Source organism: Streptomyces sp. SID4985 (genome assembly GCF_009863025.1).
Taxonomy (GTDB): domain Bacteria; phylum Actinomycetota; class Actinomycetes; order Streptomycetales; family Streptomycetaceae; genus Streptomyces.
The window spans coordinates 1-46,449 of record NZ_WWIR01000279.1 but is presented as its reverse complement, the minus strand read 5'-3'; the positions used below and the strand labels follow the sequence as shown (position 1 = coordinate 46,449).

The 46,449-nt window shown below is 72.3% G+C and carries 40 protein-coding genes; 22 read left to right on the top strand and 18 right to left on the bottom strand.

Annotated elements, in window-relative coordinates; genetic code table 11:
* Positions 1-94: 94 nt before the first annotated feature.
* Positions 95-1,150, top strand: coding sequence for a DUF6183 family protein (locus tag GTW40_RS11610; protein WP_161180084.1), 1,056 nt, complete (start codon positions 95-97; stop codon positions 1,148-1,150).
* A 49-nt stretch (positions 1,151-1,199) separates the two neighbouring features.
* Here the strand turns inward: GTW40_RS11610 and soxR are convergent, their stop codons facing one another.
* The gene (gene soxR, locus GTW40_RS11605) at positions 1,200-1,658 is read right to left on the bottom strand and encodes a redox-sensitive transcriptional activator SoxR (RefSeq protein ID WP_161180083.1); all 459 of its coding nucleotides are present in this window, start codon (positions 1,656-1,658) and stop codon (positions 1,200-1,202) included.
* 113 nt (positions 1,659-1,771) lie between these two features.
* Here soxR and GTW40_RS11600 point away from each other — a divergent pair, with 113 nt between their 5' ends.
* Complete coding sequence (locus tag GTW40_RS11600; RefSeq protein WP_161180082.1) at positions 1,772-2,233, top strand: MaoC family dehydratase; 462 nt, start codon at positions 1,772-1,774, stop codon at positions 2,231-2,233.
* Here GTW40_RS11600 and GTW40_RS11595 read toward each other — a convergent pair.
* From GTW40_RS11595 to GTW40_RS11585, 3 genes are all read right to left on the bottom strand, one after another.
* Entirely contained in the window at positions 2,224-2,859 is a 636-nt protein-coding gene (locus tag GTW40_RS11595; RefSeq protein ID WP_161180081.1) for a TetR/AcrR family transcriptional regulator, read from the bottom strand. The genes GTW40_RS11600 and GTW40_RS11595 overlap by 10 nt on opposite strands.
* Before the next feature lie 89 nt (positions 2,860-2,948).
* The gene (locus tag GTW40_RS11590; RefSeq protein WP_161180080.1) at positions 2,949-3,236 is read right to left on the bottom strand and encodes a YiaA/YiaB family inner membrane protein; all 288 of its coding nucleotides are present in this window, start codon (positions 3,234-3,236) and stop codon (positions 2,949-2,951) included.
* Positions 3,237-3,296: 60 nt separating this feature from the next.
* Entirely contained in the window at positions 3,297-4,448 is a 1,152-nt protein-coding gene (locus GTW40_RS11585; RefSeq protein ID WP_161180091.1) for an acyl-CoA dehydrogenase family protein, read from the bottom strand.
* Between the two features lie 85 nt (positions 4,449-4,533).
* Here GTW40_RS11585 and GTW40_RS11580 point away from each other — a divergent pair, with 85 nt between their 5' ends.
* The 3 genes from GTW40_RS11580 (at position 4,534) to GTW40_RS11570 (ending at position 7,090) form a co-directional block, all read left to right on the top strand.
* Positions 4,534-5,175: a TetR/AcrR family transcriptional regulator gene (locus tag GTW40_RS11580; RefSeq protein WP_161180079.1), complete on the top strand. Its 642-nt coding sequence runs from the start codon at positions 4,534-4,536 to the stop codon at positions 5,173-5,175.
* Between the two features lie 59 nt (positions 5,176-5,234).
* Positions 5,235-5,939: a winged helix-turn-helix domain-containing protein gene (locus GTW40_RS11575; RefSeq protein WP_161180078.1), complete on the top strand. Its 705-nt coding sequence runs from the start codon at positions 5,235-5,237 to the stop codon at positions 5,937-5,939.
* 110 nt (positions 5,940-6,049) lie between these two features.
* On the top strand, positions 6,050-7,090 hold the full coding sequence (locus GTW40_RS11570; RefSeq protein ID WP_237525461.1) for a DMT family transporter: 1,041 nt from the start codon (positions 6,050-6,052) through the stop codon (positions 7,088-7,090).
* A 10-nt stretch (positions 7,091-7,100) separates the two neighbouring features.
* Here GTW40_RS11570 and GTW40_RS11565 read toward each other — a convergent pair whose 3' ends face one another.
* The 4 genes from GTW40_RS11565 to GTW40_RS11550 all read right to left on the bottom strand — a co-directional run bounded on the left by GTW40_RS11565 (position 7,101) and on the right by GTW40_RS11550 (position 12,707).
* Positions 7,101-8,195 carry a Zn-dependent alcohol dehydrogenase gene (locus GTW40_RS11565; protein WP_161180077.1) on the bottom strand — a complete coding sequence of 365 codons (1,095 nt, stop codon included), beginning with the start codon at positions 8,193-8,195 and terminating at the stop codon, positions 7,101-7,103.
* A gap of 14 nt (positions 8,196-8,209) precedes the next feature.
* Positions 8,210-9,598 carry an aldehyde dehydrogenase family protein gene (locus tag GTW40_RS11560; protein WP_161180076.1) on the bottom strand — a complete coding sequence of 463 codons (1,389 nt, stop codon included), beginning with the start codon at positions 9,596-9,598 and terminating at the stop codon, positions 8,210-8,212.
* Positions 9,599-9,709: 111 nt separating this feature from the next.
* Positions 9,710-11,956, bottom strand: coding sequence for a molybdopterin oxidoreductase family protein (locus GTW40_RS11555; RefSeq protein ID WP_161180075.1), 2,247 nt, complete (start codon positions 11,954-11,956; stop codon positions 9,710-9,712).
* Positions 11,957-12,092: 136 nt separating this feature from the next.
* Positions 12,093-12,707 carry a TetR/AcrR family transcriptional regulator gene (locus GTW40_RS11550; RefSeq protein ID WP_161180090.1) on the bottom strand — a complete coding sequence of 205 codons (615 nt, stop codon included), beginning with the start codon at positions 12,705-12,707 and terminating at the stop codon, positions 12,093-12,095.
* A gap of 123 nt (positions 12,708-12,830) precedes the next feature.
* Here GTW40_RS11550 and hmgA point away from each other — a divergent pair, with 123 nt between their 5' ends.
* From hmgA to GTW40_RS11535, 3 genes are all read left to right on the top strand, one after another.
* Positions 12,831-14,144 (top strand): homogentisate 1,2-dioxygenase, encoded by a 1,314-nt coding sequence (hmgA, locus tag GTW40_RS11545; protein ID WP_161180074.1) that lies wholly within the window; start codon positions 12,831-12,833, stop codon positions 14,142-14,144.
* 66 nt (positions 14,145-14,210) lie between these two features.
* Positions 14,211-14,960 (top strand): GntR family transcriptional regulator, encoded by a 750-nt coding sequence (locus GTW40_RS11540; RefSeq protein ID WP_161180073.1) that lies wholly within the window; start codon positions 14,211-14,213, stop codon positions 14,958-14,960.
* Positions 14,961-15,113: 153 nt separating this feature from the next.
* Positions 15,114-16,265, top strand: coding sequence for a type ISP restriction/modification enzyme (locus tag GTW40_RS11535; RefSeq protein ID WP_202485729.1), 1,152 nt, complete (start codon positions 15,114-15,116; stop codon positions 16,263-16,265).
* A 221-nt stretch (positions 16,266-16,486) separates the two neighbouring features.
* Here the strand turns inward: GTW40_RS11535 and GTW40_RS11530 are convergent, their stop codons facing one another.
* The 3 genes from GTW40_RS11530 to GTW40_RS11520 form a co-directional block, all read right to left on the bottom strand.
* Entirely contained in the window at positions 16,487-16,756 is a 270-nt protein-coding gene (locus tag GTW40_RS11530) for a hypothetical protein (protein ID WP_161180071.1), read from the bottom strand.
* A gap of 126 nt (positions 16,757-16,882) precedes the next feature.
* Positions 16,883-17,692, bottom strand: a complete 810-nt coding sequence (locus GTW40_RS11525; protein WP_161180070.1) for an anti-sigma factor — start codon at positions 17,690-17,692, stop codon at positions 16,883-16,885.
* Positions 17,689-18,231 carry a sigma-70 family RNA polymerase sigma factor gene (locus GTW40_RS11520; RefSeq protein ID WP_161180069.1) on the bottom strand — a complete coding sequence of 181 codons (543 nt, stop codon included), beginning with the start codon at positions 18,229-18,231 and terminating at the stop codon, positions 17,689-17,691. The genes GTW40_RS11525 and GTW40_RS11520 overlap by 4 nt, the downstream gene beginning before the upstream one ends.
* A 217-nt stretch (positions 18,232-18,448) precedes the next feature.
* Here GTW40_RS11520 and GTW40_RS11515 point away from each other — a divergent pair, with 217 nt between their 5' ends.
* The 4 genes from GTW40_RS11515 (at position 18,449) to GTW40_RS11500 (ending at position 25,076) form a co-directional block, all read left to right on the top strand.
* Positions 18,449-19,987: a DUF4331 domain-containing protein gene (locus tag GTW40_RS11515; RefSeq protein WP_161180068.1), complete on the top strand. Its 1,539-nt coding sequence runs from the start codon at positions 18,449-18,451 to the stop codon at positions 19,985-19,987.
* 152 nt (positions 19,988-20,139) lie between these two features.
* Positions 20,140-21,621 carry a tetratricopeptide repeat protein gene (locus GTW40_RS11510; RefSeq protein ID WP_237525460.1) on the top strand — a complete coding sequence of 494 codons (1,482 nt, stop codon included), beginning with the start codon at positions 20,140-20,142 and terminating at the stop codon, positions 21,619-21,621.
* A complete protein-coding gene (locus GTW40_RS11505; RefSeq protein WP_343245667.1) occupies positions 21,618-23,381 on the top strand; it encodes a sulfite exporter TauE/SafE family protein in 1,764 nt (587 codons plus the stop codon). Before GTW40_RS11510 ends, GTW40_RS11505 begins: the two co-directional genes overlap by 4 nt.
* 27 nt (positions 23,382-23,408) lie before the next feature.
* Positions 23,409-25,076, top strand: coding sequence for a serine/threonine-protein kinase (locus tag GTW40_RS11500; RefSeq protein WP_161180067.1), 1,668 nt, complete (start codon positions 23,409-23,411; stop codon positions 25,074-25,076).
* A gap of 70 nt (positions 25,077-25,146) precedes the next feature.
* Here the strand turns inward: GTW40_RS11500 and GTW40_RS11495 are convergent, their stop codons facing one another.
* A complete protein-coding gene (locus tag GTW40_RS11495) occupies positions 25,147-25,941 on the bottom strand; it encodes an SGNH/GDSL hydrolase family protein (RefSeq protein WP_161180066.1) in 795 nt (264 codons plus the stop codon).
* A gap of 306 nt (positions 25,942-26,247) precedes the next feature.
* Here GTW40_RS11495 and GTW40_RS11490 point away from each other — a divergent pair, with 306 nt between their 5' ends.
* The 5 genes from GTW40_RS11490 (at position 26,248) to GTW40_RS11470 (ending at position 33,459) form a co-directional block, all read left to right on the top strand.
* The gene (locus GTW40_RS11490) at positions 26,248-26,634 is read left to right on the top strand and encodes a hypothetical protein (protein WP_237525459.1); all 387 of its coding nucleotides are present in this window, start codon (positions 26,248-26,250) and stop codon (positions 26,632-26,634) included.
* A gap of 391 nt (positions 26,635-27,025) precedes the next feature.
* Positions 27,026-27,847, top strand: coding sequence for a glycosyltransferase family 2 protein (locus GTW40_RS11485; RefSeq protein ID WP_161180065.1), 822 nt, complete (start codon positions 27,026-27,028; stop codon positions 27,845-27,847).
* Positions 27,844-28,884 carry a glycosyltransferase family 2 protein gene (locus tag GTW40_RS11480; RefSeq protein ID WP_161180064.1) on the top strand — a complete coding sequence of 347 codons (1,041 nt, stop codon included), beginning with the start codon at positions 27,844-27,846 and terminating at the stop codon, positions 28,882-28,884. The genes GTW40_RS11485 and GTW40_RS11480 overlap by 4 nt, the downstream gene beginning before the upstream one ends.
* The gene (locus GTW40_RS11475; protein ID WP_161180063.1) at positions 28,881-29,681 is read left to right on the top strand and encodes a polysaccharide deacetylase family protein; all 801 of its coding nucleotides are present in this window, start codon (positions 28,881-28,883) and stop codon (positions 29,679-29,681) included. Before GTW40_RS11480 ends, GTW40_RS11475 begins: the two co-directional genes overlap by 4 nt.
* Entirely contained in the window at positions 29,674-33,459 is a 3,786-nt protein-coding gene (locus GTW40_RS11470) for a lipopolysaccharide biosynthesis protein (protein ID WP_161180062.1), read from the top strand. Before GTW40_RS11475 ends, GTW40_RS11470 begins: the two co-directional genes overlap by 8 nt.
* Positions 33,460-33,481: 22 nt before the next feature.
* Here the strand turns inward: GTW40_RS11470 and GTW40_RS11465 are convergent, their stop codons facing one another.
* Positions 33,482-34,903, bottom strand: a complete 1,422-nt coding sequence (locus GTW40_RS11465) for a xylan 1,4-beta-xylosidase (protein ID WP_161180061.1) — start codon at positions 34,901-34,903, stop codon at positions 33,482-33,484.
* Between the two features lie 110 nt (positions 34,904-35,013).
* Here GTW40_RS11465 and GTW40_RS11460 point away from each other — a divergent pair, with 110 nt between their 5' ends.
* Positions 35,014-36,123 carry a DUF5925 domain-containing protein gene (locus tag GTW40_RS11460; RefSeq protein ID WP_161180060.1) on the top strand — a complete coding sequence of 370 codons (1,110 nt, stop codon included), beginning with the start codon at positions 35,014-35,016 and terminating at the stop codon, positions 36,121-36,123.
* Between the two features lie 74 nt (positions 36,124-36,197).
* A complete protein-coding gene (locus GTW40_RS11455; protein WP_161180059.1) occupies positions 36,198-36,968 on the top strand; it encodes a DUF72 domain-containing protein in 771 nt (256 codons plus the stop codon).
* A gap of 7 nt (positions 36,969-36,975) precedes the next feature.
* Here the strand turns inward: GTW40_RS11455 and GTW40_RS11450 are convergent, their stop codons facing one another.
* Entirely contained in the window at positions 36,976-37,350 is a 375-nt protein-coding gene (locus GTW40_RS11450; protein WP_343245666.1) for a GntR family transcriptional regulator, read from the bottom strand.
* A 126-nt stretch (positions 37,351-37,476) separates the two neighbouring features.
* On the opposite strand from GTW40_RS11450, the gene GTW40_RS11445 reads away from it, so the two are divergent.
* Together GTW40_RS11445 and GTW40_RS11440 are read left to right on the top strand one after the other, a co-directional pair.
* Positions 37,477-38,406, top strand: coding sequence for a GNAT family N-acetyltransferase (locus GTW40_RS11445; RefSeq protein WP_161180057.1), 930 nt, complete (start codon positions 37,477-37,479; stop codon positions 38,404-38,406).
* Complete coding sequence (locus GTW40_RS11440) at positions 38,387-38,887, top strand: DUF402 domain-containing protein (protein WP_161180056.1); 501 nt, start codon at positions 38,387-38,389, stop codon at positions 38,885-38,887. Before GTW40_RS11445 ends, GTW40_RS11440 begins: the two co-directional genes overlap by 20 nt.
* 44 nt (positions 38,888-38,931) lie before the next feature.
* Here the strand turns inward: GTW40_RS11440 and GTW40_RS11435 are convergent, their stop codons facing one another.
* Complete coding sequence (locus tag GTW40_RS11435; RefSeq protein WP_161180055.1) at positions 38,932-39,531, bottom strand: class I SAM-dependent methyltransferase; 600 nt, start codon at positions 39,529-39,531, stop codon at positions 38,932-38,934.
* A 221-nt stretch (positions 39,532-39,752) separates the two neighbouring features.
* Here GTW40_RS11435 and GTW40_RS11430 point away from each other — a divergent pair, with 221 nt between their 5' ends.
* Positions 39,753-40,685 (top strand): lytic polysaccharide monooxygenase, encoded by a 933-nt coding sequence (locus tag GTW40_RS11430; RefSeq protein ID WP_237525458.1) that lies wholly within the window; start codon positions 39,753-39,755, stop codon positions 40,683-40,685.
* A 64-nt stretch (positions 40,686-40,749) separates the two neighbouring features.
* On the opposite strand, the gene GTW40_RS11425 is transcribed toward GTW40_RS11430, so the two are convergent.
* The 3 genes from GTW40_RS11425 to GTW40_RS11415 form a co-directional block, all read right to left on the bottom strand.
* Positions 40,750-41,610 carry an alpha/beta fold hydrolase gene (locus GTW40_RS11425; protein WP_161180054.1) on the bottom strand — a complete coding sequence of 287 codons (861 nt, stop codon included), beginning with the start codon at positions 41,608-41,610 and terminating at the stop codon, positions 40,750-40,752.
* 243 nt (positions 41,611-41,853) lie between these two features.
* Positions 41,854-42,828 carry a hypothetical protein gene (locus tag GTW40_RS11420; protein WP_161180053.1) on the bottom strand — a complete coding sequence of 325 codons (975 nt, stop codon included), beginning with the start codon at positions 42,826-42,828 and terminating at the stop codon, positions 41,854-41,856.
* A complete protein-coding gene (locus tag GTW40_RS11415; RefSeq protein WP_161180085.1) occupies positions 42,825-46,226 on the bottom strand; it encodes a DNA polymerase III subunit alpha in 3,402 nt (1,133 codons plus the stop codon). Before GTW40_RS11415 ends, GTW40_RS11420 begins: the two co-directional genes overlap by 4 nt.
* Positions 46,227-46,449 lie beyond the last annotated feature (223 nt).

Genomic DNA, 46,449 nt, shown 5'->3' with positions numbered 1-46,449 from the left:
GGGCGTTCGATGCGCCTCCCGCACGCCGTGCGGCCGGAAACGGGTTCCGCACCTGACGGGCGTCGGGCAGAGTGATGTCACCATGCGCGACGACATGACCGAGCAGCTCCTGGAACTGTGGGCCGCCCGCGAAGCCGGGGGCCCGTCCGAACACGCCTCGCTGCTGTACCGGTTGCAGACGGCCCTCGCCGCGACAGCGGGACGGCGGAGCCTGCGCGCTCTGATGTGCCTGCCGAACAGCCTGCCGGACGGAGGACCGGCGCGGGCCACGGCCGAGCGGCGTCTGGCCCGGCTGGTGGCCGGGAGTCAGCGGCCCGAGGACATCGTCGCGGTCGTCTACGACGAGGAGGCGGGCATCGCGGCGTCGGACGAGTTCAAGGCGTGCCTGCTGCACGAACTCGTACTCGAAGGCGTCGCGGTCCCGGAGTACCCCGCTCTGCGGTCCTTCGGTGAGGCGCTCGTGACGCGGCGGCATCCGCTCGCCCGTCTGCCGCTCCGTCTGCTGCCCGCGGAACGTGCCCTGCTCAGACCGGCGGACGCCCCGCGCGACTGGACGTGGACGCTGCCTCCCGCGACGGTGGAGGCGCACGGCGACCGGCCCGAACTCCACGTCTCGGCGGAGACGCGCGGGCGCGGCGCCGCGTTCGATCCGGTGGAGGTCACCGTGCCCGAGGTGGCCGAGGCCATGGGTGCCGTGGTGCGGCACTGGTGCGAGGAGTCCAACGGCACGGTAGCCACGCAGGAGTTCTGGTGCCCGTCCCCCGTCCCGGCGGACGACTTCGCGGCCGTCTTCGAGCGGCTGCCGCTCACCCCGTGGCCGGAAGAGGAGCAGCGGGCCCGGCTGCGTCCGGCCACCTCGGACAGGGTGCTGCGGGTGCTGCTCACCGCGGCCGTGCGCGCCCCCGCCTACGGCGACGGCATGTCCGGCGCGTACGGGCGGCTCGCCGTCTGGCGCACACTCGGCGCCCTGGTCGGCACCGCCCCGGACGCGCCGGTCGACGACACGGCACTGCTGGTGGAGCAGGCGCACTGGTTCATCGCCGACCCCTCTTCGGACTGGTTCCACCAGGTGGTCTGGGACCTTGCCGTGGCCGTGCTGCGCCCGGGCGGACAGGACATCGCGGTCCTCGCCGCCACGGACACCGACTGATACGAGCCGATACGAGCCGATACGGGCTGACGCGAGCGCCCCGCTCCCGTCAGCGGCGCTCCCCCATCAGCCGGGAGCCCACCTGCTGTTCGCCCCGTGCGTCGTCGGGGTTGGACAGGACGCAGCTCTTCAGGGAGAGGCAGCCGCAGCCGATGCAGTCGGTGAGGTGGTCGCGGAGGCGGTTGAGCTGGGCGATGCGGTCGTCCAGTTCGGTGCGCCAGGCCTCGGAGAGACGGGCCCAGTCCTCGCGGGTGGGGGTGCGTTCCTCGGGAAGTTCGGCGAGGGCCTCGCGGATCGTGGCGAGGGGGATGCCGACGCGCTGGGCGGCGCGGATGAAGGCGACGCGGCGCAGGGTGTCGCGACAGTAGCGGCGCTGGTTGCCGGGGGTGCGCCGGCTGTGGATCAGACCCTTGGCCTCGTAGAAGTGCAGCGCGGAGACGGCGGCGCCGCTGCGCGCGGACAGCTGGCCGACGGACAGCTCGTGGATCTTCTCGGGAATCCGGGACACTCCTCAGAGCCTACCGACCCGCCGCGCGGAGTCCGTTGACAGGCACCGTACACCCGACCATGCTAAGCAGTTGCTTAGAGATATGAGCGAGACGCGAGCGAGAGGCCGGGAACATGGCAGAACCGAGGACCTTCACCTCCCCCGACGAGCTGAAGGCGGCCGTGGGCGAGCAGCTGGGCCACACCGACTGGCTGGAGGTCGACCAGAAGCGGATCGATCTGTTCGCCGAGGCCACCGGGGACCACCAGTGGATCCACGTCGACCCGGAGAAGGCCGCGGCGGGCCCGTTCGGGACGACCATCGCGCACGGCTACCTCACCCTCTCGCTGCTCCCCCTCTTCGGGCCGCAGCTCATCGCGGTCGAGGGCGTGAAGATGGGCGTCAACTACGGCACCAACAAGGTCCGTTTCCCCGCCCCCGTACCCGTCGGCTCCCGGCTGCGCGCCACTGGGACGATCACGAACGTGGAGGACGTGCCCGGCGGTGTCCAGGTGTCCGTCGCCTTCATCGTGGAGCGCGAGGGCGGCGAGAAGCCGGTGTGCGTGGCGGAGTCGGTGTCCCGGTACTACTTCTGACCGGTACGGCTTCCCACCATCCGCAGCACCAGGTCGGCGTAGAGCGCGCCGACCTGCTCCGGGGTGCGCGGTCCGTCCACGTTGAACCAGCGGGCCACGTCGATGCAGAGCGAGAGCACCGCGAGGGTGGTGCCCTGCACGTCGGGCACGTCGAACTCGCCCGCGGCCACGCCGTCCTCGATGATCCCGCGCACCTCGGCGTCCACCTGGCGGCGCAACGCGAGGATCTCGGCGCGCGCGTCGGGCGAGAGCGCGTCCAGTTCGTACTGCACGACGCGCGCGGTGGTGCGCCGCCCGGCGTGCCAGCGCACGAAGGAGCCGACCGCGTCGGCGAGGCGCTCGGTGGCGCTCCCCTCGCGCCGGGCGGCCGTGCGCATGATGTCCAGCGCCTTGTCGTGACCGATCCGGCTGATCCGGTGGAGCAGCTCTTCCTTGGTCTTGTAGTGGATGTAGAGCGCGGCCGGGCTCATGCCCGCGCGGCCCGCGATGTCACGGGTCGTCGTCGCGTGGTAGCCGCGCTCGGCGAAGGCCTCCACGGCCGCGACGAGCAGGCGCCGGGCCGCGTCAGGGGTGACCTCGGCCCACGGCTCCATCTCGGCGCCGGCCGTCTCCTCCGCCGTACTCATCGCTCACTGGCCCCTCTCGCTGACAGGAGCACCACCATACCGCCGAAGGTGAGCGCCCGCTTAGCGTAGGCGTCCCGGTGGCCGGGGGGTCACAGCTTCTCGAACGGGTCGTGCGCGGCGAGCAGCTTGTCCACCCGGGCCTGGTCGACCCGGCTGACGATCTGCCCGGCCTCCTGCCGGTCCCGGATCACCTTGGCGAGGGTGAACGCCGAGGTCACGAGGTACAGGACCGCGATGGCGAGGAAGCCACGCACCCAGGCGTCCGCGTGCAGACGGTAGATGCCGATGGCCGTGGCCGTCATGGCGACGGCGAACGAGGCGACGGCCTGCCCGTAGAAGGCCGCCGTGCTCTGCTGCTTGACCGGTGATTCGCTCATGGCACGAGTGTCGGCGGACGCGGCCCGCGCCACATCCGCCAACGTACTCAGTACGGATACTCAGAACGCCGAAACGCCGGTGAGCGCCCGTCCGATGAGCAGCTTCTGGATCTGGCTGGTGCCCTCGTAGAGGGTCATCACGCGGGCGTCGCGCAGGAGCTTGCCCGCCGGGTACTCGTCGATGTAGCCGTAACCCCCGTAGACCTGAAGGGCGTTGGAGGCGGCGCGCACGGCGGCCTCGGAGGCGAACAGCTTGGCCTTGGAGGACTCGGTGGCGAACGGCTGCCCCCGGTCGATCAGGTCCGCGACCCGCCAGGTGAGCAGCCGGGCCGCGTCCACGTCGACCGCGATGTCGCTGATCAGCTCCTGCACCAGCTGGTGGTGGGCGATGGACTTGCCGAACTGCTCGCGTTCCCCGGCGTACGACACGGCCGCGTCGAGGGCGGCCTGGGCTATGCCGACACAGCCCGCCGCGACCGACATCCGGCCCTTGGCGAGCGCGGACATGGCGACGGAGAAGCCCTTGCCCTCCGGGCCGACCAGCGCGGAGGCGGGCACCCGCACGTCCTCGAAGACCAGCTCGGCGGTGGCCTGGCCGCGCAGCCCGAGCTTGCCGTGGATGGCGCGACGGGTGAGGCCGGGGGTGTCGGTGGGGACCAGGAAGGCGGAGACGCCCTTGTGGCCGGGGGCGTCGGTGGAGCGGGCGAAGAGCAGGACGACGTCGGCCCAGGTGCCGTTGGTGATGAACGTCTTGGCGCCGTTGATCACATAGTCCCCGCCGTCCCGTACGGCCCGGGTGGTGAGGTTACCCGCGTCGGAGCCGGTGCCGGGCTCGGTGAGGCCGAAGCAGCCGACGTACGCGCCGGAGGTGAGCCCCGGCAGCCAGCGCCGCTTCTGCTCCTCGTCGCCCCAGGCGGCGACCGACTTGGCGACCAGGCCGAGCGAGACGGAGACGATCCCGCGCACGGAGGAGTCGCCGCGTCCCAGTTCCTCGGTGACCAGGCAGTACGCGAGGTGGTCGCCGCCCGAGCCGCCGTACTCCTCATCGATGGTCAGCCCGAGGAAGCCGACCTCGCCGAGCTTCTTCACGATGCCCCGGTCGACCTCTTCGGCGCGGTCCCACTCGGCCGCATACGGGGTGACCTCGCGCGCGACGAAGTCCCGGGCCAGGCGGCGTACGGCGGCCTGCTCCTCGCTCAGCTCCAGGTTCACCATGCGATCACCTCACCCCGGGCCGCACCGGGCCCGCGTTAAATTAGCAGTGCTAGTTTCTTGCGGCAGCCCTACTATGTGCGCCATGGCCCGACCGCGCAAGCCCCTCCTCAGCACCGACCGGATCGTCGCGGCGGCGCGGGAACTCGTGGACACCGAAGGACTCGCGGCCGTCTCCACCCGGCGGCTCGCCGCCGAACTCGGCGTGAGCGGGCCCTCGCTCTACAACCACTTCCGCACCAAGGACGAGATCCTGGAGGCGGTCGCGGACTCGGTGAGCGCGCAGGTCGACCTGTCGATGTTCGAGGACGGCCGCCCCTGGCGGACCGCGCTGCGCGACTGGGCCGTCTCCTACCGCTCCGCCCTGCGCGACCACCCCAACATCGTCCCGGTCCTCGCCCGCGGCCCCGGCCGCCGCCCGGCCGCGCTGCGGCTGGCCGACGCGGTCTACGGCGCGATGGTGGACGCGGGCTGGCCCCCGGCCCAGGCCACCTCCATCGGCGCGCTGATGCGGTACTTCATCATGGGCTCCGCGCTGGGCTCCTTCGCCGGGGGCTTCGTGGACGACCAGAGCGCCTACGACCCGGCCGACTATCCCCACCTCGGGCAGGCGCATCTCCTCGCGGAACAGCAGGAGAAGATCGACGAGCGGGCTTTCGAGACGGGGCTCGCGGCGCTGCTCGACGGGCTGGAGGGGCAGTTCGCGGGGGTGGGGCGGGTCGGCTGAGTGGGCTTCGGCGGTTCCTTCGGTGGGCGCCGAAGTGTCCGTCCCCCATGCTGGAACGCATGACCGCCAAGGACCCCCGGGCCCCCGGACTCGCCTCGCTCGCCGCACTGATCGCGGACGAGACGCGGGCCGCGTGTCTGCTCGCCCTGCTGGACGGGCGGGCGTGGACCGCCGGTGAGCTGGCCCGGCACGCGGGCGTCGCCGCGTCCACGCTCAGCGAGCACCTGGGCAAGCTGGTCGCGGGCGGCCTCCTGGCCGAGGAACGCCAGGGGCGGCACCGGTACGTACGGCTCGCCGGGCCCGAGGTGGCCCAGCTGATCGAGGACCTGACCGCGCGGCTCCCCGAGGACGCGATGCGCCAACGGCCGCGCACGCTGCGGGAGTCGAGCGCCGGGGCCGCGATGGCGCGGGGGCGTACCTGCTACGACCATCTCGCCGGGCGGCTCGGCATCGCGCTCACCGACGGGCTGACCGCGCGGGGGCTGCTGCGCCAGGACACCGGGTTCGCGCTGACGCGGGCGGGGTTGGAGTGGTTCGGCGCGGTGGGCATCGAGCTGGACCGCTCCGGGCGACGGCCACTGGTCCGCGCGTGCCTCGACTGGACCGAGCGGCGGCCGCATCTCGCGGGGGCGGCGGGGGCGGGGTTGTGCCGGCACGCGCTGGAGTCGGGGTGGTGCGAGCGGATCGGGTCGGGGCGGGCGGTGCGGGTGACTCCGTCGGGGGAGCGGAAGCTTTATGAGTTGCTCGGGGTTTCGGTGGGTTGATGTCGTGAGTCGGGTGCGGGCCCGCTTGGGCTGGTCGCGCAGTTCCCCGCGCCCCTGTCTTGGTTGCCGTGGGCTCCAAAGAGTGAGCCCTCCCATGTGTCAGGAGCTTGATGAACGTGTCCTCGTCCCGGTCCGTGCTGCCCACCGCGGCCGCCGTCGTCACCGTTCTGCTGTGGGCCTCCGCCTTCGTGGCGATCCGGGCCGCGGGGGACGCCTACTCGCCGGGGGCGCTGGCGCTCGGGCGGATGCTCGCGGGGAGTGTCGCGCTGGGCGCGCTGTGTCTCCTGCGGCGCGAGGGGTGGCCGCCACGCGCCGCCTGGCGGGGCATCCTGATCTCCGGGGTGCTGTGGTTCGGGTTCTACATGGTGGTCCTGAACTGGGGCGAGCGGCAGGTGGACGCGGGGACGGCCGCGCTCGTGGTGAACGTGGGCCCGCTGCTGATCGCCCTGCTCGGCGCCCGGCTGCTCGGTGATCCGATGCCGCCCCGGCTGCTCGCGGGGATGGCGGTGTCGTTCGCGGGCGCGGTGGTCGTGGGCCTCTCGATGTCGTCCGGGTGCGGCGGTTCCTCGGTGCTCGGCGTGGTGCTGTGCCTGCTCGCGGCGGTCGCCTACGCGGGCGGGGTGATCTCGCAGAAGCCCGCGCTCGGGTCGGCCAGCGCCTTGCAGGTGACGACGTTCGGCTGCCTGGTCGGGGCCGTGTGCTGCCTGCCGTTCGCGGGGCAACTGGTGACGGAGGCGTCCCGCGCGCCGCTCACCGCGACCCTCGACATGGTGTACCTCGGCGTCTTCCCGACCGCCCTCGCCTTCACCACCTGGGCCTACGCGCTGGCTCGTACGACCGCCTCGCGGATGGGCGCTACGACGTACGCCGTCCCGGCGCTGGTCGTGCTGCTGTCCTGGCTGGTGCTGGACGAGGTGCCGGGGCCGTTCACGCTGGTGGGCGGGGTGCTGTGCCTGGCGGGTGTGGCGGTGTCGCGGTCCAGGGCGCGGGCGCGGGTGGTGCGGGTCGGGGCCGCCGCCGGACCGGAAGGAGAGCCGGTGGCGGCACCGGTGGCCGGTCCGGTGGCAGAACCGGTGGCCGGTCCGGTGACGGAGCCGGTGGCCGGTCCGGTAGCTGGTCCGGTGGTCGAGCGGCGGCCCGAGGAGGTCTGATCCGCAGAGGTCAGTCGGCGTCCTCGAAGAGCACCAGGGAGCGGCCGCCCTTGCCCGCGAGCATGTTCTCGAAGGCCGAGGGGATGCCGTCCAGGGTGATCCGTTCCGTCACCAGCGCCTTGAGGTCCAGCCTGCCTTCGCGGACGTGCTCGGCGAGGACCGGGAGGTCGCGGGCCGGGTCCGAGTCGCCGTAGACGCAGCCGGACAACGTCCTTCCCCAGTGGAAGAGTTCGAGGGCGTTGAAGGTGACCTGCTGGTCCTTGCCGCCGATGCCGACGACCGTGGTGCGGCCGCCGCGCCGGGTGGATTCCCAGGCGGCGCGGATGGCGGTGGCCACGCCCGCGCACTCCACGGCCGCGTCGACGCCCTCGCCTCCGGTGAGGGCGCGGATCTCGCGGGGCGTCTGCGGCGAGGCGAGGAGGAAGTCGGTGGCGCCCGCGCCGCGCGCCAACTCCTCCTTGTCGGCGGAGACATCGACGGCGACGATCCGTTCCGCGCCCGCGATGCGCGCGGCCTGGAGTGCGGCGAGGCCGACGCCGCCGACCCCGAACACCGCGACGGTCTCACCGGGTTGTACGCGGGCGGAGTGGTGGACCGCGCCGTAGCCGGTGAGGACGGCGCAGCCGAGGAGGGCCGCGTCGGTGAGCGGGATGCCGTCGGGCAGGGGCAGCGCGCAGGAGACGGGGACGACCGTCTCCTCGGCGAACGCGCCCACGTTCAGGCCGGGATGGAGTTCGGTTCCGTCGGCGGTGCGGGCGTGGACGGCGGCGGCGCCGTTGAGCGCGTTGCCGCAGAGCCAGACCTCGCCGCGCGCGCAGGCGGGGCAATCACCGCAGGCGGGCGCCCAGTTGAGGACCACCCGCGCGCCGGGCGCCAGATCGGTCACCCCCTCCCCCACGGCGACGACGGTCCCGGCGCCCTCGTGGCCGAGGACGGCCGGGACGGGGACGCGCAGGGTGCCGTTGGCCAGGGAGAGGTCGGAGTGGCAGACCCCGGCGGCGGCGAGGCGTACCCGGACCTGGCCGGGGCCGGGTGCGGGCAGCTCGATGCCGGTGATCTCCAGGGGTTCACCGACGGCGGGCAGGACGGCGGCTCGTACGGCCATGGTCACCGACTTCCTCAGAACTGGAGGGACTTGGTCTGGAGGTACTCGGCCAGTCCGTACGCGCCGAGTTCCCTGCCGACCCCGGACTGCTTGTAACCACCGAAGGGGGCAAGGGGGTTGAAGCGGCCGCCGTTGATGTCGACCTGGCCGGTGCGCATCCGGCGGGCGAAGGCGGCGGCCTCCTCCTCGTCTCCGGCCCAGACGGCTCCGGCGAGGCCGTAGACGGTGCCGTCCGCGATGCGCAGGGCGTCGTCCTCGTCGTCGTAGGGCAGGACACACAGGACCGGGCCGAAGATCTCCTCCTGGGCGACGGTCATGTCCGGGGTGACGTCCGCGAACACGGTCGGACTGACGAAGTACCCCTGTTCGCACGGGGATTCGGGGCCGCCCGCGACCAGCCGGGCACCCTCGGCGACACCCTTCTCGATGTAGCCGCGCACCCGGTCGCGCTGGCGTTCGCTGACGACCGGGCCGATGCGGTCGCCGTACTTGGCGGCGGCCGCCGCGGCGAGCGTGACGGCCTCGTCGTACTGGTCGCGGTGGACCAGCATCCGGGTCCACGCGCTGCACGTCTGGCCGGAGTTGGCCATCACGTTGGCGACACCGACGTTGACCGCCTTGGCGAGGTCGGCGCTCGGCAGGATGACGTTGGCCGATTTGCCGCCGAGTTCCAGGGCGACGCGCTTGACGCCCGCTCCGGCCGCCGCGCCGATCCGGCGGCCGACCGCCGTGGAGCCGGTGAAGGACACGAGGTCGACTCCGGGGTGCTCGGCGAGGGCCTGTCCGGCGACCGGGCCGAGTCCGGTGACGAGGTTGAACACCCCGGCGGGTACGCCCGCTTCGTGGACGGCCTCCGCGAAGAGCTGGGCGGTCAGCGGGGTGTTCTCGGCGGGCTTGAGGACGACCGCGCAGCCCGCGGCGAGTGCCGGGGCGACCTTGGCGACGATCTGGTGGAGGGGGTAGTTCCAGGGGGTGATCGCGGCGACGACGCCCACGGGTTCGTGCAGGACGGTGGAGTTGCCGACCTTCTCCTCGAAGGCGTGGGTGGCGGCCAGTTCGGCGTAGGACCCGGCGACCGCGACGGGCAGACCGGCCTGCACGGCGCGCGCGAACTCCGGCGGGGAGCCCAGCTCGGCGGTGATCGTCTCGGTGAACTCGTCCGCACGGGCGGCCAGGGCGTCCCGCAGGGCGGCGAGCCGGGCCGCGCGCTCGGCCGGGGGCGTGGCCGCCCAGCCGGGGAGCGCGGCGCGGGCGGCGCGTACGGCGGCGTCCACGTCCTGGGCGTCGCCCGCCGGAACCCGGCCGATGACCTGCTCGTCGGCCGGGTTGACCACCTCGATCACATCCCGGCCGGTGGCGGGGCGCCAGGCGCCGTCGATGTAGAGATCGTCGTGTGCCTTCATGGTGTTCCTCCCGGCGGGTCCGGCGTGCGGCGTGTGCTCCAGGGTGGTGCGGGGCGGGCCGGGAAACAAACTAGCGGCGTTAGTTTTCGGCCGCCAGGGGTTCCGGGGCGGTCACCGGGGTTCCGGGACGGCCACGCGGGTCAGCTCGACCGGTATGCCGTTCAGCACGGCGTTGCCGGAGAGCGGGTCGAGCAGGGTGCCGTCGAGCAACTGGTTGACGTTGACGCCGGGTTGGGCGGCGGCGTGGCCCTGGCGGGTGCCGGGGCGGTCGTGGCCCCAGCCGTGCGGGAGGCTCACCACGCCGGGCCGGATGCCGTCGGTGATCTCGGCGGGCGCCGTCACCTCTCCCCCGGCGCCTTTCACTCGTACGGGTTCCCCGTCGCGCACGCCGAGCCGGGCCGCGTCCTCGGGGTGGAGGTGCAGGGTGCAGCGGTTGGTGCCGCCGGTGAGGGCGGGGAGGTTGTGCAGCCAGCTGTTGTTGGAGCGCAGATGGCGGCGGCCGACGAGGACCGGTCCGGCGGGCCGCTCGCGCAGGGCCTGCCGCAGCCGGGGCAGGTCGGCGGCGAGGGGAGCGGGCAGCAGCTCCACCTTGCCGCTGACCGTCTTGAGCGGCTGGGGCAGCCGGGGGCGGAGCGGGCCGAGGTCGATGCCGTGCGGGTGGGCGAGGAGCCGGGCGAGGGTGAGGCCGTCCGGGTCGGCGCCGAAGCCGTCGCCGTAGGGGCCGAGGCGCAGCATCAGGTCGAGACGCCGCTCGGGGCCGTCGTCGCCGGTGAGGCGGGCGGCGAGTTCCCGCGGGTCCTGGCCGTGGACCGGGGAGTGGGGTTCCTTCACGGCTTTGGCGAGGGTCTGCTCGACGACCATGGCGTCCACCGAGCCGGGGTCGGCCTTCGGCATCCCGGTCGCGGCGAGGACGAGCCGGGCGTGGATCTCGGTCTCGGCCATCCGGCCCGGCTCCAGCGGGACGGCGGGGCGGCTGTAGCGGACCTGGTTGCGGACGGCGAGGGTGTTGAAGGCGAAGTCGTGGTGCGGGCTCTGCGCGGGCGGGGGCGGGGGCAGGACGACGTCGGCGTGGCGGGAGGTCTCGTTGAGGTAGGGATCGACGGCGACCATGAAGTCCAGTGATTCCAGGGCCTTGTCGAGCCGGTCGCCGTCGGGGGCGGACAGCACCGGGTTGGCCGCGATCACGACGAGGGCGCGCAGCGGCTCGCCCTGCCCGGTCTCGGTGTCGATCTCCTCGGCGAGCGCGGACAGCGGCAACTCCCCCTTCGCTTCCGGGAGTTCCCGCACACGGGAGTGCCAGCGGCCGAGCGTGAAGCCGCGTCCGGGTCCGGCCGGGCGAGGTGTGCGGTCGGTGGCGGCCTGCGGGAAGAGGGCACCGCCGGGACGGTCGAGGTTGCCGGTGAGGGTGTTGAGGACGTCCACGAGCCAGCTGGCCAGGGTGCCGTGCGGGACGGTGCAGCTGCCGATGCGGGCGTAGACGGCGGCGGTCGGGGCGGCGGCGAGTTCGCGGGCGAGGGTGCGGATGAGGGCGGCGTCGACGTCGCAGGCGTCGGCGACCGCCTCGGGGGTGAAGTCTTCTAGGGCCGCCCGGAGTTCGGGGAGTCCCTGAACATGTGCGGCGAGGTCGCCGAGGTCGGTCAGCTTCTCCTCGAACAGGGTGGTGGCGAGCGCGGCGAGCAGGAGGGCGTCGGTGCCGGGGCGTATGGCGATGTGCCGGTCGGCGAGGCGTGCGGTGCGGGTGCGGCGCGGGTCGATCACGGTGAGGTGTCCGCCGCGGGCCCGAAGCGCCTTGAGTTTTCCGGGGAAGTCGGGGGCGGTGCACAGACTCCCGTTGGACTCCAGGGGGTTGGCGCCGATCAGCAGCAGATGGTCGGTGTGGTCGAGGTCGGGCACGGGGATGGCGTTCGGGTCGCCGAAGAGCAGGCCGCTGGAGACGTGCTTGGGCATCTGGTCGACCGTGGAGGCCGTGAACACCGAGCGGGTGTGCAGCGCGCCGATCAGGAGGGACGGGTAGAGGCCGCCCGCCACGGTGTGGACGTTGGGGTTGCCGAGGACGACGCCGACCGCGTCGGACCCGTACCGCTCCGCGACCGGGCGGAGTCCGGCGGCGACGGCGTCGAAGGCTTCCTCCCAGGTCGCCTCGCGCAGCTCGCCGTCGACCCGGACCAGCGGGGTGCGCAGCCGGTCGGGGTCGGCGTCCAGGGCACCGAAGGCGGCACCCTTGGGGCAGATGAACCCCTTGCTGAAGACGTCCTCCCGGTCGCCCCGGGCGCTGGTGACGCGGGTGCCCTCGATGGTGAGGGTCAGTCCGCAAGTGGCCTCGCACAGAGGGCAGATACGCAGGGCGGTGCGGGACACGGGTCCTCCCGGAGGGTCGGCGGCGCTGCCTCCCGGGGCCTGGACTCGGGCCTGAACCTGGACCTGGCCGACGGGCTGGGGCGAGCATACCGACCGGTTGGCATGGTGGGGAGACCCCTGAGCGAGCCCGGCCGGTTCAGTCCAGTACGCGACTCAGATAGGCCCGCAGCAGTTCCCGCGTCTCGGCGATGATCGCGGCGTCGCCGCGCGGGTCCATCCGGAAGGCGAGCTGGACGAGCGTGTCGGCGCCCTCCACGGCCACCAGGAGAACCCGGCGCAGCTCGTCGTCCGGGGTGCGGCCCAGATGGCCGGAGAGCAGGTCGGTGAAGCGGTCCGCCACGCGGGTGTTGGGCGCGGACTGGCGGCTGCCGACCGGTATCTGGTTGCCGAAGTCGACGAGACAAAAGCCGGGCGCGGTGCGCTTCATGCTCAGGTACTCGTCCAGGACGACGTCCATCGCCGCCCGCCAGTCGCCCTCGCGGGCCTCCTCCAGCCGTTCGGTGACGCGCTCGGTGTAGCGGTTGAGGTTGCGCAGGGCGAGGGCGCCGGCCATCTGGCGCTTGTTGCCGAAGAAGCGGTAGACGGAGCCGATGGGGACACCGGCGCGTTCGGCCACGGCACGGGTGCTCAGCGCGTCGTAGCCGACCTCGTCGAGGAGCACGGCGCACGCGTCGAGGATTCGGGTCAGCCGTTCGGCACTGCGCCGCTGGACGGGCGCGCGGCGGAGCGATGTCACATGGGGCACGGCCACATGATGCCCCGCCACAGGGTTCCGGTGAAGCGCGCCCCCTTGCGCCGGGGCCCGCTCATTCCTACGGTTCTACAGAGGAATGGGGCGGCCGCCGGAGCGCGTCCCGGGCACGAGGGAGCGATCATGGGCGCGGACGCGCGGAAGACCGCCGAGGCACTGTCGTATCTCACCGGGTTCGGCAACGAACACGCCTCGGAGGCGGTGCCGGGCGCCCTGCCCGAGGGCCGCAACGCGCCGCAGCGCGCGCCGTACGGGCTGTACGCCGAGCAGCTGAGCGGTACGGCGTTCACCGAGCCCCGGGCGCACAACCGCCGCTCCTGGCTGTACCGCATCCGCCCCTCGGCCGCGCACCCGGAGTTCACCCGCACCGGCAACGGCGCGATCCGCACCGCTCCCTTCACCGAGACGGTGCCCGACCCGAACCGGCTGCGCTGGAACCCGCTGCCCGAGCCGCCCGCCGGGACCGACTTCCTCGCGAGCCTGTGGACGCTGGGCGGCAACGGCGACGCGACCCAGCGCACCGGCATGGCCGTGCACCTCTATCACGCCGACTCCTCGATGGAGCGCGTCTTCTCGGACGCGGACGGGGAGCTGCTGATCGTGCCGGAGCGGGGCGGGCTGCTGCTGCACACCGAGTTCGGGCGGCTCCATGTGGAGCCCGCACAGGTGGCGCTGATCCCGCGTGGGGTGCGCTTCCGTGTGGAGCTGCTGGATGCCTCGGCTCGGGGCTATGTGTGCGAGAACTATGGTGCGCCACTCCGGCTGCCCGACCTCGGCCCCATCGGCGCCAACGGCCTGGCCAACCCGCGCGACTTCCGGGCGCCCGTCGCGGCGTACGAGGACGAGACGGGCCCGGTGGAGGTGGTGAACAAGTTCTGCGGCAACCTCTGGACGGCCACGTACGACCACTCCCCGCTCGACGTGGTCGCCTGGCACGGCAACTATGTGCCGTACATCTATGACCTGCGCCATTTCAATGTGATCGGCACCATCTCCTACGACCACCCGGACCCGTCGATCTTCACGGTCCTCACCTCGCCCTCGGACACTCCGGGGCTCGCCGGGGTGGACTTCGTGGTGTTCGCGCCGCGCTGGCTGGTGGGCGAGGACACCTTCCGCCCGCCGTACTTCCACCGGAACGTGATGAGCGAGTACATGGGCCTGGTCCAGGGCGCGTACGACGCGAAGGCGGAGGGGTTCGTGCCGGGCGGTGGCTCGCTGCACAACATGATGTCGGCGCACGGCCCGGACCGGGAGACCTTCGAGAAGGCGAGCGCGGCGGAGCTGCGGCCGCAGCGGATCGACGACGGTCTGGCCTTCATGTTCGAGACCCGCTGGCCGGTCACGCTCACCCCGCACGCGGCCGGTGCCGACCATCTCCAGCCGCGCTACGACGAGGTGTGGCAGGGCCTGGAGCGGCACTTCAGGGCGCCCTGACCTCGCCCCGACCTCGCCCTGACCGCTCCATTGCGCTGATCCTCTCCGACAGGTACGGATAGCCGCGTGACCTCTTTCGCTCCGGATTCGATCGTCCTGAACCGCAAGCTGCCGCTCTGGTACCAGGTGTCGCAGTCCCTGCGCGCCTCCATCCTCGGCCGCTCGCCCCAGGACCCGCTGCGCCTGCCCACCGAGGAGGACCTGGCGCGGCACTACGGCGTGAGCGTGCTGACCATGCGCCAGGCCCTCAAGGAACTGGAGGACGAGGGCCTGATCAGCCGCCACCGCCGCCGAGGCACCTTCATCGAACCCGACGCCCGGCGCGGGGCCCCGGTACGGCTCCTGGGCTCGGTCGACGCGATCGTCGCCCAGCAGTCCGGCATGACCAGCGAACTCCTCGACCACGGCCACGTCCCCGTCCCGACGGCCCTCACCGAGTACTTCCCCGACCTCACCGAGGTCGCCGTCTACCACCGTCTGCGCGGCGACGAGAGCACCGGCGAACCCACCAACCACGCCGTCAACCACATCCGCCCCGAACTCGCCGCCCGCATCGACCCCGCCGACCTCACCCGCCGGCCGATGACGAAGGTGCTGCGGGACATCGCGGGCGCGGACATCGGACGCATCACGGACACAGTGGAGGCCCGGCTTGCCGACCCGGAGACGGCACGACTGCTCCAAGTGCCGCTGCTGAGCCCGATCCTGCACTACACGGGGATCACGTACGGCTCGGACGGGCGGGTGCTGGACGTGGCGGTGATTCAGTACCGGGGGGATCGGTTCTCGTTCACGGTGACGCTGGACGCGACGTGAGGGCGGAGCCGGGGGCGGGGGCGGGCTCGGTGTGAGCGGGCGCGGCTTCGGGCCCGGGTGCGGGCGCGAGCACAGGCGCGGGTGCGGATGCGGATGTGGGCGCGGGCGCGGGTGCGGCTCATCCTCGTGTCCCGGCGCCGGACAGGTCGTACGATGCCGGGCGTGACGTACGACGACGACGCTCCGCCGCTGGCGGACCTCATGCCGTGGTCCGTCGCACCGCTGCGGCCGGGCCGGGTGTGGCCGACGGCGCCCGACGCGGGGTCGCTGAAGGCCCGCTGGGCGGCGCTGCTCGCGGCCGAAGGGGCGGAGCGCGAGGGGCTGTTCGAGGTGACGCGGGCGCGGTCGCTGCGGTCGGCGGTGTCGCAGTTGCCGGGGCATCCGGGCGGTACCGAGCGGCTGGCACGGGCCTCGGGGCCGTGCGCGGAGCCGGTACGGGTGCTGGCGGCGCCGTTCGACGAGCGGTGGCTGATCCCGGACCACCGGCTGCTCGACGCGGCGCGTCCGGAGCTGTGGCGGGTGGCGGACGCGCACCAGGTGTTCGTGGTGGAGACGGGCGGCGACGCGCTCCTCGCGACCTCCCTCCTGCCCACACTCCCTTCTGGGCGTATCCGTCCGCTGTACCGCCGCCCCGGCGGCACGGAACCCAACCTGGCGCCGGGGCTGTTGGACCAGCTGGCGCGGACACTCGGGGTCCGGCCCACACCGGAGGACTTCCTCGCCTGGACCCTGGCCGTGATCCGGTCCGACCGTACGGTCCAGCTCACCGGTGACGCCGAAGTATGGGCGCGGGGAGTTGAGTTGGGGCACCGGCTGCTCTGGCTGATGCGTCGCGACGGCGACCGTCCCAAGCTGCCCGGAGGCCGACGCCCCTACGTCCGCGCCCCGTTGCCCGCACAGCCGAGCACCTTGGGCTACGACGCCGACACCGAGACCCTGTGCCTGGACGAGGGCCGTATCTCTCCCGTGCCGCGCTCGGCGTGGGAGCACGAGGTGTCCGAAGTCCGCACCCTGGAAGCCTGGTTCACCGCTCGCACGACCGCGCCCGCACCGGGCACCCTCGCGGCGATCGGCCCGGCGTCTTGGCCCCAGCCGTGGACCTCGGAGCTGCTGGAGCTGATCACGGTCCTGGCGCTGCTGGCGGAAATCGCCCCGGGGAGGGCGGAGTTGAAGGTGACGTCGCCGCTCACCGCGACGGAGCTGTACCGGGCGGGAGTGCTTCCGCCTCCGTCTTCCACCCGTCGTCCCGCGTCGGTCCTGGATCACCAGGAGGAAGGCCCGGAGGGGCAGTTCGCGCTGCTCTGACGGCAGCGCCCGCACATCTGCGGGTCGGTGGCGCACAGGCGGGGAACGCCCAAGGCGGCACACGCCGGTTCGCCGCGAAGCGCGCCGTGGGAATGACGGACGGCGGGTCGCGGCGCTGTGCCGGGACGGCGTGGCAGCCTGAGCGTGGGTCGTACAAACCGGGCCGGAGCCGGACTCGCGGGGTGGGCTCGAAGAGAGCCCCGGTGCGGTCCGGTCTCCGGTCAGTGGCTGCCGAAGAGGGAGCGCCGCAGGCGGCGCAGGGGGGCGAAGAGGGAGACCCGGCGGACCCGGGCACCCCGGTCGCTGCGACGGTGCGTCGTGTCGCGTGCGGTCAGCTCGCGCATCAGCGAGGTCGCTTCGACCGTCTTCTGCTGCGGGATGGCAGGGCCCGCCAGCACCGAGAGATGGCGGTCCAGGCGCGAACTGCTCGCGCTGCTGCCGCAGGTGATCGCAGGAACCCTGGCCCTGCTGCGCATCGTTATCTGTTCCATGTCACTCCCCACCCGTACGAATCCGCCCGGCCCGGGCAGGGTAACCCTATCGTCCCGGTTGGGCACACGTGTATCTCGGCCACGGGATTCACCTTCCCCACAAGGTGGTTGATCATCCCGCTTTGACTACTCTCCGAATCCGACCGATTTCAGGGTGAGTTGGACAATGGGCTGGCCAGTGGGGCGCACTGAACCGCCGTCGGGTTCGACCGTCACGGCGAGTGACGCCGAGGACTTGTCGAGTCCCTTGGCGACCAAGGGCGTGTCGCCGGTGAGGAGCCCGAGGGAGCGCGGTTGCGCGTGGGGGCGCACGAGCCACAGCTGGTGGACGCGCCCTCCGCTCGGGGTGCCGTAACCGCTGAGCGTGACGACGGCCCGCCCTTCCGAGGCGGAGGCGATCACGGCCATGCTCCGACCGCGTGCGTCCGTCCCGCCGGTGGCTCGGGCGTCCGGCGCGGCCAGGACGTGGGCGATCTCACGCGAGCGCGCCTGCTCGGCGGCCAGCCGGTCCTGGGTGCGGTTCGCCTGGACCGCGAAGAGGGAGGCGACGACGAGCGCGGCCGCGGCGGTCGCCGTGGCGAACGGCACCAGCAGCGGGCGCGTACGGCGGGCCGGTGGCGGCTGTGCTCCCCACACATGTGGGGGCAGCTGGGCCACGCGCTTGCGGACCGGCGCGGCGGGCGGTTCCTGCGGGGTGGCGCGGACGGCGGCGAACACCCGCTCGCGCAGGGCGTCGGGCGGCGCGACGGTGGTGGTGGACCAGGCGAGCCGGACCACGTCGTCGGCGAGGGCGCGGGTCTCGACGGCGCACCGGTCGCAGGTGGCGAGGTGCCGCTCGAAGCGGCGTCGTTCGCCGGGTTCGAGGGCGTCGAGGGCGTAGGGCGCCGCGAGGGAGTGCGGGTCGTCGCGGCGCAGCAGCCGTCCGAGGAGGCTCACGCGGCACCTCCCAGGCAGTTGCGCAGTCGGATGAGGCCGTCCCGCATCCGGGTCTTGACGGTGCCGAGCGGCAGTGAGAGCCGTTCGGCGACCTCACGGTAGGTGTAGCCGTCGTAGTAGGCGAGGGTGACGGACTGGCGCTGGAGCGCGGTGAGCCGGTCCAGACAGTGGCGCACCCACTCACGCTCCAGTCCGGCCTCGACCTCTTCGGAGACGTGGTCGAAGGCGGGTTCACCGGCGCGCAGGGCCTCGCGCTGCTCGCGTTCCCCGGCCGCGCGGACGCTGCGTACCCGGTCCACAGCGCGGCGGTGGGCGAGGGTGAGGATCCAGGAGAGCGCGCTGCCCCGGGCGGGGTCGAACCTGGTCGCGGAGCGCCAGAGTTCGAGCAGCACGTCCTGGACGACCTCCTCGGACTGCGCGGGGTCGCGCACGATGCGCCGGACCAGTCCGAACACCGGCCCGGACACCAGCGCGTACAGCTCCTCGAAGGCCTTCTGGTCACCACCGGCCACGCGCACCAGTAGCTGGTCCGCCTCCATCCGGGCCCCCCTCACCTGGCTCCCCCGGCCGCAGCCGGAACTGCCCGTGACCCCACGCATCCGCACGAACGCACACCTCCGGCGGAGGATACGGACCGGAGGCGCGAAAACGCGGGTCGGGAACGAGGAAAAGAAAATTCCCCGACGGCCAATCCGAAAGCCCTCTCCGCTCCGTATACCCGTCCGTCAAGGCAAGTTGGCACTGAGGACGGACGGCATGACACCTCTTTCTTCCAGGAGCGGCACGGGGCGCAAGGGCCTGATACCGCTCATCTGCGGCGCGTTGGCCGCCGGCGGGCTCGCGGCCGCCGGTACCGCCGCACTGGCACCCGGGGCGGCCTCCGCCTCCTCGCACCGCGAGGCCCCGCTGATCTCGGGCACCCCGCAGTACGACAACACCGACCTGTACGCGTTCGTCAGCCCGGACAAGCCGGACACGACGACGATCGTGGCGAACTGGATCCCGTTCGAGGACCCCGCGGGCGGCCCGAACTTCTACACGTTCGCGGACGACGCGCAGTACGACATCCACGTCGACAGCGACGGGGACGCGCAGGACGACCTGACCTTCCGCTACACGTTCAAGACCCATACGAAGAACGGGAACACGTTCCTCTACAACACCGGTCCGGTCACCAGCCTGGACGATCCCGACCTGAACGTGACGCAGACGTACGACATCGAAGTGATCCGGTCGAAGAACCATCACGTGATGTCGAAGTACAAGATGGTCCGGAACGCTCCGGTCGCGCCGTCGAACGTGGGCAAGGCGTCCATGCCGGAGTACGCGAAGCTGCGTGACCAGGCGATCAAGAAGTCGGCGTCCGGAGCGGCGACGTTCGCGGGCCAGGCGGACGACCCGTTCTTCCTGGACCTGCGCGTCTTCGACCTCCTCTACGGCGGCAACCTGAGCGAGGTCGGGCGCGACACCCTCAAGGGCTACAACGTCAACACGATCGCCCTCCAGGTCCCCAACAGCCTGATCCGCCAGTCCGCCGAGCAGCCGGTCGTCGGTATCTGGTCCACGACCCAACGGCGCAACGCCCAGGGCTACTTCTCGCAGGTCTCGCGTCTCGGCAACCCGCTCGTCAACGAGGTCGTCAACCCGCAGAAGGACAAGGACCGCTTCAACGCGTCCCAGCCCTCCCACGACGCGCAGTTCCTGAAGAACGTCACCAACCCCGAACTGCCCAAGCTGATCGAGGGCATCTACAAGATCAAGGCGCCTGCCGAGCCGCGCAACGACCTGGTCGACGTGTTCCTCAAGGGCGTCAAGGGGCTCAACCAGCCGCCGAACGTGAAGCCTTCGGAGCAGCTGCGGCTGAACACCTCCATCAAGCCCGCCATGCACCCCAAGCGGCTCGGCGTGCTCGACGGCGACAACGCGGGCTTCCCGAACGGGCGTCGGCTCACCGACGACGTCGTGGACGAGGCCCTCCAGGTCGTCGAGGGTGAACTGGTCGGCTCCAAGAACGACTTGGGTGACGCGGTCGACGCGAACGACCAGAAGTTCGAGAAGTACTTCCCGTACGTCGCCCAGCCCACGGCCGGTTCGCGTGGCAGCCTCGCCAAGGGCACGACCGCCGGTGCCGACGTCCGCAGCGCCCTCGGTGACGCCCTCCAGCCCGCCTCCGCCGCTGGTGGCTCGAACAACACCGTCCTGATCGCCGGTTCGGCGGCCGCGGGCGCGGCCGGAGTCCTGCTGATCGGTGTCGCCTTCGGCTGGTGGCGCCGCCGTATGCAGCGTCCGTACTAATCCTGACCGGGCGCGGTCCGCGTACTCCCCCACGGCGGACCGCGCCCATCTTTCCGACCCCATCAGGTGACCTTGGAGAGGGCATGACCCCGCGCGTGAACGAGACGGCCTCCGGCGGAACGACCGAGGAAACGACCTCAGACAAAGGGGAGTTGACGACGGAGGAAGTCGAGCGCGACGGGGCGCCCCTGGCGGTCGAGGGGGTCGGCACCGACGAGGCGCCGGGGAGCATTCCGCCCGCGGAGCCCTCCCCCACCGCGCAGGACACCCCCGCTCGCCCCGCCGACCGCCCCGACGACACGCCCCGACGGACCCGGCGTATCGCGGAGCGGGCCGGGATCGCCGTGCTGCTCGCCATCGCCGTCACCGGAGGTGCCATCGCTGTCGGCGCCGCGCGGGACAAGGCGCCGGTGGCCGCCGTGGCGGTCTCGGCCGCCGTTGACCCGGGGGCGCTGGCGAGCGGGAACCCGGACGCGGCGATCGCCGCGCTGCAGGCGCATCTCAAGGCGCAGCCGAGGGACTCCGACGGATGGGCCACGCTGGGTCTCGCCTATGTGGAGCAGGCGCGGACCAAGGGGGACCCGGCCCGGTACCCGCAGGCGCAGGCCGCGTTGAAGCGGGCCCTCTCGCTCTCCCCGCACAGCGATCAGGCGCTGGCCGGACAGGCCGCGCTCGCCGCCGCCCGGCACGACTTCAAGGGAGCGCTCACGAACGCCGACCGGGCGCTCGCCGAAAACCCTTACAGCGAACGGGCGTTGTCCTCCCGTATCGACGCGCTGGTGGAACTCGGCCGGTACGACGACGCGTCCCGCGCCGCCGACACCGCCGACGCCCGCAAGCCGGGCGTGCCCGTGTTCACGCGGTACGCCTATGTCCGCGAGCTGCGCGGCGACGTACCGGCGGCCCGGCGCGTGCTGGAGCAGGCGCTCGGCGCCGCCACGTCGAAGGGCGACATCGCGTACGTGGCCGCGCAGCTCGGCCAACTCGCCTGGAACCAGGGTGACTACAAGTCCGCCCTCACCTCCTACGCCCGCGCCCTCGCCGCCGACGAGAACTACCTCCCCGCGCTGGAGGGTCGCGCCCGCGCCCAGGCGGCGAGCGGGGACCGGGCCGCGGCGATCAAGGGCATGGAACTCGTGGTCGCGCGCTACCCGCTGCCCGGCCCGCTGGTCGAACTCGGCGAGCTGTACGAGGCGCGCGGCGGCGCCGGTGACCGCGAACGGGCGCACGACCAGTACGCGTTGGTCGAGGCGTGGATCGCGATCGCCCACGCCAACGGCGTCGACGCCGACCTCGACACCGCGCTCGCCGCCGCCGATCACGGCGACAAGAAGGCCGCCCTGCGCGCGGCCCGCGCCGAGTGGGCCCGCCGCCACACCGTGCACACGGCGGACGCCCTGGCCTGGGCGCTGCACGTCAACGGCCAGGACCGCGAGGCGCTTTCGTACGCCCGACGCGCGACGGCCACCGGCTACCGCAACGCCCTCTTCCGCTACCACCTCGGCGTGATCGAACTGGCCACGGGCCACAAGAGCGAGGGCCGCGCCTCGCTGCGGTCCGCGCTGAAACTCAACCCCGGCTTCTCCCCGCTCGGCGCCGCCACGGCCCGCAAGGCACTGGAGGACACCAAGTGACCTCACTCCGCCGCCCGTTGGCCGTCGCCGCCGCCGTCCTCACCGGTGCCTGCGCCCTCGCGCTCGGCCCGGCGACGGCCGCGAGCGCGCACCCGCTCGGCAACTTCACCGTCAACCACTACGACGGTCTCGTGGCCGCCCCCGGCGAGCTGCGCGTCACCCATGTCGAGGACCTGGCGGAGATCCCGGCGACCCAGGCCAAGCCCGACCTCGAACGACTGGGCACGACGGAGTGGGCCCGGCAGCGCTGCGCTACGGCGGCTCAGGGCAGCAGGCTCACCGTCGACGGGCGCCCCGTCGCGCTCACCGTCACCTCGGCCACGGCACGGCTGCGGCCGGGGCAGGCGGGGCTCGAGACCCTGCGCGTCGAGTGCGCGGAGCGGGCCCCGCTGCCCAAGGGCGCGACGCTGACCGTCGGCTTCCACAGCGCGGGGGTGTCCTCCGGGCCCGGCTGGCGGGAGATCACCGCGCGGGGCGACCGGGTGACGCTGACCCGCTCCGACGTGCCGTCGAAGTCGGTCTCCCACGAACTCACCCAGTACCCGGCACAGTTGCTGTCCTCCCCCGCCGACACCTCCACCGCACGGCTGGGGGTACGGCCCGGCGGCGCGGCCCTGTCGGCGGAACGGGACGCGCCCGCCGCCTCGGTGCTGCCGCGCGGCGCCGACCGCTGGACCCAGGCCCTGAACGACCTGGTCGCCCGGCATCACCTGACCGTCGGCTTCGCCGCGCTGGCGCTGCTCATCGCGGTCGTGCTCGGCGCGATGCACGCGCTCGCCCCGGGACACGGCAAGACCATGATGGCCGCGGCCGCCGCCGCGCGGGGCGGCCGGGCCCGCATGCGGGACGTCCTCCCCCTCGCCGCCTCGGTGACCGTCACCCACACCCTGGGCGTGGTCGGCCTCGGCGTCCTGGTCACGGCGGGCTCCGCCGCGGCCCCCTCGGTGATCGCCTGGCTGGGCGTGGCGAGCGGCGCGCTCGTGCTGGTGGCGGGGGCGACGCTGGTACGGAAGGCGTGGCGGGGGCGCGGGCTCGCGGGGCACGAGCACGGACACGAGCACGCGCACGGGCATGACCATGGGCACGACCACCACCATGACCACGGTCACGAGCACGATCACGAGCACCCGCACCCCCACGCCCATCAGCACGCGGAGTCCCGTCCGTTGGCCCTGGTGGGCGCGGGGCACGAACACGCTCGGGGCGATCACCATGTGCACGAGCACCATGTGGGCGGGACACATGTGCATGAGCACCATGTGGGCGCGGCACATACCCACGACCACCATGTGGACGCCACACATGCGCACGACCACCCGCACACCCACGACCACCCCCACCCTCACCCCCACGCAGACGCCCCCCACACCCTCGTCCACACCCACAACGGCCACACCCACTCCCACCCCACCGCCCCCACCCTCCGCGGCACGATCCTGCTCGGCTTCGCCGGTGGTCTCGTGCCCAGCCCCTCCGCGGTCGTCGTGCTGGTCGGGGCGGCGGCGCTCGGGCACGCCTGGTTCGGGCTGCTGCTCGTCGTCGCGTACGGTGCCGGGCTCGCGCTGACGCTGACTGCGGCGGGCTTCGCCGTCGTCCGGCTGGGCTCACGGGTGAACCGGCTCCTCGACCGTCACCCGCGCCGCACCGCCCACCCCCTGACCGCCCTGGCCCGCCGCTCACTCCCGCTCGCCTCTGCGCTGACCGTCGTGGCCCTGGGCGCCGGATTGATGCTCAAGGGGGTCGCAACGGCCTTCGGCTGAGCTACTTTTGGGGAGGAATCGCGCGAGATGCCGTGGGGGGCGCCCGTGTCAGAAGAACCGGGACGCGACCGTTTGATCGCGGGCCGCTACCGTCTGCTGTCCCCGCTGGGCCAGGGCGGCATGGGCACGGTGTGGCGCGCCCGTGACGAGGTGCTGCACCGTGACGTGGCCGTCAAGGAGGTGCGGGCCCCGGCGGGTCTGCCCGCCTCCGACGTGGAGCGGATGTACGCCAGGCTGGAGCGCGAGGCGTGGGCGGCGGCCCGTGTCTCGCACCGCAACGTGGTCACGGTGTACGACGTGGCGATGGAGGGCGGCCGCCCCTGGATCGTGATGGAGCTGGTGCGCGGCCGGTCGCTCGCGGACGCGCTGGAGGCGGACGGACCGCTGCCCCCGGACCGGGCGGCACGGATCGGCGCCGAGGTCCTGGCCGCGCTGCGCGCCGCGCACAGCGCCGGGGTGCTGCACCGGGACGTGAAGCCGGCGAACGTACTGCTCGCCGAGGACGGCCGCGTGGTGCTGACCGACTTCGGCATCGCCACGGTGGAGGGCAGTTCCGCCATCACCATGACCGGCGAAGTGATCGGCTCACCCGAATTCCTGCCGCCGGAGAGGGCGTTGGGGCGTACGCCGGGACCGGAGTCGGACCTGTGGTCGCTGGGTGTGCTGCTGTACGCGGCCGTCGAGGGCGGCTCGCCGTTCCGCCGGGACACCCCGCTCAACACGCTGCGCTCGGTGGTCGAGGACGAGTTGCCGGAGCCGCGCCGGGCCGGTCCGCTGACGCCGGTCCTGGAGGGCCTGCTGCGCAAGGACCCGGCCGAGCGTCTCCCCGCCGGGCGTGCCGAGCAGGACCTGCGCCTCGTCGCGGCGGGCGGCACACCGCGTACCGAGACGCTGCCCACCGTGCCGTACGCCCCCACCGTCTGGACCCCACAGCCACCCACACCCACCCCGCCCCGGCCCACGACCCCCCTCGCGGGTGCGGGAGCGGGAGCGGCGGCCGGAGCCGGGGTCGCAGCCGGAGCCGGAACCGGAGCCGCCGGAGGGGAAACAAGGCCGCAGCCGACCACCAGCGGTGGCGCCCGTGTCGCCCTGATCGCGGGCGTGCTCGCGCTCGTCCTGGCCGTGGCCGGTCTCACCTACGCCCTCCTGGACCGCGACAACGGGAAGCGGGGCGACGAGGGCAAGTCCGGCGGAAGCCCGACCACCACCAGCACCACGAGCCGCTCCCCCACCCGGAACACCAAGACCGCCGCGCCCCCGCCCACGCGCACCAGCAGCAGCCCGGCGAGCAGTGCCCCGGCCCAGTCCGTGCACGTCACGGTGGCGGGGGAACACACGGAGTACGACGACACCTGCCCGCCGCCGGAGGACGGCGCGCCCGCGTTCACGGCGACGTTCACGGTGGGGAGGGTGCCCGCCCAGGTGGAGTACCGCTGGCGGCTCGCGCACGGCTCGCTGCCGGACGACGGCTGGCGGACGCTGTCGTTCCCGGAGGGCGGGGAGCTGACCAAGCGGGTGCGGGTGACCGTGACGACCTGGTCGGACAGCGGGACGATCGAGAACGCGATCGGCGTGGAGGTGCGCTCGCCGGTGAAGGCGGAGTCGAATCAGGTGCCGTTCTCGGTGACGTGCCGGACGGCGACGACGGAGACCCCGACGGACGGGGCCTCCGCTTCGGCTACGTACTCACCCTGACGAGCCGCTCGCCCTCACAAGGGTCACCCTTACAAGGGACGCCCGTCAGCGGCGGATTCACCCGTGAGGGTCAGGCCGCGTTGGTGAGGACGGGGAGATAGCCACCGGACTGTCCGGCGGCCGTGGGGTGGTAGGACTCGCCGATGTCGAGCCAGTCGACGCTGTGCAGCCAGGAGTTTCCGGAGCAGATCTCGTGGCCGGAGAACGTGTTGCGGACGTCGCCGAAGACGAAGCCGTGGGCCTGGGCTCGCTTCTGGATGGCGCTGTTGATGTAGTCGGCCGCGCCGTTTATGGCGGACCGCTTGGTCTCGGAGAGGCCGAGGCAGCTCTGCCCGAGGAGGTAGAAGCGGGGGTAGCCGATGACGACGACCCGGGCGGACGGGGCGCGGGCGCTGATCTGGTTGTAGACGGCGTCGAGCTTGCCGGGGAGCGTGGAGTCGATGTACGCCCGCGCGGTGTTGATGCGGGACAGGCAGGTGCTGTCGGACTGGATGACGCAGGTGGTCATGACGTCGGCGAACCCGGCGTCGTTGCCGCCGATGGTGATGGACACCAGTCCGGTCGAGGAGTTGAGGGAGCCGAGCTGGTTGGCGAGCACCTCGTCGGTGCGGGCGCCCGAGCAGGCGTTGAAGGCGAACGAGGACGGGGCGTGCGCGGCGTTCCAGAGGTAGGGGTACGCCTTGGTGCTGCGGTCGCAGTCACCGCTGGAGCTGATGTAGCTGCCCGAGCCGACTCCGGAGGAGTAGGAGTCGCCGAGCGCCACATAGCCGCCACCGGCGGCCTGGGCCTGTCCGGCTCCGGCCATCCCGAGGCCGGTGGCGAGGAGGAGTGAAGTCACGTATGCCGCAAGTCGGGTACGTCTCATGGAACCTCCCTTTAGCAGGATCTCTGCCGCAACTGTGGTACCGGCTACGCGCGTTGATCGGAAGTGTTCATGCCAAAACTATTTGGCTCTCAACTATCTCTCGACAGGATCGCCCCAGGAACTTCACGGCCCCACATATTGCGCAGGCTTTACAGACGTGTTGACGGCACATCACATAAGCGTCTTCGTCACGGAGTTCACGCCCGTCACGGGAACGCACGTGCGGCACAGGCCGTCTTGACGGCCCGCACACGCCTAGGACACATTGAAGCCCGGCATCCGGCGCGTCGGGGGGCAAGTCGGCCCATGCGGTCAATTTCTGTCAAGTCATCGTCGGGCAACACGAGTTCACTGCTCGCGGGCGCCGCGACGGCCGTCGCCGGATGCGGCGCGCTGCTCGCGCTCACGGACGCGCACACGCCGTTGCGCGGTCCGTCGACCCTGTTCTTCCTGCTGACCGCACCGGCCGCGGCGATCTGGCTCGCCCTGCGCGGCCTGGACGTCTACGGCCGGCTCGTCGCCGCGCTCGCGGGGGCGGTCGTCCTCGACATGCTCGTGGCGCAGGCCATGCTCGCCGTGCACCGCTGGTCGGTGCGGGGCGGGATCGTAGCCGTGACCGGGCTGAGCCTGCTGCTCTTTCTGGTCATCTTCCGTCGTATGAAGGCGAGTTCGGGAAAACGGCTGCCGGAATGAGGAACATGGGCCAAGGTTGTGTAACGGACAGACCAACAAAAAGGTGAGGCCACGTCCACACCTTGCCATTCGTGTTCAATCGTCAATACCGTCGTACATCTCACCCGCATCGGTCGGTCGCACTCGGTTCAGGGGAGGGCTCAGGACCGGCGACATTCCGAGGCGGGGCGCGGTAGGGGGGTGCCGTGCTCGGTGACCGCTTCAGGTGACCGGGCCGGGCCGCGCGACCGGCTGCCCGCACGTCGGCAGACCGGCAGCTTTGCCAGCTCGTCCTTGTACACGGCAGACCGCTCTTCGCCGTGCCGAGGGTGAGTACCCCCCTTTCGAACCGGACACAGAGCCGGGCCGCCCAGGGGCGGGCGGTCCGCCGGACGAGAGGGATCACACCGTCATGAGTTCCGTTCTGCCCATGTCCAGTCAGGGCCCCGAGCCCGTGGTCGCGGGCTCCTATCGGCCCATCTCCTCGCATCTGGCGATCACTCCGCCGGTCAGCGTGGTCATTCCCGCCATGAACGAGGCGGAGAACCTGCCGTACGTCTTCAAGACCCTGCCGGACTGGATCCACGAAGTGGTCCTGGTCGACGGCAACTCCACCGACGACACCGTGGAGGTGGCGCGTTCGCTGTGGCCCGGCGTCAAGGTCGTCGGGCAGCGGGGCAAGGGCAAGGGGGATGCCCTGATCAGCGGCTTCGCGGCCTGCTCCGGCGACATCATCGTGATGGTCGACGCGGACGGCTCGGCCGACGGCAACGAGATCGTGTCGTACGTCTCCGCGCTGGTCTCCGGCGCCGACTTCGCCAAGGGCTCGCGGTTCGCCAACGGCGGCGGCACCGATGACATGACCCTGATCCGCCGGCTCGGCAACTGGGCGCTGTGCACGGTCGTCAACCGCAAGTTCGGCGCCCGCTACACCGACCTGTGCTACGGCTACAACGCCTTCTGGCGGCACTGCCTGGACAAGATCGACCTCGACTGCACCGGCTTCGAGGTCGAGACCCTGATGAACATCAGAGTGGTCAAGGCGGGCCTCAGGGTCCAGGAGATCCCGAGCCACGAGTATCTGCGCATCCACGGCGCCAGCAATCTGCGGGCCGTGCGCGACGGGCTGCGGGTGCTGCGGGTCATCCTCCAGGAGCGGTCCAACCGCCGTGCCCTGCGCCGTGAGCGCCGGGCCGCCGCGCTGGCGAACTCCGTGCGGGGAGAGCTGTCTTGAGAGATCCCGGCATCTCCGTCGTGATCTGTGTGTACACCGAGGACCGCTGGGAGGACATCCTCGCGGCGGTCTCCTCGGTGCGCACGCAGTCGTACCCGGCGCTGGAGACACTCCTCGTCGTGGACCACAACCCGGCGCTGCTGGAGCGGCTGGCACGGGAGTTCAAGGACGGGGACTCCGGCGGGGGGAACACCACCGGCCCCGTCCGCGTCCTCGCCAACGCCGGTCCGCGCGGCCTGTCTTCGGGCCGCAACACCGGCATCGGCGCCTCGCACGGCGAGGTCATCGCCTTCCTCGACGACGACGCCGTGGCCGAACGCGACTGGCTGCGCCACTTCGCGGAGGGGTACGCCGACCCGCGCGTCCTGGCGGTCGGCGGCCGTACGGTCCCGGTGTGGGCGTCGGGGCGGCGGCCGGACTGGTTCCCGGAGGAGTTCGACTGGGTCGTCGGCTGCAGCTACCGGGGCCTGGCACCGGGCCGGGTCCGGGTGCGCAACGTCCTCGGTGGCAACGCCTCCTTCCGGCGTACGGCGTTCGAGGCGGCGGGCGGCTTCGCCACCGGCATCGGCCGGGACGGCGACCGCCGCCCGCTGGGCTGCGAGGAGACGGAGCTGTGCATCCGGCTCACCCGGGCCCGCCCGGACGCCGTCCTGCTCGTCGACGACCGCGCGGTCATCCACCACCGGGTGCCGAAGGCCCGCGAGCGCTTCGCCTACTTCCGCACCCGCACCTACGCGGAGGGGCTGTCGAAGGCGCTGGTGGCCCGCAGCGTCGGCGCCGACAAGGGACTGGAGTCCGAACGGCGTTACACGACACGGGTGTTGCCCGTCGGCGTGGTGCGCGGGCTGCGGGACGCGCTGCTCGGCAGAGCGGGCGGCGCGGGCCGCGCGGGCGCGATCGTCGCGGGCGTGCTCACGGCGGCCGGCGGCTATGCGATCGGCAGCGCACGGGCCCGGCGGGGCGCCCCGACGTTCTCCGTGGCACCCATCGGGGCAGGGATCACGGCGGCACCGGAGGCGAAGGGAGCACAGGCATGAGCGAGGCGGCCGTACCGGTTCTCATGTACCACGCGGTCGCCGCCGCGCCGAACGCGGCCACCCGGACCCTGTCGGTCGCCCCCGAGGCGTTCGCCGAACAGATGGCGCTCATCGGCGACTTGGGACTCACTCCGCTCACCACCACCGCGCTCGCGGAGCACTGGCGCCTCAGGCGCCCGCTCCCCCCGCGCCCGGTGCTGATCACGTTCGACGACGGCTACGAGGGCGTCCACCGGCACGCCCTGCCCGTCCTCGCCCAACACGGCTTCCCGGCCACGGTGTTCGTCTCCACCGGCTGGATCAGGGGCCGTTACGACACCGGCGGCGCCCTGGACACCATGCTCGACTGGGACCAGGTGCGGGAACTGGCCGCCGCCGGGGTCGAGATCGGCGGGCACAGCCACAGCCACCCGCAGCTCGACCAGCTCGACGACGGCGCGCTGGAGTGGGAGCTGGACCGCAGCACCGACATCGTCACCGGCGAACTGGGCGTACGGCCGACGTCGTTCGCCTATCCGTACGGCTACTCCGACCGCCGGGTGCGCCGTGCCGTGCGCTCGGCCGGGTACGCCCAGGCGCTCGCCGTCGGCAACGCGCTCGCGCGGCGGGCGCAGGGCCCTTACGCCCTGCGGCGCGTCACCGTGCGCCGAGCGACCGGCGTCGAGGAGTTCGAGCAGCTGGTCCAAGGCCGGGCGATCGCCTGCCACTTCGCCAAGGACCGTCTGCTCACCAAGGGTTACGCACTCGTCCGAAGAGCACGCCAGGTCCGCCGGAAGGCCATCAGTTCCCGTGTCTGACACGACGACCACCACGACCGAGCCCGCCGCGCCCGGTACCGAGCCGCCCGAGCGGCCGGGCAGACGCCTGCGCCTGCCGGGCTTGAGCCGCGAGGGCGGCGGCAGTCCGCTGTTCCGCAACGCCTACGCGCTGATGCTCAACACCGGCATCTCCGCCGTACTGGGGCTCGGCTTCTGGCTGGCGGCGGCGCGCTACTACTCCGAGTCGGCGGTCGGGCAGGGCTCGGCCGCCATCGCCGCGATGAAGCTGCTCGCCGGGCTCACGGCGGTGACGCTCACGGGCGCGCTGGCCCGCTTCATCCCGGTGGCGGGACGGCATACCGGACGCCTCATCCTCCGTACGTACGCGGGCAGTTCACTGGTCGTGGCCCTCGCGGCGGTCGTGTTCCTGCTGACGCTCAACGCGTGGGGCCCCTCGTACCGGTTCCTGCACGGCACGGTGAACGGGCTCGGCTTCATCGCGGCCGTCGTCGCCTGGAATCTGCTCACGCTGCAGGACGGGGTGCTGACCGGGCTGCGCAGCGCGCCGTGGGTGCCGGTGGGCAACACCGTCTTCTCGGCGGTGAAGCTGGGGCTGCTCGTCGCGTTCGCGGTGGCGATCCCGGCCGCCGGTGTCTTCGTGTCCTGGGTCGCGGCCATCGCGACCTCGGTGGTGCCGCTGGGCTGGCTGGTGTTCCGGCGCCTGGTGCCCCGGCACATCGAGGCGACCAAGGGGCACGCCAGTCCCCCGTCGGTGCGGGAGATCGGCAGGTTCCTGGCCGGGGACTACACCGGCTCGCTGTTCTCGCTCGCGGTGGTCTACCTGGTCCCGGTGATCATCGCCTCGCAGGTGAGCAGCGAGGACAACGCGTACTTCTACATCACGACCACCATCGGCGGCACGACCAATCTGCTCGCCATCAACATGGGCGCCTCGCTGACCGTGGAGGGCTCGCACGACCCGGCCCGGCTCGCGGCCAACACCCGCGCGGCGCTCAGGCGGATGGCGCGGATCATGCTGCCGATCGCGACGGTGCTGTTCGTCGGCGCCCCCTGGATCCTGGGCGTCTTCGGCCCGGGCTACGCGGACGCGGCGACCCCGCTGCTGCGCTGGTTCGCGGTCGGCGCGGTGCTGCGGGTCGTCATGGAGACGTACTTCGCGGTGCTGCGCGCCCAGAGCCGTACCTCCGGACTCGCCTGGCTCCAGGGGCTGTTGTGCGTGCTGGTGCTGGGGCTCACGCTGCTGCTCCTGCCCCGGATGGGGCTGACCGGCGCGGGCGTCGCGGAGATCTCCAGCCTCGCGGTGATCGTGGCGATCGCGGCGCCGCGCCTGTGGCGGACGCTCCGCTCCGGACCGGGAGGCCCGCCCGACGCCACCGCGCCCGACGTCATCGCGCCCGACGGCGACCTCGCCGACCTCGGCACCCGCGAGGCGAAGCCCGGAAGCACCGCACGCCGACGGCGGCCGAGCTGGGCGCTGAACCAGGACACACTCGCCCTGGGGGTGAGTGTGGACTTCGACCATGTGGAGCGACGGCCGGACGGCCGCCCGGGACCGGAGACACCGCCGGGAGGGACCCCTGTGCTGCCGGGACGACACGAGAAGACGGACGCACCGCTCGGAACGGCACTGCCCGAGAGCGGGCTGGAACGGAGCAGACCGGAGCCGGTCGCCCCCGAGCACGCCGCCACCGAGCGCGCCGCCACCGACCAGACGGAACCGGCACCCCGGACCCTCGACACGGAGGACACCCCCGGCCCCGAGCCGGACAGCCGCCCCCGTTTCGCCCCCACCCGCTCCGGACTCCTCCTCGGCTGCCTGCTGATCGCCGCGCTCCTTCTCTACTGGGTGCCCGCGCTCCGCCTGGACGACGTCGGCCTGGACGCGATGGGCGGGCTCGGTCTCGTCTCCGTGCTGCCCCTGCCCACGCTGGCCGGGGCCGCGCTGCTGGTGACGGTGTTCGCCGTACTGCTGTGGCTGCGCCGGGAGCACCGGGCGCTGCTGCTGATCACCTTGCTCGCGACCGTGATCAGCCTGCACGCGCTGCCCGCCGTGATCGAGAGCGAGCCGCGCTTCCCCACGGCGTGGCAGCATCTGGGCTTCCTCGACTACATCGACCGCACCGGTTCCGCCGTGCCCGACCTGGACGCCCGCTGGAGCTGGCCGGGCTTCTTCGCGGTGACGGCGTTCGCGGCGCGGGCGTGCGGGGTGAGCGATCTGACGGAGGTCATCCGCTGGTGGCCGACCGTCATCCAACTCGCCTATCTGGCACCGATGTTCCTGCTGACCCGCTCGCTGCGGGCGAGCTGGCGCGCCAAGTGGACCGGAGTGTGGATCTTCGTCCTGGCCGGCTGGGTCGGCCAGGACTACTTCTCCCCGCAGGGCTTCACCTATCTGCTGTATCTGGTGTTCGCGGCGATCCTGCTGGTCTGGTTCCGCCCCCCGCACGTCATCTGGACCCGGCTGCGCCCCGGCGAGGCCGAGGTGGAGCCCACCGACCGGCGTCAACGGGCCGTACTGCTCCTGGTGTTGACCGGCCTGTTCGCGGCGAGCGTCCCGGCCCACCAGCTGACCCCGTTCGTGATGCTCGGCGTGGTCGCCGTCCTGGTCGTCCTGGGCCGGTGCGAACTGCGCGGTCTGCCACTGCTGTTCGCGGTGGTCGTCGCGGCATGGCTCGGTTTCATGGCAGAGCCGTACTGGTCCGGACACTTCGACGACCTCTTCGGCGGCCTCGGCGGGGTCGGCGGCAATGTCTCCAGCTCGGTCTCCGGCCGTATCCAGGGCGGGAGTTCGACCCACAAGCTGGTCCTCTACACCCGTGTGCTGCTGGCCGGTTCGGTGCTGGCGCTGGCCTGCTGGGGCTGGTGGCGCAGACGCGACCACCGCTACCGCGAACGCTCCTTGCTGGTGCTGGCGTTCGTGCCGTTCCTCGGCTTCGGCATGCAGTCGTACGGCGGCGAGATGGCGCTGCGCGTCTTCATGTTCGCGCTGCCGGGCGCGGCCCTGCTCGGCGCCCTCGCCCTCTTCCCGCGCACCGGCGCCACCGCCGAGGAACGCGAGAAGGACCGGGTGAGCCTCGCCCCGGTGGCCGCGCTGCTCGCCGGGCTGCTGCTGATCGGCGGCTTCCTGGTGGCCCGTTGGGGCAACGAGACCTTCGAGCGGACCCGGCCCGGCGAGGTCGCGGCGATGAACTGGGTGTACGCCCACGACGAGCCGACCGTACGGCTGCTGTGGCTGAGCACCGACCCGGTGAACGACGTGACCCCGGCGCTGCCGTGGGGCGCGCGGGACATGGAGCGGGTGAACTACCTGCCGACACTGGCCCCGCCCGACCCGGTACTGGTGTCCGGCCTGGTCACGGCGCTGAAGGACGCGGGCCCGAACTCGTATCTGATGGTCAACGAGAGCCAGGTCCGCTATCTGGAGCTGGACTCGGGCTACTCGGCGACCTGGGAGCCGCGGCTGCTGGCCAACCTGGACGCGCGGCAGGAGCTGCGACGGGTCCTGGTCAACGACGACGTGACGGTGTACGCGCTGCGCGAGCGGCCCGCGGGCGCGGTGCCGGAGCCGGACCCGGGGCCGATCGGGCCGCAGGTCACCTGGACGGCGTGGTCGGTGGTGGGTGCCCTGGCGGCCGTCCTGCTGATCCTGCTGCTGACCGCGCGGGAGGTCGTACGGGTCGCGATGCGGCCGAGTGTGCGCCAACTGCGGTTGCTGCAGACGGGGTTCTGGTTCTCGCTGCCGCTGCTCGCGGTGTTCCTCGCGTCGTTGGTCCAGCGGTTCGTGACGATGAGCTGAGGCGCCTCAGGGGTGAAGTGGCTCAGCGCTTCAGCCACTTCGCCTCGTAGGCGTCCATCGTGAAGCGTCTGCCGTCCACTTGGGCGCTGATCGACCGGTTCAGGGTGTTGACGACCAGGACCGTCCGGTCGCTCGCCAGGACCCGTACGTTGGGCCGGTCGTCGCGGGCGACGGACACCGTCTCGTACCGGGTGCCGGGCGGGAAGGCCGCGTGGAAGCGGGACAACAGGCCGTACATGGGCAGGGCGCGGCCGCCGTCCGCCTCGCTCGTCGGAGTCCACAGGCAGCCCGCGCAGTCGGTGCCGCTCTTCTTCTCAGGGTTCCAGTAGAAGGCGGAGTCGGCGCCGCCGTCGACCATGGCGATCAGGGCGGTGGCGTGGACGGCGAGCCGGTGCTCCTCGGACCAGCCCTCGCGCCGGTCGTCGGCGTCGGCGGGTTCGACGTAGTACTCGGCCCACCACAGCGGCAGGTCACGGGTCTGGCGGCGCAGCCACTCGCCGACGGCCGTGAACTTGGCGGTGGCGGCGAACTCGTCGGGGAGGAACTTCTCGTCGTTGGTGTAGCTGGAGCCGTCCACGACGACGAAGTCGGCGCCCGCCTTGTGGGTGTTCCAGTAGCGGAAGGCGTCCAGGATCCGCTGGTCCATGGCGCCCCAGGGGCCGCGCAGGTCGGCGGAGGCGTGCTCCTGTCCGGTGCCGACGCTGTCCATCACCAGGTAGGGGCCGCCGACCATGATGTCGGGGTCGACCTTCTTCAGGGCCCGGTAGACGAGGTTGTACATCTTCGTGTAGCCCTCGTAGTCCCAGCGGCCCGCGGAGTCGTTCCAGAAGCCCTTGAACTCGTTCCACACGACGAAGTGGCGTACGTCGGGGTAGCGGCGGGCGACGGTGGCCGCGAGCCGGGCGAAGTCCTCGTAGTGGTCCGGGTCGGGCGCGGTCTCCAGGGCGGACTGGCTCCAGTCGGTGCGGTCGGCTCCCGCCGTGCCGCCCTTCATCCAGTCCGGCGAGCAGCACAGCGTGATCACGGGGGTGCCGTGGGAGGCGCGGACGAAGTCGATGCGGCGGTCGAGGGCGCCGAAGTCGTAACGCCCCTTCACCGGCTCGGGATTGTCGGCGCCCCAGCCCATGATGGCCTGGTCCTGCGGCAGGCCGCCGTCGTCGGAGAGCAGCTTCTCGACGCGCTCGGTGGCCGCGCCGCCGCCCCGGTCCGCGCTGTACTGGGTGTGGGTGAAGCCCCAGCCCACCGACGGCCGCGGGCGCCCGGCCGGGGTGGCGGGCGTGCCGTGCACCCGGTCGCCGTCGGGCGAGGTGCCGGAGGTGTCCGCGCCACGCCCGGGAAGTGTGTTGAGCAGGGTCACCACCAGGGCGAGGGCGAGCACACCCACGCCGAGCAGCGCGGTGAGCCGCCACCGCTGATCCCCCGTGTACCACCCATGACGTCCCATCAGGACCACAGTAACGGCGGAATCGGGGCGTCGGGCAGGTCTTGGGAACACCCTCCGAGAAGGGGCGGAAATGCCGTGCGCGGAGGGCATCCGTGACAGATCATGGCGGCATGTCCGCCAACCCACACGACGCCCTGCCGATCCGGCTCAATGTCGACGACTCCGACTCGCCCTCCGACGTCGTCGACGCGCTGTTCCTCGGCCGTTTCGCGACGGGCGAGCAGCCGTACTCCCACGCGGCCAACATCGAGCGGGTGCGCTCCGGCGCGACCCTGCTGCCCGAGGGCGCCCGCGTGCTGCGGGTCGCCCGTGACGAGGACCGCAGCGCGACCCTCGCGGAGGGCGACGGCTGGACCCTGCTGGTCTCGCGCTGGAGCCGGGGCGCGGACGTGACCGTGACCGCGACCACCGCCGACCTGGCGAAACAGATCCTCGGCCAGGCAACCGAAGGCGCGGCCGACGAGCCCGAGCCGCAGCCGGAGAACGTCACCATGGGTTTCTGGTACGTCTCCCCGAGGCGCGGCCCGCACCGCACCACCCGCCAGATCTCGGCGGGCACCTGGGAGGAGGTGCGGCCCAACTACACCGCTCCGGTCGCGTCCGCGATGGACCGCCTGATGAAGACGACCCCGGAGGACATCGCCGGGCGGCTGCTCCTGCTGCACGGCCCGCCGGGCACCGGCAAGACCTCGGCGCTGCGCACGCTGGCCCGCTCCTGGCGGGACTGGTGCCAGGTGGACTGCGTGCTCGACCCGGAGCGGCTCTTCTCCGACGTGGGCTATCTGATGGACATCGCGATCGGCGAGGAGGACGGCACGGGCAAGGGCCGCTGGCGGCTGCTCCTCCTTGAGGACTGCGACGAGCTGATCCGGGGCGAGGCCCGGCACACGGCGGGGCAGGCGCTGTCCCGGCTGCTGAACCTGACCGACGGCCTACTCGGCCAGGGGCGCAACGTCCTGGTAGGGGTCACCACCAACGAGGACCTGGAGCGGCTGCACCCCGCCGTGGTCCGGCCCGGCCGCTGTCTGGCCCGCATCGAGGTCGGCCCGCTGACCCGCACGGAGGCGATGGACTGGCTGGGCGCCGAGGGCCGCGAGCACGAGAGCGAGGTCGGCCGCGAGGGCGCGACCCTGGCGGAGCTGTACGCGCTGCGCCGGGGCACCGGGCCGACGTCGGTGCCGGGGGCGCGGGAGGGGGCGGACGCGGGGCTGTATCTGTAGCGGCGCACGGTCCGCGCCGTAGGAGCACACGGTCCGCACCGGTACGGCTCTCGCTTCGGTGCTTTCATGTAGGTATGACCCTGTTCGTCGGCACGTCGGGGTGGCAATACAAGAGCTGGCGGGGCGTGGTGTACCCGACGGGCTGCCCGGCGCGGCTGTGGCTGGAGGAGTACACCAAGCTCTTCGCGACGGTGGAGCTGAACAACGCCTTCTACCGGCTGCCCTCCCGCGAGAACTTCGCGTCCTGGCGGGAGCGGGTGCCTTCGGACTTCGTGGTGGCGGTCAAGGCCAGCCGCTATCTGACCCACATCAAGCGGCTGCGCGACCCCGAGGAGCCGGTCCACCGGCTGATGAGCCACGCCGAGGGCCTGGGCGACCGGCTGGGCCCGATCCTGCTCCAGCTGCCGCCGACCCTGCGCGCGGACCCGCCCCTGCTGGACGCGTGCCTGGCCTGTTTCCCCCGGGGCACGCGGGTGGCGGTCGAGCCGCGCCACGAGTCCTGGTGGACGCCCGAGACACGGGGCGTCCTGGAGGCCCGGGGCGCGGCGCTGTGCTGGGCGGACGTGCTGTCCCGCCCGGTCACCCCGCTGTGGCGCACCGCCGACTGGGGGTACGTCCGCTTCCACCGGGGCCGCGCCCGCCCCTGGCCGCGCTACGGGCACACGGCGCTGGAGAGCTGGGTGGAGCGCATCGCCTCGACGTGGGACGGCACGGACGACGTGTACGCGTACTTCAACAACGACCCCAGGGGCGCGGCGGTGAAGGACGCGGCGGAGTTCGGCGCCCTGGCCCGCAAGGCGGGGCTGCCGGTGACGCGCACCCCGGAGCCGACGGCCGGGCGCTAGCGGCCGCTCAGCCCCGCTCCCCGTAGGCGGCCCGCAGGGCGTCCCGTACGGCGGCCAGGGCCTCGTCCTCCGGGAGGCCGAGCCGGTGGGCGCGTTCCGCGTACGCCTGGGCGGCCGACGCGGCCTCCTTGCTCGCGGCCGGGCCCGCGGCGGCGACGTACGTGCCGTTGCGCCCGCGGGTCTCGATCACCCCGTCGGCCTCCAGCGCGCGGTAGGCCTTGGCGACGGTGTTCACCGCGAGCCCCAGGGACTCTGCCAGGCCCCGCACGGTCGGCAGCCGGTACCCCACCGGGAGCACCCCCGCCCGTGCCTGCTCGGAAATCTGCGCGCGCACCTGCTCGTAGGGCGGGGCGCCGTCATCAATGTGGATCTTCAGGCTCACCCCCCGATTGTCCCGCACGCGCGGCGGGGCGCGGGGCGGGCGGGCGCGGCGCGGGCAGAACGCGCCCCGGCCGTGCGCGAAAAATGGGAGGCGCCTTCGCCCGGCGGCCTCGTAGCGTGCCTGCCCATGACCGTCCTCGTACGCGATCTGCGTCCCGATGTCCCGGCCGACCCGGAGGGCTTCGCCCTCGTACGACGGCTCGCCCTGCCGTACGTCCTGTTCACCCCCGAATCCGTCCGCCATGTCATCGCCCGCATCCACCCGGCCGCCCACTACCGCGCGCTCGTCGCCGAGGAGGACGGCGAGGTGATCGGCACGGCCCAGGTGAGCGTCGCGCACGAGAGCACCGAGCCGGGCCAGGGGTATGTGAACGTGTACGTGCGCCCCGACCGGACCGGGCGCGGCGCGGGCCGGCTGCTCCTGGAGACCGGGGAGGCGCATCTCGCGTCCGTCGGCGCGACCACGGCCTACTCCTGGGTCCTCGACACCCCCGGCAACCGTGCCTTCGCCGAGCGGCGCGGCTACACCGAGGGCCGCACCGCCCACTTCCTGCGCCGCGATCTGACCACCGGTGACCTCCCTCCGCTGCCCGAGACCCCGCCCGGCGTGGAGGTGCGCACGGCCGCCGACTTCGCGGACGATCCCCGGCCGCTGTTCGAGCTGGACGCGGAGACCTCGTCGGACGAGCCGAGCGCGGTGCCGATGTCCTACTCGGACTACGAGGCGTGGCTCGACGAGACGTGGGAACACCCGCTGCTGGACCGCGAGCTGACCATGGTCTGCGTGGCCGACGGGCGCCCGGTCGCGTTCACCGCGGCCCGCACCGACGGCGCGGGCCGCTACCTCAGCGGCATGACCGGCACCGCCCGCTCCCATCGGGGCCGCGGCCTCGCCAAGCTGGCCAAGGCACACTCCCTGCACCGGGCCCGCACGGCCGGCATCACCGAGGCGTTCACCGGCAACGACGCGACCAACGGCCCGATGCTCGCCGTCAACAAGTGGCTCGGTTACGAGATGTGCGCGACGGAGGTTCAGTATGTCCGCGAACTCGCCTGATTCCCTGGGCATGTTGGAGGTCGTCCTGACCAAGGCGGGCCGCACGAAGATCCGTTACCCGGCGGCGCTCCTCTCCGACGACGGCACCCGGCTGACCGTGCGCGCCCCCTGGGCGGCCGAGGGCGTGCGCGACTTCGGCTTCGTGCGCTTCGAGCCGGGGGACGTGTTCACCGAGTACTACTGGCGCGACCGGTGGTACGCGGTGAAGGAGGTCCGGGCCGGGGACGGCACGCTGAAGGGCTGGTACTGCGACATCACCCGCCCGGCCGTCCGCTCCGGCGCCGAACTGACCGTCGAGGACCTGGACCTGGACCTCTGGCTGTCGGCCGACGGCAAGGACGTACTGCGCCTGGACGAGGACGAGTTCGCCGCGAGCGGCCTCGCGGAGTCCGACCCGGACGCGGCCGCCGCCGCGCTGGCCGCCCTGAACGCGCTGGAGACGCTGGCCCGGACGAACGCCTTCGACACTCTTCTCGCCTGAGCCGGGGCCCGGGGGCGGGGCGACCCGCCTCCGGCCGGGGCGGCTCACACCGTGCCCACCACCGCGTACCGCTCGTCGTCCACGGCCTTCTCCCACAGCAGCGGATCGCCGGAGAGCGACTCCACCCGCACGTCCCGCACGACCGGCTCCAGCAGCACGGCGAGCCGGCCGGCGGGTATCCCCACCGGGGCGACCGTCCCCCACACCCCCTCGACCAGCACGAACCGCCCGCCGGGACGCAGCAGTTCACGCCAGCGGCGCAGCACCTTCCCCGGCTCGGGCAACGCCCACAGCACATGCCGGACGAGCACCACGTCCGCGCTCCCCGCCTCCACCGGCGGCTCGGCGGCATCCCCCCGCACCACCGCCGCGTCCCACCCGGCGAGCTTGCCCCGGGCCAGCTCGACCATGGCGGGCGAGGAGTCGACCGCCGTCACCCGATGCCCCTGTTCGGCCGCGAGCAGCGCGAGACTCCCGGTGCCGCAGCCGAGGTCGAGCACATCGGCCGGGCGTATGGGCAGCCACCCGCGCAACCGCGCGTCCCAGGCGGCCCGCACCTCGGGCGCGCGCAGACCGTGATCGGGCGCCTCGTCGAAGGAGCCGGCCAGCACGTCCCAGTCCACCGATCCACTCGCCTCACTCATGCCCGCAGCATGGCACCCACCACTGACAACGCCCCCGGACCGGCCCGGGGCCCCCGCTACCTGAGCCCAGCCTGAGCACGCCCTTAAGGCGACCATAAAGATCGCCCCCGACCGCCCCGACGGGGCCAACTCGGCTGCTTCCGGGGCTAGTTTCTGATCACACCCCCCACGGAAGCCGGGCCGTCCGGCGGCCGGACGACGCGATGCCGCGAGGAGTTCCGATGCCCTTCCCCACGCCCTCGGCTCACCCCGGGCAGGGGATGTCCAGGCTGCGGGCGGCCGCCGCCGTGGCCGTGCTCGGACTCGCCCCGCTCGCCCTCGCCGCCGCGCCCGCTTCGGCGCACGACTCGACGCGCGCAACAGCGCACGAGTCGACACATGACTCGCCGCACAGCTCGAAAGGCGGCGAGCTGTGCGGCGTCGAGAACGGGGACTCCGACGGCCTCGACCTGGTCGGCACCGGCCACTCCACACCCCAGGTGCACAGCGGGCCGTACACCTTCACGTACCGGGTGACCACCCGTCACCAGGGCCGCTTCAAGGTCTACGTGACGAAGTCCGGCTACGACCCGGCGCAGCCCCTGACCTGGTCGTCACTGGATCTGGCGCACCCGGTCGCGCGGGCGGCGGACGCGACCCCCTCGAACGGCGTCTACACGTTCACGGGCACGCTCCCCGAGCGCACCGGCAGACAGGTGCTGTACGCGGTGTGGCACCGCCCGGACGGCTCAGACGGCGCGGAGTGGTTCCACTCCTGCGCGGACGTGGACTTCGGCGGTACGACTCCCCCGTCGGCCCCGGCTCCGACGACCCACCGACCGGACCCGGCCCCCACGCCCTCGGCGTCGGCTCCCCCCGCGTCGAAGGAGGTACGGATCGAGGCGGCAGCGGCCGACCCGACGGCCGGGCATCGTGCGGTCGGGCAGCGCGCACAGGAGACCCCCGCCCCGACCACCCCACCCGCGACCACTGCACCCCCGGCCGCCAACTCCCCTGTCACCACGGTGACGTCGCTGTATCTCGCCGACACGGGCACCGCCCCGCACACCTCGTACGGGGCGGTCGTCGGTGCCGGGGTGCTGGCCCTCGGTTCGGCGGCGCTGTTCCTCTCGGTGCGGCAGCGCTCGACGGGCGGCGACCGGGGCGGGCGCTGAGCGGCGCGCGCGGTATGTGCCGGGTCCTGTCCGGCGGCTCAGGCCGGACAGGACCCGGCGGCGGTCAGCTGAAGACCGACGCGCAGGTGGTGGCGGTGGCGTGCGCCGGGTCGAGGGAGTTGGCCACTTCGTGGAAGGCGATGCGGTCGATCAGGCCGATCGCGACGTGTTCGGACAGGTCGAGCGGGCAGAGGTCCTGGAGCAGGACGTTGCGGACGTCGGAGCCGGTCAGGTACTGGCTGCGCCAGGGCGTGACGACCTCGTCGTACTGGGTGGCGATGACCGTGTAGCGCACTCCGGGGACGGTGTCGCCGCCCGCGTTGAGCTTGGTCAGGAAGGCCGACCCGGCGATCTGGTCGGCGAGGCCGGGGGTGGTGGCCTTGATCAGGGCCTCGGCGCCGGGGAAGTACGGCAGCAGGTTGGTCAGACCGCTGAGGTTGGTGCCGTGGTTGCTGGGGGCGATGCCGACGAGGGCGTTCACCTTGGGGGCTCCGCCGAGGAACTTCAGGTAGTAGCGCGGCATCATGCCGCCCTGGGAGTGCCCGACGAGGTCGGCCTTGGCCGCGCCGGTCGAGGCGAGCACCTTGTCGACGAAGGCGGACAGCTGCTCGGCGGACTTGTCGATGGGGCCGAGGCCGTAGAAGACGGGGACGCCGGCGAGCTGGCCGTAGTCGAGGGAGTAGACGCAGTACCCGCGGTCCTTCAGGTACGGCGCGAGGCCGAGCCAGTTGTCGACGGAGTTGCCGAGGGTGCCGTGGACGAGGACGACGGGGCGCGGGTGGGCGGCGGAGGGCTTGCAGGAGTAGTCGTTCCAGCCGGAGCTGGGCGCGGTCGCGGCGTGGGCGGTGGCGGTGGGGACGGCGGCGAGCGCGGCGGCCAGGAGCAGCGAGGCGAGCGGTCTGAACGCTCGCTTCCAGGGCAGCATCGTGTGATCTCCTTGCGGCTCAAGGGGGGTGCACGGACTGACCCTGTGATCCGGATCACGGGATGCTGGTTCACTCGTCAAGTTACGGACGAGTAGTGCAACTGTGAAGTTACGCGTCAGTAAAAAGTTCCATCACGCATCAGACACACACGCACACTGAGGAACCATCATCAGACCGGCTGGACCCGACCATAGAACTCCAGCCACTCCCAAATCACCCACAACACGCGTAACTCGCCGCACTCAGGCCGCAAGCGTCCCCGGAATCACCGCGCGGGGCCCGAACTTGGCCCGCACCCGGTCGGCGACCTCCTCGATCCGGCGGACCTTCTCGTCCACGGGGTCGAAGGTGAGCTGGTGGGAGGCGTGTTCGGCGGGGGTCAGCCCCTCGGCGCGCAGCGCGACGGCACGGACCCGCGCCCGCTGGAGACCGAGCGTCTCGTACATGCCGTAGGCGGCCCGGGTGAGAGCGGCCGAGTGCGCGGTCGGCTCCGCGAGGGTACGGCAACGCGTCGTGGTGGACCGGTCGGCATAGCGCACGGTGAGGGTCAGATTCGGGCAGACCTGCCCGCCCCCGCGCAGCCGGAACCCCAGCTCACCGGCGGCGCTCAGCAGGGCCCCACGATGCCGACCGGGGTCCAACTCATCGACGCCGAAGGCACGTTCCGCCCCGACCGACCGGGCCACCGCGTTCGGCACGACCCGCCCCCGGTCGATCCCCCGCGCCCCGTCCCGCAGTTCACGTGCCGCGCGGGCACCGACCAGCCGCTGAAGGGTGGACGGCGGCGCGGCGGCGACCCGTCCCAGGGTGTCGAGCCCGTACTCGCACAGGGTACGGGCGGTGGCGGCACCGACCCCGGGCAGCGCGCCCACCGGAAGCCCGGCGAGGAACTCCGCCCGCGCACCTGGCTCTTCGGGCACGACCCGAACGGCTCCGGGCCGGGCGGAACGCGACGCCACCCGGGCCAGCATCGGCCCGGGCCCGGCACCAACGGCACAGTCGACGCCGTACCGCGCCAGCGCCCGGACCCGGATGACCGGGGCGATCTCCACGGCGTCCCGCCCGAAGTACCGTTCGGCGCCGCCGAGATCGGCCAGCACCCGGTCCGGCACCAGCGCCTCCACCACCGGTGTGAACTCCTCGACGAGCCCCACGAGCGCGGGCAGCAGCCCCTCACGCCCGTGCGCGAGCCGGAATCGCACGCAGAGAACGGTCATCCCGCGCTCCCCGGACTCTGGTGCCACAACTTCCGTGCGGCAGCGGGACCTTGGGCGACCCCCTCCCCCGCCGGCCGCAGATCGGCCCACGGATGCATGTCGTACCCGGTGGCCATCCGGATACGACGGCCACCGGCCCGGTCCTCACCCGCCGGTTCCACGGACTCCGCCAGCCGGGCGGCCACCCGGTCGAGCCCGCCCTCGGCCCGCAGCTCGACGAGTTCGGCGAGGTTCCAGGCGGCGGAGCCGACGACGCTCAGACTGCGCGGCCCCCGCCGCTGCACCACGCCCCGCACCAGCAGCAGCCAGGAGTGGAAGACGGTGTGGGCGCAGGCGTCGTGGGAGTCGTCGAAGAAGGCGAGGTCGACCAGGCCCGTGCCGTCGTCCAGGGTGCTGAAGATGACCCGCTTGCCGGACCGGATCGGCGGGGTCTGGGTGGCCGCCTTGGCACCCGCGACGAGCACCGTCTCCCCGTGCCGCGCCTCCCGCAGCCGCCGCGCCGACACGACCCCCAGCTCGGCCAGGAACTCCCGTTGGTCGTCCATCAGATGACGCGAGACGTCCATGGACAGCACGCCCAGTTCGGCGCTGAGCCGCTCCGCCGAGGAGAGATCGGGCAGCCCGACCGAAGCGGTCCGGTTCCCCCCACCCAACGGCAACTGCTCCCCATACCCACCCCGAACCCCCCGTTGCAACTCGGCCAGATGCAGCTGGAGATCACGCCGGTTGCCCCCGAAGGCGTCCAACGCCCCGACCTGAGCGAGCCGTTGGGCAAGGGGCCGCCCGGGACGCCCCCGCTCCCAGAAGTCCCGCAAGGAGGCGTACGGCTGCCCGGCCACAATCCGCTCGCCCTCGGCCCCACTGATCCCGTGCACATCGGAGAGCCCCAGCCGCACCCCCCACTTACCGGACACCAGTTCGATTCGATGAGCGACGGCGGACACGTTCACATCCAGCGGCAGCACCGGCACACCCCGCCGCCGCGCATCGGCCAGCAGCAGCCGCTTCGGATACATCCCGGGATCATGGGTGAGCAACCCGGCGTAGAAGGCGGCCGGATGGTGCGCCTTGAGCCAGGCCGACTGATAGGTGGGCACGGCGAAGGCGACAGCGTGCGCCTTGCAGAACCCGTAGGACCCGAAGGCCTGGACGATCTCCCAGGTGCGCTCGATCACCTCGGCGCTGTACCCCTTCTCTCCGGCCCGCTGCCGGAACCACACCCGGATACGCGCCTGTTGCTCCGCGTCGGACAACAGCCGCCGCACCGCGTCGGCCTCCCCCCGCCCGCACCCGGTCATGATCGAGACAATGTCGATGATCTGCTCATGGAAGACGACGACGCCGTACGTCCCCTTCAGCGGCGGCTCCAGATCCCGGTGCGGAAAACGCACCGGAGCACGCCCGTGCCGCGCCTCGATGAACGGCCGCACCATGTCGGCGGCGACGGGCCCGGGCCGGAAGAGCGAAATATCGACTACCAGGTCCTCGAAGGAATCAGGCTGAAGCCGCCCCACGAGATCCCGCTGCCCTGGCGACTCGATCTGGAAGCAGCCGAGCGTCTCGGTGGACCGGATGAGCCGATACGTTTCTTCATCCCCCTCCGGCAGGGCCTCCAGATCAACGCGCTCCCCACTGGCCCGCTCCACCTCGGCGACGGCGTGCGCCATGGCCGACTGCATCCGCACACCGAGCACATCCAGCTTGAGCAGCCCCAGATCCTCCACGTCGTCCTTGTCGAACTGGGACATGGGCAGCCCCTCACCACTCGTGGGCACCACGGGCGTACGAGCGAGCAGCGAGGCGTCCGAGAGCAGTACCCCGCACGGATGCATGGCGACACCACGCGGCAGCGCGTCCAGCGCCTCGACCAGCTCCCACAGCCGGCCGTACCGCCCCTTCTCCGCCGCCAGTCGCCTCAGCTCGGGCAACTCCTCCAGCGCGGCACGCGCGTCCCGCGCCCGGATGTGCGGAAAAGACTTGGCCACCCGATCAATCTCGGCGGGATCCATGGACAGAGCGGCCCCGACATCCCTTACGGCGTGCCGCACCCGATAGGTCTCGGGCATGGCGACGGTGGCAACCCTCTCGACCCCGAACCGCCCGATGATCGCCCGGTAGACCTCGAGCCGCCGAGCGGACTCCACGTCGATGTCGATATCGGGCAGCACCACACGCTCCCTGGACAGGAAGCGCTCCATCAACAGCCCATGCTCCACAGGATCGGCATGAGCGATCCCCACCAGATGATTGACGAGCGACCCGGCCCCCGACCCCCGAGCGGCCACCCGAATCCCCAAGCCCCGCACATCGTCCACAATTTGAGCAACCGTCAAAAAATAGGAAGCGAACCCGTGATGCGCGATGACCTCCAACTCCTCGTGCATCCGCTCCCAGTAGGCCCGCCGCCCGCCATACCCCAGCCGCACCATCCCCGCCGCGGCCCGCGAGGCAAGCGCCCGCTGAGCTGTCCGCCGCCCGGCCCCCACGAGCCGGGCCTCGGGAAACCGAACGCTCCCGATCCCGAGATCCGCCTCAGGATCGACAGCACACTCCCCCGCAGCGGCCAGCGTCTGCTCGACGAGCCGCCACCCGACCTCCCGCCGATACCCGGCGGCCTCCACCACCCGCTCGGCGACCCGAAGCATGTCGGAAGCCCCTTTGAGCCACGCCTCCCCGGAGTCCAGCTCCTTCCGGAAATCAATGGGCACAAGCCGCCGCGAGGCATCGAGAACATCAGCGACGGCCCCCTGCCCCGGATCGGCATACCGAACGGCATTACTGAGCACGGGCCGCACCCCCTGCTCGACAGCGAACCCAAGAGCCCGAGCAGCCAGCCGCAAAGACCCGGCCCGCCCATGCCAGACGACCTCCACCCGCAAGGCATCCCCATACACCTCACGCCAGACGGCGAGCAGCCGAGCGGCACGATCGGGCCGCCCGGCCCCGAGAGCACGCCCCACATCGGAATCGGGCCCGAGCAACACGGTGAGCCCGTCCCCCCGATTGCCCTCCCAGGGAAGCCGGGGCGAAGCGGAACCCCCCGAGTGAGCAGCACTGACAATCCGACACAAATCAGCCCACCCCCGAGCCCCGTCCCGCGCCAGAAAGGTCACCCGGGACGCCGACTCGTCCACAAAAGCCCCACCCCGAACAGGCCGCCGCCGAGAAGAACCCCCGCTTCCCTCCTCCACAGCAAGATCAACCCCGAAAAGCGGCCGCACCCCCCTCCCCGCACAAGCCTTGGCAAACCGCACAGCCCCGGCCAGCGTGTCCCGATCGGTCAGCGCAAGAGCCCCCATCCCTCTCTCCTCAGCCCGCTCAACAAGCCGCTCCGGATGCGAGGCCCCGTACCGCAAGGAAAACCCAGAAACAACACGCAAATGCACAAACCCCGCCACGAGCACCTCCCATCCTTATCGAACACCCGTTCCCTTCCACCATACCCCCACCCCCGAACGCATGTGCGATACAACCCATCCCCCACCTGACCTGCGCAAACGCAAGACCGAGCCCACGCGAGCAGGACGGAAACACCCCCGTACGCACCACCGGCGCACGGCGCAGGGGGCGCAACGGGAAGCCCGTACCACCCGCACCCGCGTACGGCGAGAAGGGGACGTG

Excerpts from the sequence above, each read along its gene's own strand:
- GTW40_RS11610 (WP_161180084.1), top strand. The coding sequence starts at position 95 with ATGACCGAGCAGCTCCTGGAACTGTGGGCCGCCCGCGAAGCCGGGGGC.
- GTW40_RS11600 (WP_161180082.1), top strand. The coding sequence starts at position 1,772 with ATGGCAGAACCGAGGACCTTCACCTCCCCCGACGAGCTGAAGGCGGCC.
- GTW40_RS11595 (WP_161180081.1), bottom strand. The coding sequence starts at position 2,859 with ATGAGTACGGCGGAGGAGACGGCCGGCGCCGAGATGGAGCCGTGGGCC.
- GTW40_RS11590 (WP_161180080.1), bottom strand. The coding sequence starts at position 3,236 with ATGAGCGAATCACCGGTCAAGCAGCAGAGCACGGCGGCCTTCTACGGG.
- GTW40_RS11580 (WP_161180079.1), top strand. The coding sequence starts at position 4,534 with ATGGCCCGACCGCGCAAGCCCCTCCTCAGCACCGACCGGATCGTCGCG.
- GTW40_RS11575 (WP_161180078.1), top strand. The coding sequence starts at position 5,235 with ATGACCGCCAAGGACCCCCGGGCCCCCGGACTCGCCTCGCTCGCCGCA.
- GTW40_RS11570 (WP_237525461.1), top strand. The coding sequence starts at position 6,050 with ATGAACGTGTCCTCGTCCCGGTCCGTGCTGCCCACCGCGGCCGCCGTC.
- GTW40_RS11565 (WP_161180077.1), bottom strand. The coding sequence starts at position 8,195 with ATGGCCGTACGAGCCGCCGTCCTGCCCGCCGTCGGTGAACCCCTGGAG.
- GTW40_RS11560 (WP_161180076.1), bottom strand. The coding sequence starts at position 9,598 with ATGAAGGCACACGACGATCTCTACATCGACGGCGCCTGGCGCCCCGCC.
- hmgA (WP_161180074.1), top strand. The coding sequence starts at position 12,831 with ATGGGCGCGGACGCGCGGAAGACCGCCGAGGCACTGTCGTATCTCACC.
- GTW40_RS11535 (WP_202485729.1), top strand. The coding sequence starts at position 15,114 with ATGCCGGGCGTGACGTACGACGACGACGCTCCGCCGCTGGCGGACCTC.
- GTW40_RS11530 (WP_161180071.1), bottom strand. The coding sequence starts at position 16,756 with ATGGAACAGATAACGATGCGCAGCAGGGCCAGGGTTCCTGCGATCACC.
- GTW40_RS11520 (WP_161180069.1), bottom strand. The coding sequence starts at position 18,231 with ATGGAGGCGGACCAGCTACTGGTGCGCGTGGCCGGTGGTGACCAGAAG.
- GTW40_RS11515 (WP_161180068.1), top strand. The coding sequence starts at position 18,449 with ATGACACCTCTTTCTTCCAGGAGCGGCACGGGGCGCAAGGGCCTGATA.
- GTW40_RS11500 (WP_161180067.1), top strand. The coding sequence starts at position 23,409 with ATGCCGTGGGGGGCGCCCGTGTCAGAAGAACCGGGACGCGACCGTTTG.
- GTW40_RS11495 (WP_161180066.1), bottom strand. The coding sequence starts at position 25,941 with ATGAGACGTACCCGACTTGCGGCATACGTGACTTCACTCCTCCTCGCC.
- GTW40_RS11490 (WP_237525459.1), top strand. The coding sequence starts at position 26,248 with ATGCGGTCAATTTCTGTCAAGTCATCGTCGGGCAACACGAGTTCACTG.
- GTW40_RS11485 (WP_161180065.1), top strand. The coding sequence starts at position 27,026 with ATGAGTTCCGTTCTGCCCATGTCCAGTCAGGGCCCCGAGCCCGTGGTC.
- GTW40_RS11475 (WP_161180063.1), top strand. The coding sequence starts at position 28,881 with ATGAGCGAGGCGGCCGTACCGGTTCTCATGTACCACGCGGTCGCCGCC.
- GTW40_RS11465 (WP_161180061.1), bottom strand. The coding sequence starts at position 34,903 with ATGGGACGTCATGGGTGGTACACGGGGGATCAGCGGTGGCGGCTCACC.
- GTW40_RS11460 (WP_161180060.1), top strand. The coding sequence starts at position 35,014 with ATGTCCGCCAACCCACACGACGCCCTGCCGATCCGGCTCAATGTCGAC.
- GTW40_RS11455 (WP_161180059.1), top strand. The coding sequence starts at position 36,198 with ATGACCCTGTTCGTCGGCACGTCGGGGTGGCAATACAAGAGCTGGCGG.
- GTW40_RS11445 (WP_161180057.1), top strand. The coding sequence starts at position 37,477 with ATGACCGTCCTCGTACGCGATCTGCGTCCCGATGTCCCGGCCGACCCG.
- GTW40_RS11440 (WP_161180056.1), top strand. The coding sequence starts at position 38,387 with ATGTCCGCGAACTCGCCTGATTCCCTGGGCATGTTGGAGGTCGTCCTG.
- GTW40_RS11435 (WP_161180055.1), bottom strand. The coding sequence starts at position 39,531 with ATGAGTGAGGCGAGTGGATCGGTGGACTGGGACGTGCTGGCCGGCTCC.
- GTW40_RS11430 (WP_237525458.1), top strand. The coding sequence starts at position 39,753 with ATGCCCTTCCCCACGCCCTCGGCTCACCCCGGGCAGGGGATGTCCAGG.
- GTW40_RS11425 (WP_161180054.1), bottom strand. The coding sequence starts at position 41,610 with ATGCTGCCCTGGAAGCGAGCGTTCAGACCGCTCGCCTCGCTGCTCCTG.
- GTW40_RS11420 (WP_161180053.1), bottom strand. The coding sequence starts at position 42,828 with ATGACCGTTCTCTGCGTGCGATTCCGGCTCGCGCACGGGCGTGAGGGG.